Source organism: Streptomyces colwelliae, assembly GCF_048158785.1.
In the GTDB taxonomy this organism is placed as follows: domain Bacteria; phylum Actinomycetota; class Actinomycetes; order Streptomycetales; family Streptomycetaceae; genus Streptomyces.
In genome coordinates, this window is sequence record NZ_JBLTJC010000030.1 from 1 (window position 1) to 51,018 (window position 51,018).

The following is a 51,018-nucleotide window of genomic DNA, read 5'->3' on the forward strand; positions in this document are numbered from 1 at the left end:
GGTCTGCATAACGTGGATGCGCGCGTACGACACCACCGCCGAGGCCGGCACGTTCAACTCTCCTGGAAGGGCGCGATGTTCGACACCGAAGACGTGGGCGTGCTCAGTGCTGTTCCTCCTGAATCACAGCCGCGAACCAGTCACCGTCGAACTGGGACGGTCTCGGCGGTTTCATCGGTCGACTCACTCATGCCACCCACCTCGTATCCAGACGTGCTGAGCAGCGGGTGTCGTCAACACGGCGCACCGTCACGGGGGTGGGCCGTCGTTCGATTCCGGAGGGCTGATGCACGAGGGTGGGGGCGGGATTCATGATGTCCTCCATCTGGGCGGGGAAGTGGCACTGGTGCTCTAAGAACGCGTCGGATCGGGCTCCGTCACGGCTCATTTCGTGAACACACGTTCTGATCGGGCTGTTGGGGCGGGCAGGGTGCGGCGGCGGGCCTTGAAATCTGTTCGACGCAGTCGGGTCACTCCTTCGGGGGATTGCCGTGCTGGCTGGGGATCCGGTGTGGGGCATGGCTGACCGGGCCGTGGCGAGGACGAGGCACGGCCCTGGTGGAGAGCGCTCAGATCAGGTAGAAGGCCGGTCGCGGATCATGCCGCGACGACCGTGAACGGCGCGGCGGGAAAGCGGCGGCCGTTGACCTGGATCGCGACGGTGTACGGGCCGGGAGTGATCTTCGTTGTGGCCGTCGAACGCAGCTTGTGCGGCTTGGCCAGAAGGAGCGGCCGACCGGGCTGGACGGTGTTGCGGTTGAGGAAGTAGACCTTCTCGCGCGGCTTGCCGGTGGGGGTGGTGGAGGAAATCACGAACATGACATCCACCGGGACGGCCACGGTGGCGGTGAGGGCGGCGGAGAAGGTCAGCACGTCGCCGTCGGCCAACTCGGTACGTTCCAGGACGAGGGGTGTCAGCTCGAGAGGTGCGTCGTGCGGGTAGCCGAGGAAGGCGTAGGCGTCCGGCGAGCCCTTCTTGAGCCTGCTCCGCAGGGCCGTCCTGGCGATGAAGGCGAAGTGCTGGTCGGTGGCGCTGGCGGTGTCCTTCCACCGCCCGAGGGTGGCCAGGACGAGTTCGGGCTGCGTGCCGGCGAGGTCGTGGAGGTGGTTGGCGACGGAGGTACGGACGTAGGTGCTGGAATCGGCGTAGAGCCGGTCGAGCACAGGGAGCGCCGCATCGTCGGGCAGGGAGATGCGGGGCGCGCAGGGCAGGAGGGGGCGGGTGGCTTCACTCGCGAGCCGGCGGGTCCGGTGGTCCTCGTCGCGGGACCACGCGTCAACGGCCTTCATCGTCTCGTCGGGGAAGTCGTTGAGGAAGTCCCGCACGGCGACCTCTGCCGAGAAGTACCGGGTGAAGCGCGCGAGGGCGTCGAGGGCTTGGTCCAGGTACTCGCCGGTGCGCAGGTAGCGCGCGACGAAGTCGGAGTGCGGGGAGTAGGTGTGCCACCCGAAGTCGTTTGTGATGCCGGCGGCTTCGGGAGTCGGCGGCAGCGAGCGCAGCAGGACGTCGAGGGCTTCGGTGCCGGTGACCGGAAGGTGGGTGTGCAGTGCCTGGCTGGTCCGAGAAATCCGGTCTTTCAGCTCCAGTGCGGGTAGGTCGGACATCACGTCCTGTACGAAGGCGCCGGCGTCGAAGTCTGGGCACACGCCGTGCACTTGGTGTCCGATCTGGGTGATGCGCTCGAGGTTGAGGGCGGTTTCCTTCAGGGGCACCTTCACGGCCTTCGCGGTCATGGGCAAACACTAGGGCTGGCGACGAGCGCAGACAGCGTGTTCTCGCCGCCGGTCATCCCTCGGAGCCACGGGAAGCGGCATGCTGTCGAACGGCAGCGCGATACAGCAGGCGGGGGTGGCGGGAGCTGTCGCACGGGGATGCGGTGTGGAGGGTGGCGAGGTTGTCCCACACGACGAGGTCGCCCTGACTCCAGCGATGGCTGTAGAGGTACGGCGCTCTGGTCGTGTGCTCCAGCAGGTCGTCGATCAGGGCGCGGCTGTCCTGATCGGAGAGTCCGGTGACGCAGCGGATCACCATGGAGCCGAGCAGCAGTGAGCGGGCTCCGGTGACCGGATGGGTCAGGACGAGCGGGTGCTCGACCTCTGGCTGGCCGGCGAGGCTCCCGGCCGCGGCCGACGACTGCCCGCCGCTGGCCTGGCTCTGCAACGCGCCGAGCTGCTGGATGGAGTGCACCGCGCGCATCTTCTCGATCCGCTGCCGTGCCGCCGGGGGGAGGCCGGTGTAGGCGCGGGTCGCGTCGGCGAAGCGGGTCTCGCCGCCTTCCTCGGGGGTGATGACCGAGTACAGCAGCGTCACGGCGGTCAGCTGTGGCTTGAAGCTGTTGTCGGCGTGCCATTCCTCCTCGTCGTCCCCGTCGTAGATGCCGACGTACTCGCCGTCCTCGACGATGTTGCTGATGACGGTCAGCCCGGGAAAGCCGCCGACGGCATAGCGGCGGTCGATGCTCGTGTCCACCGTTCCGAAGCAGGAGGCGACGGTCAGGAGATCGGCGTGGGTCAGGTGCTGGCGGGGCACGACCAGCAGCCTGTGCTGGTGCAGGGCTCGCGCCAGCTGGGGCGCGAGCCCTTCGGCTTCGGTCGCGAGGTTGCAGTCGACGACGGCGCCGAAGCCGCTGTCGTCGAGCGGGCGCAGCGACAAGGACATCGCGGCTCCTTTCGGAAGGGTGGCGGTCAGAACTGGGCCGACTGCTGGAAGACGCTGATGTCCTTGATGCCGGAGGCGGCCATACACAGCCGCTCGATGCCGATGCCGAGCCCGACGCTGTGGGCCGGCGCTTGCCCGGCGTCGATCGCCTTCCACGCCAGGGCCTGCTCGTCGTCGTACAGGTCCACCGCACGGGCCCGCTCGACGAACGCGGCCCGGTCGGGCTCGTCCTCGTAGCCGTGCACGACTTCGAGGCCGTCGATCAGGACCTCGAAACGGTTGAGGACGGCGGTCGTGCCCGGTGTGAGACGGGCGCACGGCTCGTCCCCGCCGATCGGGTACTCGGTCAGGAACAGTGCGGCACCCGTGCTCTGGGTCTCCAGTTCGCGCTCCACGAACCGGCCGAGCACCGTCTTGAACGGCACCTCGGTACCCATGTCCAGGTGGGCGGCCATCTGTGCGGGCAGATCGCCGAGGGGCTCGCGGCGCAGGTCGATGCCGAAGACGTCATGGATGTGGCCGGCGACAGAGACCCGCTCGGGGGTGTAACGGATGTGCGGGACGACCAGGCGCTCGGCCAGCGCGAACAGGAACTCGAAATTCTCGTCGGCGGCGTAGAGGTCGAGCATCTGGAACTCGGGCGCGTGCAGCTCGTCCGGCTTCTCGGGCCGGAAGCACTGACCGATTTCGAAGACCCGCCGGTGGTGCTCCATGTTCACGCGCAGCGCCGGGCCGATCATCGCCCGCAGGAAGCGGCCCCCGTCGAGATCGACCGGCACGCGACGTCCCGGGCCGAGGTCGGCTCTGCGCACCGTAGGGGTGACCACCTCGACGAACGTCTCTGAGCGCAGCGTGTCACGCAGGCTGAACAGCAGGTCGGACTTCATCACAACGGGGTTGAGCACGTGTGCTCCTCAAGGCCTCTGTTTTCAACGGCAAATGGAGGGAATCCGGTCGCCACGGCGTCCTCGTGCACGGCTCCTCGGCGGTCCCACAAGCTAGCCGCGGCGACGCGCGCAGCAGAAGCCCTTCTGCTGGCATCGCAGCGCCCGACGGCCCCGATCCGCCACTGTTCCAGGACGAGACTTCGGCGTTTCCGCAGCTCAGGTGGCATGGACGCGCAACGGTCACGCAACGGTCCCGTGCAACCGCCGCAACGCCCATAGCCGTTGCGGCTGCCTCCGGCGCAGCCCTAGCGTGACTGGCCAAGCGCCCAGCGCGACCACGTACCGCAACGCTCATCCAACGCTCATCCACGGATGGAGCGGACGTGCTCCGGCGCGACTTTCCACCGGCGGGCGCTCGCGCCCATGACGTCCGAGCCGACGGTTCAGCACCTCACCCGACCGCGGCCCGGCAGCTCCATCAGCCGATCACACGGACTCGCGGGGTCACCCGCGACCGAAGAGGGAGAACCTCCATGACCGCTACCGCCGCAATGACCCCGGACACCGGCCTGAAGGCCGGCATGCGCCCGGACGCCCCGGACCTGAAGGCCGGCATGCGTCCCGACGCCACCGACCTGAAGCTCGGCATGCGTCCCGACGCGGGCGCCCTCAAGCTCGGGATGCGTCCCGACGCCACCGACCTCAAGACCGGCATGCGCCCCGACGCCCCGGAGCTGAAGCTCGGGATGCGTCCCGACGCCACCGACCTCAAGGCCGGCATGCGCCCGGACAGCGCCCTCACCGCCGCCTGATCCGCGGCTGAACCACCCTTCCGTCGTCCTCCGGCGCGCCCGCCAACAGTGCGCCCGCCAGTGCGCTGCCCAGCCGCGGGCGCGCCGGAGCACGGCACATTCCCACCCCGCACCACATCGACTGGAGGACCTGATGGGCAGCCCCGCCAGCAGGACCCGCAACGGCACCGGAGCCTCCGGCCCCGTGCGTAAGGCCCTCGGCCAGCAGCTCATCACCGACCTGGAGAAGCTCTGCGGACGCCCGACGATCGGTCTGTGGGATGTCGCCTGGGACCTTGTCGCGATCGCCGCCGCAGCGATCGCCGGGCATCTCGTCGGCCACGTCGTCGGCCCGCTGATCGCCGTCTGCTACATCGGCGTGCGCCAGCGCCACCTGTCCAACCTCGGGCACGAGTGCGTGCACTCCAAGCTCATGGCCACCCGCCGCGGCAACCGGGTCATCGGATACCTGCTGACCGGGCTACTCGGTGAGGGCTTCGCGCCGTACCGCAGCAGCCACTATGTGCACCACGCCAAGCTCGGCTCCGACGACGATCCGATGTTCCAGTCCTACCTCGCGGGCAACATCCGTGCCGCCGGCCGGGCGCCCAGCCGGCGCGCGTTCGTCCTGCGGGTCATCGTGCGCAACGCCATGTGGCGCCTGCCGAAGACCGCCGTGCTGACCCTGGTCACCCGCGCGCCGGGGGAGGCGTGGCGAGCGCTGGCCGCCCGTGCCCTGATCTGGGCGGCCGTCGTCGCCGCACTGTGGCCCGTGGGCGGCGTGCCGTACCTCCTGCTCTACTGGCTGCTCCCGCTCGTCTTGGTGCGGCCGGTCGTCACGTGGATCACTGATCTGGGCAACCACGCCGGGCTGATCGAGAACGACGACATCCTCCTGCAGACCCGCGGCTGGAGCTCGCACTGGCTCACCCGGCACCTGCTCGGCGGCCATCTCGACGACATGTACCACCCCGTCCACCACTGGTGTCCGCAGATCCCCTGGCGGCGCCTGCCCGAGGCCCGCGCCCTCACCTCGGAGCGTCTACAGCGGTGGGAGGAAGTGCCCTGGTGCTCCGGCTACTTCTTCCGCCGGCGCTCCACTCCCGACCAGCCGTGCGTGATCGAGGACATCATCGCCCGGCTCGCCACCGCCAGCGCCGCCTGCACCCCGCACCGGCACCCCTCGGCCGCCTGACCGCACCCTGAACCCGCCCGCCGAACCCCCGTACGGCACCGCCCCTCCCAGCGCGCACCCGCGCGCCGGAGGCAGGGGCGCGCCGTCGCCCGCCGCCGAGGAGGCGGCCCGCCATGCCCCAGACCGCCCCTGCCCCGCCGGCCCTGAACAGCTTCGACGAGTTCACCCGACTTGAAGAAGTGGTCCTCGGCCGCGCTGATCACTACAACGCCCACCACACCGACACCTCGTGGCGGCTGTTCTTCTACGACAACGTCGCCCCCGCCCTCGACGGGCATGCCAGCCCGTCGGGGGAGGAACTCCTGCCGATCCCCCCGCAACTCCTTGACGAGCTCAACGAGGACATCGCCGGCCTGGCCGATGCCCTGACCGGATGCGGGGTGAACGTTCTGCGGCCCGCGGCCCCGGGCAAGGACGTCGACATCCGCTCCCCGCACTGGGACGCGAGGGCCACCCCGCCGCTCAACGTCCGCGACCAGAGCATCGTCCTGGGCAACACCATCGTGGAGACTGCGCCCCACGTCCGCGCCCGCATCTTCGAGAACGACCTGCTCAAGCCGGCCTTCTACCGCTACTACCAGGCCGGGGGTGCGAACTGGCTGAGCATGCCCCGGCCCGCCCTGACCCGTGACTCCCTCGACACCGGCTACTTCACCCGCCAGGGCTTGGACGTCGCCCGCGCCACCGAAGGCGAGATGGCCGGCACGATCGAGGGCCTGGGCCTGGAGATGGTCTTCGACGGCGCGCAGTGCATGCGCCTGGGCCGCGACGTCCTGGTCAACGTCGCCAACCTCAACCACGAACTCGCCCTGCGCTGGCTCCGGGACAACCTGCGCGACCTGCGATTCCACCGCCTGGACGCCATGGCGGACAACCACATCGACAGCGTTCTGGTCCCGCTGCGCCCCGGCCTGATGCTGCTGCGCTCACCGGAGTACCTGAAATTTCTCCCCGAGGCCATGCAGTCCTGGGACGTGATCTACGCCCCCGAGACCGACGACCGCAACTTCCCGGACTACAGCGACCTCGGCTTCGTCATCCCCATCGGCAGCCGGTACATGGACATCAACCTGCTGTCCGTCGACGAGAACACCGTCGTCGTCAACTCCCTCTACCCGGAGCTGATCGCCGTCCTGGAGCGCCGCGGCTTCACCGTGATCCCGGTCCGCCACCGCCACCGGCGCCTGTTCGGCGGCGGCTTCCACTGCTTCACGCTCGACACCGTCCGCCGCGGCGGCCCCGAGGACTACCTCACCTGATCCCGCCGCCCGGCCACCCGGGCCCCTTGCCCCGCGCCGCCCGAACATCAGGAGACCCTTGATGAACAGCACCTACCCCTGGCCCCCCGACCAGGCATTCTGGACCGGCACCTTCCCCGAGCACACCACCGGACGGACCACGCCCTACCTGTTCAAGGGCATCATCCCCGCGGCCGCAGCCGGACCGGACGACGTCCTGGCGGGATTCGAGGCCATCCGCCGGGCCCACGCCGCCAGCGCCGACATCAAGGCGCACGCGCGCGTCTACGTCGGCGAGGACCGCCGCGACGACCTCCTGGCCCAAGCACTGACCGCCCCCTCCTGGGACGAGGGCGTGGACGTCTTCGTGCCGTGGATGCAAGATGTCGCCGCCGCCGAGCGGTTCTCCCTGGTCATCAACAACCTGGAGACCATCAGCCCCGCCCTCGCCGCCGGCCTCGGCACCTTCCTCAAGAGCGTCATCGACGGGTGGGGCCTGCCCCTGGGCGGCGCCGAACAGGTCGCCTTCGCCGGCAACTACAGCGGGACCGCGTTCGGCATCCACGAGGGCTACGAGGACGCCTTCCTCGTCCACCTCGGCCCCAACGCCAAGAACTTCTACTGCTGGCCCGCCGAGCAGTACGAGAAGCTCACTGGCGGCAAAAAGGCCACCCTCGGCGACTACCAGGCGCTGCTGGAAGAGGCCGAGCACTTCCTCCTGGAGCCGGGCGACGCCCTGTTCCTGCCCCGCCGGGTCTTCCACGTCGGCACCCAGGACACCTTCTCCGTCTCGGTGGCCATGCCGCTCTACACCTACCCGTACGCGCAGATCCTGCAGAGCCGCATCATCCCGGACGTGCTCGCCGCGCTGGCCGGCGAGGGACCCGACGACCCGCTCAACGAGCCCTCCGCGATGGCGGACACGGCGGTTGGGCTCGACGCCGTCGCCGACCGGCTGTCCGGCGTCGGCCGCGAACTGCTGCTCCTCGCCGTCGACCGCGTCGGCGGCGAGGCCCGCCAGCACGCCGAGCAGCGGTGGGCCACGCTGCTCAGCAACGGCGGCTGGGAACTCGTCGAAGGTGACCTCGCCCGCCAGGAAGCCGCGGACGCCTTCGACCCCGAGCAGGTGACGCCCGGCGCCGAGATCACCCTGATCGCCCCCTACCAGGTGACCACCCTCGACAGCGGCGACGACACCCGGCAGGTCCTGCTGCGCGGCCATCAGACGGGCATCGCCCTCGATGACGCGGCCCTGGACCGGGACACCGTCGCCGCGCTCAACGACGGCGACACGATCGCTCTGCCTGACAACCCCGAACTCCTCGCGGCCGTCCGGGCCCTGGGAGCCACCGGCGGCCTGCAGCTGTCGCCCCGCCCCGCCGACACGGAGGACACCAAGAAATGACCCCCGACAACAGCCTCATCCAGGCGTACATCAAGGCCAACCCCGAGACGCAGAGCGCCGTCAACGGCACCCTGCTGGGCAAGTTCACCTCCGGCAACGCCCTGGTCACCGCGCACCTGACGCCGATGGTCGACTGGACGTACGGGAAGATCGCCGAGAAGGTCGGCGCGGCCGACCTCAACGAGCGCCAGGCCCGGATGTACATCGAAGAGCTGAGCGTCTTCGCCCGCTACAACGCGCAGTACCTCAAGGCGGCCGCCACCAGCGTGGAGGGGTTCTGCCCCGAACTCGCGCACGAGCTGCGCCGCAACCACCTGGAAGAGGGCGGCGAGCGCGGCAAGGTCCCCGCGCACTACGTCCTCTACACCAACGCGCTCCTGTCCGATCTCGGACTCCTCGTCAACGGCCACGTGCCCGCCCGCGAGACCGAGACGCTGGTCAACCTCCACCAGTGGATGGTCGGCTCGCACATGCCCAGCCACATCGCGGGCGCCTACTACGCGACCGAGGCCGTGGCGATCGCCGAGACCGAGATCCTGCGCGACATCACCAACCGCTACGGCGTGCTGACCGGTCAGGGCAGCGGCAGCGAGCTCAAGGCCCTGCACTACTACTACGAGCTCCACCTCGACGACGAACACGAGGCCGCCCAGGTCGGCGGGCTGAGCGTCGAGGCTGCCCACATCGAAGGTCTGGCGCGATTCATCAGAGAGAGTGAACTCTTCCACATCGACCTGCCCCAGGCCCTCGACGGCTTCCTCACGATCGCAGAGGGAATGACACACTGGTGGGCTCAACTCGCCCACCGTGCCTCGGAGATGAACTGATGAACGCCACCCCCGACATCGTCGCCGCAGCCCAGGAGCGCTCCGGCGGATGCCTGTGCGGACGGATCCGCTTCACCGTCAAGGGGCCGGCCGTCTACCCGCACACGTGCAGCTGCCCGCACTGCCAGAAGCTCGGAGGCGGGCCGATGATGTGGTGGGCCGGCTTCGCTCCGGACGGTGTCACCTGGACCAACGGGGTCGAGCCGACCTGGTTCGAGACGTTCCCGGGCGAGGCCAAGCGCGGATTCTGCCCGGACTGCGGCAGCCGCCTCGCGGCGATCGACAGCGACGTCCCCGAGCTCGGCATCGTCGTCACGGCCCTGGACAACACCAGCGGAGCCGACCTCGTCCCCGTCAACCAGTCCTTCCGCGACAACAACGTGCGCTGGCTGCCCCAGGTCCCAGACACCCAGAAGAAGAGCCCCGTCGGCTGACACCCGCGAGACCTCCGGGGGCCGGCAGCCTGACCTGCCGGCCCCCGGACCCCGCCCCTCCTGGGCTCGTCTGCGCCGCGTCCGTCTCGCCGTTCGACCCGCCCAGCACCAGACCCAGGAGGGCTCATCGTGCTCATCCCGCACGCCACCAGCGAGTACGGCGCCCTGCGCCACGTCGCTCTGCGTTACGCCGGCGATGTCACCCCCGACCTCGACGGTCCCGACGTCCATCCCGTCCTGGCCCGCCAGAAGACCACCAGTTCCTGGAGGCCGTACGACCCGGCCACCGTCCGCGCCCAGCAGGACACCCTGATCGACCTGCTGCGCAGCCGCGGCACGGAGGTGACCCTCCTCGACGCGGCGCCGGGCTGCCCGGTCCAGCACTACCCCCGCGACATCGCCTTCGTCATCGACCACGTCCTGGTCATGGCACGCCTGAACTCGGTTCACCGCCTCCCGGAGGCTGACGCGCTCACCGCGCTCATGACCGAGGCCCCGCACGTCGTTCATCTCGACGAGGGCACCATCGAGGGCGGTGACGTCATCCTCCACACCGACACCGTCCTGGTCGGCCTCGGTGAAGAGACATCCCCCAAGGGCGTCACGGCGCTGCAACAGGCTCTGTCCCACCACGGCGTCGCCCGCGAAGTGCGCCCGGTCCGCTTCGCCGTCGACGGCATCGTCCACCTGGACGACCACTTCACCATCGTCGCCCCCGACACCGCCCTCATCCACCGCGCCGTCTTCCCGCCCGCCGAACTGCGCTGGTTCGAGCAGCACTTCGACCTCATCGACGTCCACGACGACGAAGCCCGTGCTGTGCAGGCCAACGTCCTGGCGCTCGCGCCGGGAACCGTGATCATCGCCGTCGGCAGCGACCGCATCGCCGCGCAGCTCGCTGGCCGCGGACTCGAGGTCCTGGCCGTCGACTACTCCGAGGTCACCCGCATCCCCGGCTCGCTTCGCTGCACCACTTTGCCGCTGACCCGCGCCTGATCCACTCCATCCCCCGCCCGGCGCCCGCCTGCCGTCCCGCCGCGCGGCCATCCGCCCCGACTCCCGGAGCTGCCGTGTCCGATTCGCTGCTGCCCGTGCTCCTCGCCGTCCCGGTCGTGGTCCTCGCCTGCCAGGTAGGCGGGAGCGCCGTACGGCTATTCGGCCAGCCGCCGGTCATCGGCGAAGTCCTGGCCGGGATCCTGCTCGGACCCTCGCTGCTCGGCTGGCTCGCCCCCAGCGTCCAGCACCATCTCTTGCCGCCCTCGGTCCTGCCCATCACCTCCGCCCTGGGCAACCTGGGCCTTTTAACGTTCCTCTTCCTGATCGGACTGGAACTCGACCTCCGTACCCTGGGCACCAGCCGAGGCGCGGTCGCCGCCGTCAGCCTCAGCGGCGTCCTGCTCCCCATGGCCCTCGGCGCCGGCCTGGCCGCGGCGCTCTACCCGCACTTCGCCCCCGACGGGGTCGGCCGGCTGCCGTTCACCCTGTTCGTCGCCGTCGCCGTGAGCATCACGGCCTTCCCGGTCCTCGCACGGATCCTCGCTGACAGAGGCATGGAGACCACGCCCCTGGGTGCCTTCGCCCTGGCCTGCGCCGCCACCGACGACGCTCTCGCCTGGTGCCTGCTCACCGCGGTCGTCGCCCTGTCCACCTCCGGCACCGCCCTGTCGGCCCTGACCACCCTCGCCCTGACCGCTGCCTTCGCCGCCGGCCTCACCGCCCTGCGCCCGGCACTGCGCGCCCTGCTCGAACGCGCCGGCCGCACTTCCGACGACCTCGTCCTGGTCCTGCTTTTCGCCGGACTGTGCCTCAGCGCCTACACCACCGACCAGATCGGCGTGCACCCCGCCTTCGGCGCCTTCCTGTTCGGCGCATGCGCGCCCCGGGGCCTCCGGGCCGTCGAGCGCAGCGCCGCCCGCATCCGCGCTGTCGTCCTTCCCCTCTTGCTGCCGCTGTTCTTCGTCGACACCGGCCTGCACACCGACCTCTCCACACTGCCGGCCGGACAGTGGGGCTGGGGAGCGGCGATCCTGGGCATCGCCGTCATCGGCAAATGGGGCGGCGCTGCCGGCGCAGCGCGGCTCACCGGCTTCGACTGGCGCTGGTCGGCCGCCGTCGGCACGCTCATGAACTGCCGCGGCCTGACCGAACTCGTCGTGCTCGGCATCGGCATCCAGATCGGCGTCATCAGCGAGCCCCTGTTCACCCTCCTGGTGGTCATGACCGTCATCACCACCGCAGCCACCGCCCCGATACTCAGGCGCGTTGCCGGCGACGACCCGAGGATGACCCCGTCGGCCCCGCACGCCGAATCCGAGCGTGACCCCGCCCGAGAGGCCACGGGATGACCCCGCCTCCGAACCCGGTTCTGGAAGCCGTCCTCAGTCGGCGCAGTACCCCCCGCTTGACCGAGCCCGCGCCCGGCCGCCACGACCTGGAGCGCCTCGTCCAGGCCGCGGCCACCGCACCCGACCACGGGCGACTCCACCCATGGCGGCTGATCGCGGTGACCGGCGACGAGCGGGCCCGACTCGGTGAGGTGCTCGGCGAAGCCGCCGCGCCGGAGCAGGCCCGGCGCGCCGCCGCGAAGCCTCTACGCGCCCCGCTGCTCCTGTCGATCGTGCACTGCCCTGTACCCGACCATCCGAAGGTTCCCGACTGGGAGCAGCTGGCCGCCACCACCGGCATGGTCACCATGCTGTCGCTGCTCCTGCACAGCCACGGCTGGGCATCGATCTGGCGCACCGGGTCTGCAATCCAGGCCCCCCAGGTCCGCAAGTACCTCGGCGTCGCCGATGGGGAGCAGCTGCTGGGCTGGCTGTACGTCGGCACCCGCTGTACGCCCGGCACTTCCGCTGAACGGCCTCCGCTCGACACCACGGTCAAGATCACCTGGCCCGACGATGCGAGCGGCTGAGCCTCCCGCCAGCACTCGGACACGCAGACCAGGCCCGACAGCTCCTGCGGGCGCCAGACCGAACCCTGCTGAGCACCACCGTGAAAGGCCGACCATGCACAACATCCACCAAATCGAGACACACGGGCGCCCCGTACGCGTGAGCGTGGACCCCGAACCCGAGCAGGAAGGACGTCCCGCCCTGTGGCCGAGCGTGGGGGAGTACCCCATCTACGACCCGTTCCTCTACACGACCATGACCACCGACGACGAACGCAACAAGCGCTTCCGCACGGCACTGTCCCACCTCGCCCCCAACAGGCGCATATTGGACATCGGGACTGGACAAGACCTTCTCTGGGCGCGCGAAGGAGTCCAGGCGGGCGCCCGGCACGCTGTGGCCATCGAGGTCATTGAGGACGCGTTCCACAAGGCGGCGGCAAACCTGTCGGCCTTCGACCCACAGGACCGGATCACGCTCCTGCACGGCCAGTCGACCAACCTCCAGTTCGCGCCCAGAGCCGATGTCTGCGTCGCGGAGATCATCGGCTCCCTGGCGGGCGCCGAAGGCGCGGCGGCCGTCCTGACCGATGCCCGGAGCCGCCTCTTGGCGCCCGGGGGACTCGTGGTGCCCCACCGCGCGGAGACCCTGGCCGCAGCAGCCTGCCTGTCCGATCTGCTTCCCGAGCAGCCGGTGGCGTTCGCCGAGGCATCCCTTCCGTACCTACGGAGCATCTTCGACTGGCACGGCACGCCCTTCGACGTGCGGCTCAGGGTCGAAAACCCCTCTATCGGGGCGCTGCTCTCCGAAGGCGTGCCCGTCGAGGTGCTCGACTTCAACGGCGATCTGCGGACGGAGCAGCGCAGGACAACGCGCTTGGTCATCACGCGGCCCGGCCGCGTGGACGGCGTGCTCACATGGCTCAATCTCTGGTGCCTGCCGGACGAAGAGCCACTGGATGCCCTGCACATGAAGACGAACTGGGCCACCATCTACCTGCCGCTCTTCGACAGCCCCAGGCCCGTCGCTCCTGGAGACGTCCTGGAACTCACTTTCGCGGCCGCTCTCAGCGACGACGGGGTTCATCCGGACTATCAACTCAGTGCCGCACTGCACACCCCGAATGGAGAAGGCCACCACGGCTCCCTGGAATCCCCGCACCACGGCGGTCCCTTCAGGGCCCACTGGATTTACCGGAGCCTGTTCCCGACAAGCTGACAGACGCCCAGGGCAGGCGGGTTTCGCAGCCGGGTCAGAGCACGACGTGGCGGCCTCTGGCCTCGGATGCGTACAGCACAGGTCAGAAGCCGCGTAGCGGCTCGCCTGCCTTCAAGTGGTCGAGACGTTCGGAGAGCCGCCGGCTCATCAGGTGCTGGGACGCCTGGGAGGCGCGCTTCGAGGCAGTCGCGTGCTCAGCCGAGTCGCCGCGCAGCCGGGCCAGCTCGGCCTCGGTGATCAGGAGTTCAACCGTGTCCCGTGTCCGGTCCGACGGAAGGGCCGACGCCTCCTTCAGGGCCTGTACCCCCTGTTCGGCCAGCCCTGCCACAGCGAATGCCCATGCCGCCTGCCCCTCCAACTCGCGCAGGTCGAACCACTCCAGCCAGGTCGGGCCGGTGCTGCTCTGAGCGCGGGCGAAGAACTCGCGGGCACGCTTCACCGCAGCCACGACATGGTCTGTCTGCTCGTTCAGCGCCCATGCTCGCGCTTCGGTCACGCACGCGTAGGCCCTGACGAGGGGAGGCGTCCCCTCGGCCGCCAGGACAGCACTGCGGGCGTGCGCGAGGACGTCGGCCCGCCCGCCCTGGGTTGCAGCCAGTCGGGCTTGGTGGATGTGGACCCGGGTGATGCGGGCGCGGTCGCCGATCGCCTGGGCGAGCCGCATCGCCTGAAGGTCGTATCGCTGGGCCAGGCCGGGGAGCTGGTCGTCGTAGGCCATCGACGCCATCGCGAGTACCGCGTCCACCACGCTGCCGTACAGCCGGCGCCCGGTCCGCGCGGAGAAGCTCCCGTTCAACATCGGCGTGGCGTGCGTGTCCATCATCGACGCGAACACCCCGCGGAACTTGCCCCCGCCGTGCTGCGAGTCCAGCCTTCCGTACAACCTGGTCTGCTCGTCAAGCAGGTCGATGTCCGCCGCCGTGACCTTGTGCCGTCCCTGGCCACCGATAACGGCGTCCGCCGGCATCACGAGTGCCTCCCGCGACGCAGGACCGAACACGCTCGGAGAGAACGCGCTCTTGACCACGTTGCGCCTGCGCATGGCATCCAAGGCCCACAGCTTGGAGAGCATGCGCACGGCGTGGGGGACGTCCAAGTACTCCAACGACTGTGCCGCGACCAGGCCGGTGTCAGACGGCCAGCCCAAGCTCTCCGGCGTCACGACCCGGTTCAGCGCTGCCGACAGCACGTAACATGCGGCGGCTGCCAGGTCGTCGCCGGGCGTCGCGCCCTTGCACCACCGCGAGACGGTGCTCGTGACCACCGAATAGGGCAGACGGATCGCTTCGCACCGTGCGCCGATCCGGCGGGCGAAGCCGCTCATCGACCAGTCCAGCATCTCAAGGTGCTTGAGTAAGACCTCGTTGCGCTCCGATCTCGGACTCATCGTCGCGCCGCCCATCCCGGTGGGGACAGGAAGAGAACCGGAGCGTCGACGGCTGGGCCCCGTGCGCCCGGGTGCCTCGGCTTGCTGCGGCTTCGGCGGGCCTGTGGGCCGACGCTCTCCAGGACCAGCGTTGTCCGGCTGACGGTCATCGCTGGTCCTTCGAGATACGGCGGATGACGAGAGGTGAAGGAGTGCCGATCGCCGGCCAGGTGCCCCGGGTCGCCGACAGCAGCGGATCCTGCTGCCCGGTCCGCCCACCGATCGGGTCCGTCTCGCCCGTTGCGGGCTCGGGATGCTGGTCGTATATCGAGACGTGACGGAGAAAGGCGTGGATGGCGGACGGCGCGTACCCGAAGTACTTGCCGCGCTCTGCGTCGTCCCAGGGCTGTCGAGGGCCCCAGTCGACGGTGTGACAGGTGTCGAAGTAGACCGACAGGCCGAGCCGGATACGCGGAAAGCCAGGTCGACCCCGAAGGGCCGCCCAGACACGCACGGCGTCGGTCACGGTGCCCACGGACAGGTAGCCACCCCTGCGGGTGCCGCCGACGGGCACCGCGAGGAGCACGTCGCCGTCCACCTTCACACCGACCGCGCAGTCGAGGAGGTCCGGTTCGGCAAGGCGCTGCCGGAACCAGGTGTAGTCCTCGGCACACCCCTGGGGCGAGGGACGGCAGAGCGGCGCGGCAATGCGCGCGACCAGGGAGCGGGGCATGCGGAGCGTGTGCCTTCCGCCGTGGCCTTCGGTCATGCCGTGCGGCTGATCGGGTTGTTGAGGATGTTGGTGAGGGTGTCCCGGTCCAGGCGCACCACGACCGTGTGGTGGTCGGATAAGCCCTTCATATTGATGACCTCGACCTCGCGCACGGCAGGCAGGAGCTGCTTGCTGGCGTAGATCCGGTCGATGCGCGAGTCCGGCCCGTGCGTTTCGTAGGCGTCGACCGTCGGCGCGACTGCGGCGGTGTTGCCCGCGGTGGTGGCGAGGTGGCGGGCGACGTCCTGGAGGCCGGCGGTGCGCAGGGTGTCGTCCGGTCGGTCGTCCATCCGGCGCACGTTGTCCAGTCCGATGTAGGAGCGGTGCGCCCGGTGGGGCTTGTCGGGGATCTCCTCCAGGACGGGCAGGGCCGGATCCCCCGGGGTGCCGGGCACGGGGTAGCTGTTGTTGTCGCCGCCGAGCAGCGCCGGGTAGTGGACGCGCCGGCCATCGACCTTGACCCATCTGTCGTTCCACTGGGTCAGCCGCTCGGCCTCCGACAGGCGCGTGGTGGTGGAGCCGTAGTTGAGGTGGTACGAGCCCACGATCAACGGGACCGCGCCAGGGGCTGTGCCAGCGAGCTGCAGGCTGCGCACGGTCGGCGGGAGCACCCACATGGGGCCGGTCTTCGGGAACTCGCCGACGGGGGTGAAGAGGTTGGTGTCGTGGTAGAGGGCGGTGCAGCACTCGGGGCCGATCAGTCCGGCCATGCCGAGCACGGCTTCGGCCGCGTCTGCGAGCGCGTTGCCGTCGTCCTGCGCGTTCCACACCTCCTGCCGCAGGAGCAGATGCAGGTCGAGCGACGCCAACTTGTCGTGCATCCGCTGCCACAGTGCGCGGTCGCCGCCGCCGTTGTTCTCGAAGTTGCAGATCGCCGCGTTGATGAGCATGGAGATTTCCCCCAGAGATAGAAGTGTCAGCGGGCAGGCGTGAGGACCTGGCGGAGGACGTTGAGGTCGAACCGCGCGACGAGCAGGGCGTGGTCGGACACCTCCCGCACCTCGTCGGTCGCCAGGACGTCGAAGCCGATGAGGGCCGGGGCGAGATCGGGGGTGCAGTACATGCGGTCGATGCGCTGAGCCGCCCCCTGGTCGGTGCGCTTCAGACTCGCCGTCGCCGCGAGCGCGCCGGGCCGGCCGAGGGTGGTGGCGGCGTGCAGGCCGAGATCGGTGAAGACCGGATCGCCGCCGGAGAGGATCTCATCCGGCCGGGTGTCCGAGACGCGGCAGCCGTCGCGCTCGATGGTGCGGTGCTGGTAGTGGACGCGGTCCGCGACTTTGTCCCAGTCCGGGAGCGCCACGGACTCCAGCGCCGTCTGGTGCGGGTAGCTGTTGGCGTCCATCCCGACGAGGGCGCTCCGGCCGTGGTCGGCGAGTGTGGTGAGCCGCCTCGCCTCGGTCGCGCGCATGTCCGGGTCGAAGTGGCACAGGTGGGCCGACGCCAGATCCAGTGACTTCGGACACCCCTTGAGGCGGACACGGGGATTGCAGATCGGCTTCCACGCCAGGTCGTGCTCGAACTCGCCGTCGACGAGGAACAGGGCGGGATCGACCATCACGCCGACGGGGTTGCGGCTGCGCCCCTCGCGTGGCGCGGCCATAAACGGCGTGAGGCCGCCGAGCCGGTTGGCCTCGGCGTACAGGTCGGCCTTCCCCCGGTCCCACGCGCCTGTCAGCTCCTGGCGCAGCACGATGTGCGGTTCGATGGCGGCGAGGATGTCGCGGGCCAGGTCGCGGTGGTCGTCGCCTCCGCTCGGGCCGCGGCCGTTGTGCTCGATGTTCCAACAGACGACGCGCAGTTCATCGGTCACGTGTTGGTTCTCCTTGCTGACGGTCTCGACGGTGGACGGGCGCGGCGGCGCGGTTCACCGGTCGGGGGTGAGAGCTGCATCCGCCTGGGGCAGTTCGAGCGTGACGATGAACGGCAGGTGGTCGCTCAGGCCCCGGGCTTCCTCGGTATCGGGGACCTCGCACCCGGTGAGGGCAGGAGCGAGGTCCGGCGCGAGGAGGATGTGATCCGAGCGGTGGTCCCACCGCTCGGCGTCGCTCCAGTAGCCGGCCGTGCGTGGCACCGGGATGCCGAGCGCCGCGACAGGATCGATGAAGCCTGCGTGCACGAGCTTGGCCATCGCCAGGCGGTCACTGCCGCCGTAGCTGCCGTCGGCCAGTTGCGACCGGTGGCGGGAGTGCAGTTCGGCCGGAATGACTCCCCAGTCCTCCAGCTCCTCGTCGACGACACCTTGGACGTTCAGGTCTCCGGCCAGGACGACGCGCCGGCCGGCGGCGCCGTACTCGGTCAGCCAGTCGGCTTCGCGGGAGCGGCTGCTGCCGCTGAAGGGCGCCAGGTGAGTGTTGAGTACGGTGAGTTCGCGGCCATCCACGGTGAGGTGGGCCCGCGAGACGACGTGGTGGAAGGTGCCTTCTGCGACATCGGGGTGGAACGCCGTGCACCGCACGCGGGGCCACCGGTAGAGCGTGACCAGGTGGCAGTTGTGGCTATTCGACGGGGCGAACTGCGCCTGCATTCCAAGAAGTTCGGCGAAGCCGAGCATGCGGGCGTAGCCGCCCTCGTCCCACCTCTTCGCCTCCTGCAGGCACAGGACGTCCAGGTTCTGCGCCCGCAGGAACTCCGCCTGGGCGCGCCAGCGTTCACCGCCGCCATTGAGCAGGTTGTACGTACCCAGCCGCACGGTGATGGTCATGCCGCACCGCCGGCAGCCGCCGGGTGGCGGCCGCGGACCGACGCGGCGTGCCGGTTGTCGTGCGGCTGATACATCGCTGCAGACCGGTGCAGGATGGTGCGCATCTGCGCGAAGTCGAACTCGGCACGCAGAGGCAGGTGGTCGGACAGCCGGCGCAATTCAGGGCTGTCGCAGACGGTGAAGCTGGTCAGGGCTGGGGCGAGTTCCGCGCTGAGGTATCCGCGGTCGATGCAGTACCTGGGGCCTTTCGGTCGGCCGGGGTGGTCGCGGTAGCCGGAGCTGGGGGCCAGAGCTTCGGGCTGATCGAGGTGCTCGGCGGCGTGGCGTGCCATCTCGACGTAGCCGGCCGCCAGCAGTTCACGGTCGGGGCGCACGTCTGTGTGCCGCCGGCCGGCGCAGTCGTAGGTGCGGTTGGCGACGAAGGCGTGGTCGGTGTAGTCGTCCCAGCGGATGTCCGTGCCGACGCGATAGCTGTTCCAGTCGCCGAAGATCATGGCCAGCCAGCCGGGTTTGGCGAGAGTGGTGCACCAGCGGGACTCGGTCAGGCGGTGCTCGGGCGACCAGTAGCAGGTGTGCATGCTGACGGCGCTGATCTGCCGGGGGCTGAGGGTGCCGTCAGCGTCGCGGAGGCGGACGGCGAGGTTCGCCGGCGCGTGCCAGGGTGCCCATGCCTGCGGGTATTCCTCCGTGCACACCAGCGGTCCATCGCGGCGGACGAAGATCGCGTTGTCGTTGGAGCTGCCGGGTCGCGGGACAGCGATATGGCCGTCCATGTCCAGGAGTTCCGACACCCGGGCGAGCTGGTCCGGTTGGACTTCCTGTTGGAAGAAGATGTCAGGGCGCTGCTCCTGGACCCAGCGGGCGCCCGCCTCCAGGTTGATGCCCTTCTCCAGATTCCAGTTCAGAACGGTGATCGATTCGTTCATGCCGCGCACCTCTCGGGCAAGGAGAAGGGGATCGGGTCCGCTGTAGCGGAGGTCGATAAGGAGCCGAGCGGCCCGTGGCGCTCGCGGAGGTGCCGGGCCTGCTCGGCGTAGGGAGGCAGGTCAGCGCCGGCCCTTCGGGTGTCGAGCTGCGCGAGGTCGGCGATCGGGTGCGGCTGGAGCTGCCCATCAGAGCGGTACCAGTGCTGGGTGCCGTACAGCTGGGGCTGCCTGGCGTTGACGAGGCAGCGGTCGTGCAGGTGAGCCAGCTGGGCACGAGTGGCTTCACCCGCTGTTACGGCCACTTGGAGCAGTCGCAGAAGCCTCTGCTGAAAAGCCGGATCGTGGTCGCAGTGGACCGCGATACTCACGGCCGCCTGGCACGCGTTCTGGCCCACCGTCCGGCGCCCCGGCCACTGCCTGAGACTCTCCACGATGCGGTGCAGCGCCACGGCGTTGTCCTGCTGCGCCTTCTGGGTGGCCGCGAGGGCATCTGCTGCCATGCGGACGCGTTCCGGCCCGGGCGTGCGCCACTGCTCTCTGGTGATTTCCACGCGGCTCAGCAGTTCGGCAGCGAACGCGGCGTGACTCGGGCTCGACTCGTACGGCTCGCTCACGGTGTCACCGGCCTGGAGGGTCCTGCCGACCAACGGCCGCGCTTTGTGTTGCCAGTCTGCCCGTGGCGGCACTGAGCCCGCGCAGGCGGAGCCATGGTGGGGGATGAGGGGGTGTTGAAGCTGGCGAAGGGCCCTATGTCGCGGAAGCCCGGGGGCGGCACGCGGACCGTGAGCAGAAGACGTGTCAGCTGCAGCGACACCCGTAGCCAGAGGTCACCGCTCAGGGAGAACCGGGTCTTCACGGCACCGCCCCCTCTGGAGTGGACGGCCGCGCCGTGCCGCCGCAGTGCCCGACCGTCTTTCGGCCTGTCCGGCAGGGTCACCTTGCTCATGAAGCGGGCTCCTTCTCCGCGGACACTGCGGGCAGTACGGGGATCTCCGTGGTGATGAAGGCGTCGAGACTGTCCGCGCGGCACGCATCTGCGGTCAGCAGGACGACCAGTCCGTCGGGCGGGCCCGCCGACCGGTGACGGTTCCACCCGCACTCGTCCACCAGATGACCGATGAGGCGCTCGCCGGCGGAGTCACGGTGGTGGCGAAGGGGGACGGTGCACGCCACCCGGGTGTAGTCACACAGGGCGGCGTAATGGCGGGCCCAGATCGTCAGGAGCCAGCCGATCCTGTAGCCGACGCCTGGGGCGGCAGCGGCGCAGGACAACGCCAGTGTCGGCTGAGCGGTGTCGGAGTCCGTCCACGGCGGCGCGGCCAGAGCGGTCCGATCGAGTTGGAGGCAGGCGACGAAGGCGTTGTCGTCGGTGTCTACAAGGACGGCCATCTCGCGCTCGTCGCGCAAGGAATCGAGTATCGGCCGGGCGCTCTCCGCGGGCAGCTCGCGCTCTCGGCGCCAAGTCATGACCTGGGCGCTGAGCACTTCGTATTCGGTACGTCCGTCCAGGTGACGGATCAGGTACGGAGGTGTGGTGGGGTGCACGGAGCTTCCGGCGGAATGAGGGCTTGGCGCAGGCCCGAGGAGGGTGCCGGGTGCGCCTATGGAGGCGTTGTTGGTCACCGGCTGGCCCTGGGGCGCGGGGCGGCGCGGCGCGGGGTGCTGGTGAGGCCGGACGGAGCGGTGAGCGCGCCGTTGAGCAGCTCGGCGTGGGTGTAGCCAGCGCCGGGCGGGGTGTGCCAGTGCAGGTCGGTGCCGGCGGTGACTTGTGCGGCGGGGATCGTGAGGCGGGTGCCGGGCCGCAGAAGGCGTATCCCGTGACGGGCCCACGGCCCGGGGCGGACGGTGTCGGGGTCGAGGAGGATGTGCCAGCTGCCGCTGTAGGGGTCGGCGAGCACCGGCCCGTGCCCACCGGCGGCCTGTAGTAAGGCGATCAGCGGAGGTGCGAGGGTTGCCGGGAGCCGTACGGCGTCGAAGTGCTCGCCGCACCCCCAGGTACGTAGGCCGCCAGGCGGCGGTACCCACGGCGGCAAGGTGAGGGACGGGGATTCGTACGGGGAGGACGTCAAGCGCATCAATGTGTCCTTGTGGGATCGGGGCTGCAGGAGCGCAGCAGCGACAGCGCGTGGAGGTTCTCGGAGCGGGTTTGGGCGGACGAGGTGAAGCGCCGTCATAGCGCCTTCACCGCCGGGGGCCCGACTGCGTGCGGATCGGAGATCGCCTCTGTCAGCGCGGGTCTGGCGTGGGCGCGCAGCCGCAGACGGACGACGCGTTCACCGGTCGGACTCCGACTGGTCGGCGATCGGGTCTCCCACCCGAGGTCGCACAGGTACTTCAGTAACCACTGGGCTGCCTCATCGGCGGCTCCGGGCTGGCACGGAACATCGCACCAGATCCACATCAGCCGGCTGTTGGCCGCGTAATCGGCAAGCCACAGGGTCATCATCCGTCCGACCTGGCTCGACCCGGCCGTCACCGGGTCAAGGGAGACCAGAAGTCCCGGATCGCGGCCGTCGGCGCCCCAGTGCCGCATATCCGGATCTCTGTGCAGGACAAGAGCGCCGACGAGGATGCCGCCCTCGTAGAACCCAAGGGCGCCGGCTTCCCGGAGAAGGGCATTGGCGCGATCGGCGGAGACGGTTATGCCCTGTCCAGCGAGCAGGTGGGCGCGGTCTGTGGCCAGGGCCGCGGCTTCAGCGCGAGCGGCGTCGGTGTTGATCGGCAGCACCTCGTATACGGGCGCCGTGGGCCTACGGCCCGTCGGAGATTGTCGCCGGTCGCCGTCATGGAAGCTGCCCTGGGCGCTCATCGGGCGGGCTCCGCCGTAGCCGTTGCTTCGGTCTCGGGCTGAGTGTCCGAGGTGCCGAGAATGCCCCACGTGTGTGCCAGCCCGACCAGGTGGATTGCGTTGCGGGCGTTCCCTTTGTCCACGGTGGCGTCGATTTCGGCGCGCACGTCGTCGGCCGGCACACCGATGGCATTCCCGATGTCGGCGTTGAGGGTGTGCTTGGCGATGGCCCGTATGACCGTCACTTCGTGCTTGGTGAACGCCGGAACCGTCCCGCTGCCGGCCGGTGGGGGAACCTCCCGGGCGGCGAGAAGGGTGTGGACGAGGACGGCGCGCGAAGATCCCGGGCAGCCCATCTTCTTGCGGGCCGCACCGAGGTGGCTGGCCACGCCATCCACGGACAGGCAGACCTGGCTGGCGATCGCCTTGTTGGACACGCCGTAGACGAGTCGCGCGGCGACGCGCCGCTGGTCAGCAGTGAGGGTCGTGGCGGGCAGGGCGGTGGTCATGTGGAGTCCTGGGTCGGCGATGTTGTGTGACGAACGCGGGGTGGTGGAGGTGCGCCGGCGGGGACGGCAAGCACTGTCTCCGCCGACGCGGTAGCGGCGCCGCTTCTACGCCGAGGCGTGCAGCACGACGGGCAGCGCGGTGACGTCGGTGCCGATGAAGGAGCGCTGCGGCTCGAGGTCCTCGACCTTGCAGGCCAGGGCGATCTGGGGGAACCGCTCGAACAGGGCCGGGAGCGCTACCTCGGCTTCGAGCTTGGCCAGCGGGGCACCCAGGCAGTAGTGGATGCCGTGGCCGAAGGCCATGTGGTCCTTGTCGTCCCGGTCGATGCGGAAGGCCTCGGGATCGTCGTGGACGCCCGGGTCGCGGCCGTGGGCGCCGAAGCCGATCAGGATGGCGTCGCCTTCCTTGATGATGACGCCCTCGCCGAGGTCGATGTCCTTGGTGGCGTAGCGCAGGGGCAGGTGCATGATCGGCGGGTGGAGGCGGAGGGCTTCCTCGATGACGTCGCGCCAGCGCCGGGGGTCGGCCAGAACGGTCGCCAGCTGGTCCGGGTGGTTGAGGAGCTCGCGTACGGCGGCGTTGATGAGGGCGACGGCGGTCTCGCTGCCCGCCCCGATCATCAGGATCAGGGTCGAGATCAGCTCGATGTGGCTGAGCCGGTCACCGTCTTCCTCATGGGCGGCCAGCAGCAGGCTGGTCATGTCCTCGCCGGGGGTGGCCCGTTTGACGTCGATGAGTGTCTGCATGGCCTGGTAGAGGTCGTGCTTGGTCGCTTCGGCCTGCTCCGCAGTGACGTCGGTGGCGAGGACGGAGTCGATGACGCGGAGCATCTCGGGGCGCTGATCGGCGGGAACTCCGAAGAGGTCGCAGATCAGGCGTGTGGGCACCCGGTAGGAGAAGTGGGTGCGCAGATCGACGGGCGCGGTCTGGTCCTGGTGGGCCAGGGTGTCGAGGAGGTCGGTGACGATGGCCTGGAGGACCGGGCGCATCGCTTCGACCCGCCCGGGGGTGAAGGCGCGGCTGACCAGTTGGCGCAGGCGTTTGTGGTCGTCGCCGTCGGAGGTGAACATCGAGACGACGTCGACCCAGGCGTAGAGCCACGGTATGGAACCCGGGGTGTGGGAGGGCCAGGACTTGCGGGCGTCCTTGGAGACATGGGGATGGGTGAGGAGCCGCTTGGCGACGTCTCCGCGGGTGACCGACCAGGCGGGGACATCTTCCGGCATGCGGACCCGGACGGCCGGGCCGGCCGCCCGAAGCTCGTCGGCCTGGGCGAACAGGCGGCGGCCGCCGCTGCTGTCGAGTGTCACGGTCGCGGTCCGGGCGGGGGTGCTGGTCACGAGGAACCTCCTGCGAGAGCGGCGGTGGGAAGACGGTCTTGCGACTTGGGCCGGAACCTGACGGGCATCGTCTGCGGGCACTGGTGGAAAGGGCCGTGCCGCAGGAGGGGTTCCGGGTCGGTGGAGATCAGCTCCATGTCCCAGAGCTGGTCCAGAACGGTCTCGACACCGGTCTGGACGATCGTGGTCGCCTGGGAGATCGCGGGGCAGCGGTGCGGGCCCGCCGACCAGGCGAGGTGGCTGCGGTTGTCGTACCCGAGGTCGTCGGGGAGCGCCGGGTCGGTGTTCGCTGCCGCGTGGGAGATGAGAACAGGGGTCCCTGCCTGCACGTACGCCCCGTGGAGGTAGGTGTCGTGACGGGCGAAGTGGACGGAGAAGTTCGCCATCGGCGGGCGCTGCCACAGTGCCTTCTCCAGGGCGCGGCGCACGGTGAGAGTTCCGGCGGCGAGGTTGCCGGCGTAGTCGTCGTCGCGCAGGAGCAGGTGAAGGGTCCAGGCGGTGCACGCGGCGGCGGGGATGATGCCGGCGCCGACGGCGCAGAACAGCTGGTTGAGTGCTTCCTCGTCCGTCAGGGCGGCGGCATGGTTGATCATCCAGGAGGTGAGGTCCTGGCCGGGCTGGGCGCGGCGAATCTGGATGAGCTCGTACAGGAGTCCTGCGAAGTCGGCTGCGCCCTGGGCCGCTTCGGGGCCGGCGCTGATGAGGTCCTGGCACGCGCGCACCATGCGGGTGGACTTCTCGGGCGGGCATCCGAGGAGTTCGGCGAACACCAGCATGGGGAGGATGTCGGCGAAGTCGCTCATGATGTCGGCCTGGCCGTCCCCGATGATCCGGGCGATCAGAGTCAGGGCGCTGCGTTGAGTGATCTCCCTGAGCCAGTGGGGGCTGATGCGGGCGATGCAGTCGTCCATCGCCCAGCGCAGGCGGGCGTGCTCCTGGTCGTCGGTGTAGAGGACCGAGGGACGCCAGGCCATCATGCCCAGCACGGGGCTGTCGCCCGGAACTTCGCCGTTGGCCAGGGCTGCCCAGCGGCGGGAGTCCTTGGAGTACGTGCGCGTGTCGTTCAGGAGGGTGACGGCGGCGCGGTGCTGCGTGACGACCAGGGCGTGGACGGTGGGGGCGATTTCGGCCCAGCCGACGGGTCCCTGGCTGCGCAGTTGGTCGTAGGTGGCTTGGGGCTGGGCGGCGAAAGCGGCCCCGTGCAGCATGGGGCAGCCGCTCGCGGAGAGCGGGGGCGGCGATGTCATGAGGCGGGCTCCAGGCTGGGACGGGACAGCAGGTGGGAGACGAGTGCTATCAGCGGAGACTTCGCCGAGCTCTTTTCCCGTACGTCGCACTCGACGAGGGGCGTGGACGGGTGGAGGTCCAGGGCCTTGCGCAGTTCGGCTTCGCTGTAGCGGGGGGAGGCCGCGAAGGTATTGACCGCGACCACGTAGGGCAGATCGGCTTCTTCCATGCGCCCCATGGCGTCCCAGGACTCGGTGATACGCGCCGTGTCGACCAGGACGACGCCGCCGAGGGCGCCCTGCATCAGCTCGTCGATCATGTAGTCGAACCGCGGCTGACCGGGGCCGCCGAACATGTAGAGCACGATGTCGTCGGTCAGGGTCAGGCGGCCGAAGTCGAGCGCGACCGTGGTGGTGTTCTTGTCCGACAACCCCCGCAGTGTGTCTACGATCTCGCCGGCTTTCGTCATCCGTTCCTCGGTTGACGTGGGCCTGATCTCGGAGACCGCACCGACGAACGTGGTCTTGCCGACGGCGAAGGGGCCGAGCACGACGATCTTCACCGAGTGGCTGACACCGGGCGCCAGGTAGTTGCCCTCAGAGGTTGATGAGCGCATCGCGGATCCTCTCCAGCAGCTGTCTGTCGTGCTGCTGAGCGGCGGGTACGGGGTCACGGCTGACGAGGTGGCTGCTGTCGACGAGGGAGGAGACCAGCACCTTCGTCACAGCGGCCGGGAGTTGCAGGTCGGCGCTGACCTCGGCCAGCGACAGCACTCCGGGCAGGCAGTGCTGCATCAGCCGGCGGGAGTGGGCGTCCAGGCCGTGCAGTGGCTTGTCCGGGTCGGCGATCAGGAGAGTGGCCAGGTCCAGGGTGCGGCGGGTGGGCGCGGCCCTTCCCCCGGTCGGGGTGTAGGGCCGCACCATCCCGGCGCGCCGCCGGCCGCGGGGGGTCACGACGTTCCGTACGCTGTCCGCTCCCGGGCGGACAGCGCGGGAGCCAGGCCCTTGATGGCCTTGATCGTCGCCCCGGAGGCGACGGCCACTTCGGGCGCGGTCATCTCCGCGGTGACGGATACAGCCAGCGCGGTGTTGTGCCCGGCTCCGAAGACGAGGATGCAGCGGTTCGGCAGGTCGATGATGACCTTGCGGGGGGTGTTCTCGTCCTCGTTCGCTTCGGCGAGCTCTGCGATGGACCGGCCGAGGGAGAAGATGCTCGAGGAGCTGGCCCCAGCGCGGTCGGCCACATCGCGGTGGACGCCGTCCGAGTGGGCCAGCACCATGCCGTCGGAGCTGAAGAGGACGGCGTGCAGAACGCCCTTCTCCTCCGCGAGTCGGTTGAGGACCCAGGACATGTCGTGGGTGTCGGCGGTGGGCTGCTGGTCAGGCACGGAACTGCTCTCCTTCGGTCGGGCTGGACTCGTGGTCGCGGATGGTTTCCGCCAGGTGGGCAAAGCCCTGCGTGAACGCCTCGGGGTCCTCGGCAGGCGCTGGCGCGCCGGTGGCTACGGGGGCCGTGGGACGGGGCGAGCGCCTGCGCCGCTGCGGCAGGACACTTCCGTCCGACGGCTCGCCCCGTCGGTCGGCCTGGTCCCCTTCCGGGGGAGCCTCGGTCGGTGAGGCCGAGGCGTGCCCTGTGGTCCGAGAGGCCGCTGCTCGGCGCTCCGCCTGGGTCTCCTCTGCGGTCGGACCGTGTCCGAAGAGTTCCCGCGGGATGCGAAGGACGGCCCGCACGCCGCCGTACGGGGACGTACTGGTGACATCGGCGGCGAAGCCGTACTCGCCGGCGAGGCGGCCGATGACGGCGAATCCGAGCTGGCGTGTGTCCTGCAGAGTCGTCACGTCCAGCACGGTGTGCCGCGACAACTTCCGGGCGGCCTCCTCACGCTGATAGGCGTTCATGTTCAGGCCGCCGTCGTCGACGACGATGCAGAATCCCGTCTGGAACGCCTGCACTTCGACGAAGACCTTGCCGTCGGAGTACGCGGTGGCGTTGGACAGCAGCTCGGTGAGCGCCACCGTGACCGGCTCGACGACACGGCCTTCGAGCCAGGTCTCGCCGCTGCCGGGCTCGTAGGTGTAACTCACCCGCAGATAGGCGTTGATCCGTCCCCGCGCGGATTCGACGACCTCGCCGAAGGTGCAGTCCGCACGCTGCAGACCGGGCCACGAGCCGGCCAGGATGCGCGTGCGCTGGAGGGTGTGCAGGGCCTGGGTGACCAGGTGGTCGAAGCCCATCAGGCTCTGGTGGTACGTCGTGCCTTGGGGGTAGCGGTCCATCTCTTCGACGACGTTCAGCTGGCAGCGGTGCAGGTGCGTCTGCGCCTCGTCGATGATGTCCCGCACTGAGGACCGCGCGGAGAGCCCGATCTGATCGCGGGTGACCGTGAGGGCCTCCTGGAGCAGCCCCATCACGGTCTGATGGCCGTGGTCGATGGGACTGCCGGCGAGACGCTCCTGGCTGAGTCCGGGCACCGGCACGCCACGGTGTCCGCGGGCGAGGGCGTCCACCAACGCGGGCATCCGCACCTCAGCGAAATGCTTCGACTCCGCCTCCAACGCGCCGGCGTATGCGAGCGCGGAATCCCGCTGGGCTTCCAGGGGTGTGACCCGGGCGGCCAGGGCCCGCTTTCTGCGGGCCTGCACTATGAGGCCCACCGATGTGGTGGCGAATCCGCCACCAAGCAGTGCGGTCGCGGTCACCAGCGAATCGAGCATGAGAGGTCCTCGCGCGAAGTGGGGGTCGACTGTGAACGGGCGGGGGCAAGGCCGAAGCGGCCCGCTTCAGGCTGCGGGCGAAGAGCCGTGAGCAGCGGCAGGGACGCATACAGCGGCAGGGGGGCGGAGTAGACGCGGCCCTCGTTGTTGCCGAGTCGGGCCCAGTGGAGATCCTCGGCCGGGCCGGAGCTCAGCGGGGGCACGGCCAGAACTCCGCTGTCGCGGTGGTCCACCGGCCAGGGCCAGCACATACCGCGGCCGGAATGGGGCGGCAGGATCAGTACCCACTCGTTCCCGCGGGCCATCGCGGCGCCCACCGGGTGCGGGTTGATGTGACCCAGCAGGGAGAGAATCCGGCGTGCCGCCAGCTCGGGCATCGCCGCGGTGTCACAGTCGCGGCCGATCTCGACAGCGACCGGGGCGTCGGCGGTGATCGTGTCCGGGAAGAGGTCCGCGATCGCGGGCACCGTGTTCATGCGGCGATCACCGGCCTAGCCGTCCGCTCCAGCTCGCTCATCAGGACGGCACTCTCGATCAGGCCGATCATCGAGAAGGCCTGGGGGAAATTCCCCAGCTGGCGGCCGGACGCCACGTCGTACTCCTCGGCGAGCAGGCCGACGTCATTGCACAGCGCGAGCAGCTGCTCGAACAGGGCCCGCGCTTCCTCCAACTGGCCGGTGAGCGCGAGGGCGTCGACCATCCAGAAGGAGCAGAGCAGGAAGCTCCCCTCGTCACCGGCAAGGCCGTCGACTCCCACCTGGTTGCCGTCGGTCGGATAGCGGTGGACCAGGCCATCGTCCGTCGAGAGCTCGCCGCGTACCGCGGCGACTGTGCCGATAACCCGCGGGTCGTCCGGCGGGAGGAACCCGGTGCGCGGGAGCAGCAGCAGGGCCGCGTCCAATTCGGTGGATCCATAGGACTGGGTGAACGTGTTCCGCTCGGAGTCGTAGCCCTTCTGGCACACCTCGGCGTGGATGGCGTCGCGGAGCTCGGCCAGTTCGGCCAGGTCAGCGTCGAGGACGCCAGCCTCCACCAGGCGCACCGTGCGGTCGACCGCGACCCAGGCCATGATCTTGGAGTGCACGAAGTGGCGTCGTCCGCCGCGCACTTCCCAGATGCCGTCGTCCGGCTCCTGCCAGCGCCGCTTGAGGTAGTCGACGAGCCCGAGGTGCAGGGTCGCGGTGCGCTCGCACCGGGCGATGCCGTGCATATGGGCCAGATACAGCGTGTCGATGACCTCGCCGGGAACATCGAGCTGGAGTTGGTCGGCAGCGTCGTTGCCTACTCGAACCGGCGTGGAGCCCTCGTACCCGGGCAGCCAGGGCAACTCCCGCTCGGGCAAATTCCGCTCGCCCAGGATCGAGTACATGATCTGAATGTCGTCAGGGTTGCCGGCCACGGCCCGCCGAAGCCACTGCCGCCACGCCTCGGCCTCCTCGCGGTAGCCGGTACGCAGCAAGGCGGACAGGGTGACCGAAGCGTCGCGGAGCCAGGTGTAGCGGTAGTCCCAGTTGCGTACGCCGCCGATCGTCTCGGGGAGAGAGGTGGTCACGGCGGCGACGATCGCGCCGGTCGGCGCGTACGTCATGGCCTTCAGCGTGATCAAAGAGCGGACGACCGCATCACGGTACGGGCCGTCGTAGGTGCACCGCGCCACCCACTCCCGCCAGAACTCTTCGGTGGCCTCCAACGCAGCCGAGGTGTCCGGGATTTCCGGTGTCGTGAGGTGGTGGGAGGAGTGCCAGCTGAGGGCGAAATTCACCGTATCGCCGGCGCTGACGGTGAAGTGGCTGACCAGGGCGTCTTCCTTTTGGACAGTGTCCACCGTGGCGTCCAGCCAGAGGGCGTCCGGCCCGTCGATGGCAACGGTGCGGCCCTGATGTTCGTAGATCCAGGGCCGGTGCTTTCCGTATCCGAAGCGCGGGCACCAGGCGGATGCGACTTCAACCGTGCCGCTGATTCCTTCGACGATCCGGATGAGCTGCGGGCTGTGGCCGTCACGGGGAGGCATGAGGTCAGTGACACGGATGGCGCCGGTAGGGGTGTCCCACTCGGATTCGAGGATGAGTGAGTCGCCGCGGTAGCCGCGTCGGTCCGCATTCGGGGCCGGGGCGCCGTCGGGGCGGGCGGGGCCGATCTGCCAGTAGCCGTGATCCCCGGTTCCCAGGAGGCGGGTGAAAACAGAGGAGGAGTCGAAGCGCGGCAAGCAGAGCCAGTCGATGCTTCCGTCCCGGCAGATCAGGGCGGCCGTCTGCATGTCTCCGATGAGTGCGTAGTCCTCGATACGCCCAGCCATGGAATATCCGTCTCGATAGGTGCGGGTGCTCCCGAGGCCTTGCGAGGCAAGGTGGGGAACAGGGGCGGGTACGGGAGCGGCTCGCTCAGTGCCACGAACCGCGCGAACGACAAACCTGAAGGCGCGGAGGGCGGGGCCGGCTTCGAGCGGCCGCGGCCGGCAGCACTGAGTTCATCGAGCCACAGCCTTCGCTCGAAGGTCGTTCAGATCGACGGCGGTGCAGCCCTGGAGCGACAGCACTTGACGGCTCGCCAGCAGCCAGGGGAGTGCGGGGTCTTCGTAGGAGACCTTGACGAGGTCCTTGCCAGGGACCATGAGCAGTGTCCGCGGGTCGTAGAGGATGCCGGCGACACCCCAGGCCAGCGGCCGTTCGACCCAGGCGGCCACGTGTTCGCGCAGGTGCGGGCAGTGCTTGACCGCGATGAGCGCACACGGTGGGCAGACTGGGGCAGCGGTGGTCAGCTCCCCCTCAGCCACCGGCTGACCGACTTGCTTGAGAACGAAGAGTTGCCGCTCCGGATCCTGCTCCAGGGTGTCGGCGCCGCAGACTTGGCACAGCATCCGGCTCACCGCACGCCGTTGGCGAAGCACGTGGACCTTCGGGAACAGCGCTCGGCCCGATCCGGGGGCGATGGACTGCCTGACCCACAGCACCCCGTCCGCGTCGCGGTCGTAAGGCATCTCGCCCGCGAAGCCGATACCTCGCCCGCTCGGGTGACGTACCACGGCGGGAGTCCGGTGATTTTCCCCGCTCCACGCGGCGATGTACGGCACCGGAAGACCCCCTTGTTCGTGCTGGGTCCTGTTCATGCTGCGGCGCTCGTCAACCGGTGCGGAGCGACGATCTTGCCGTTGGGAAGGATCTCGCCGGTGTCTTCGAAGAGGAGGACACCGTTGCACAACCGGCTCCAGCCCTGTTCCGGGTGGGCCGCGACCACGACGGCGGCCTCGCGGTCCGCGGCCTCGGCGGAGGGACAGGTGGGCTTGTGCTGGCACATGGTGAGTCCTCGGAAGAATCGGCATTGGGGGAGGAGCGATTGGCTATCCGGCAGAGGGACCGGCTGCCGTGGGGGAGCACTCACCACGGCAGCCGGGAGGCAGCAGCACTACGGCCCTGCGCCTCGCTCCGGTCTTCCGGAGGCTGCGGTGACGGGGTGGCACCGGGTGCCTTCGGGATAGGACTCGGAGCCCGAGGGCGGGCGCTGGCGTACGGCGTTCACGGGGGTGTACTGCCGTGCGGCGGCGCGCGCCCCGCTCGTGGGGTGGTCGACTGCGGACTGCGCTATGAGGTGTTGTGCGGTTTCGGCCAGCAGGATCAGGTGCACCCGCGAGCCCATGTAGTCGGTCGGGGCGGCGCTGGCGAGGAGCGCGAGCCGACGCGGTCCGCCCGCTGCCAGCGCCAGCGCTGGCAGATGCTCACGGAATACGGCCACTATCTGGTCGACCTCGCCCTGGCAACGGGGAAGAGGTTGGGAGGGATCTCCCAGCACCTGGTCGATCAGGGGTACAACGATGTCGCCGCCGCTACGTAGGGGCCGCCCGAGGCGAAACAGCCGAGACGCAGGCCGTCGGCCGTTCGAGCTGGCTGCGCGAACGTCGCCACCGAACAGGGCGCCGAGAATCGGCGGGACGAGAGTGATCACGACAACCTCCCCGTGGGCCAAGCACCAAGGCGACCGTTGCGGGAGGGGACCGCCAGGTAGTCGGCGTGCTTCCCCGTCACGCCGAAGTGGCGCAGCAGCGTCCTCAATGCGCCGAGTGGGATGGGGTACTCGGCGCGCTCCCACCGGCTGACAGCCGAGACCGAGGCCCCCGCTACGCGGGCCGCGTCCTGCAGCGTGGTGCCCTTCGCCTCACGCAGACCGCGCAGGTACACGCCCAACACGATCCCGGCAGGTGCCTGGGGCACTTCGGTGGGCGGCGAGAGGAGGTCAAACATGATCGTCCTTGCGTGGTGTGGCCGAGCGGTTCAGGACTGGTCGCGTGGCACAGATGACCGGGTGTCGGTAGGCCCCGGCCGGGGCTGCCGGCTCGTTCTCTGTCCTCGGACGACGAGGACGGCCATGGCTCCGACGATCAGACTGATGATGATCAGTCCGGTGCTGGTCACCGCAGCCTCGGCGTGGATCCGGCGTAGGCGATCGTGACCAGCACGAGGGCGAAGGTGAGCGCGCGCAGGCATTGGCAGTTGGGGCACCAGGCCCGTCGGCGTGGCCGCCAAGGACTAGGCACGGCAGACTTCCCGGCGCTGCGGGACGGGCGTTCCGCGCGGCGCCCGCATGCGGTCCCTGGTACGGCTGAGCGCCTCGTGCAGCGCAGCCGCCGGGGTGGTGGACACAGCTACCGGCTCCGGCCGGGTCACCCACAGGCCCGTACAGCCGCGGCCGCCGTACCCGTCGCAGACCCACCGCCCGGTCCTGGTACCGGGCACGCAGTCGGAGTGGGCGGCCCCCCACCGGTGGAATGTGCCGGCCTCCACCGGCACCAGAAGGCTTTGGTGGCCGAGGCAGTACTTCAGCGGGCCAACCCCCGTGCCGTCGGCCACGAGGGCGTCGATTGCGGGCAGCCCCAGAGCCATTCCCACACGCACAGTGTCGTGAGCTCGCGGGAGCGCACCCGGCGGCGGTTCACCGATCGCGACATGCCACAGGTGGTGACTCCGTAAGTTCATGTGAACTGCTCTCCAGACGAGAAGACCGCTCGGGTGAATCGTGAGAGGGGGTTCTGGTGCCGTGCCGTAGCGGGGGAGGCCGGCGCGGCACCAGAACAGGGACAGGTCCCACGACTGTCAGGCGTGCGCGGAACCGATCTGGACGGCCCGGGAAGGAGCTGACCGCCCAGACAGCGGCCCGTGATCCGGTGGCTCCGGGACCGCGGTCGCTGGCGTCACTCCACGGTGACGGAACCGGCGGGACAGCGGTACGCCAAACCGCGGCCACTTGTGGGCCACTTCACCCGCGGCACGAGCACAAACCGAGGGTGTTTTGGTCTGCTTTATCCATCGTCATGGGTGCGGCGCAGCGACGGGCGGCGGGCGAAGTGACACAGAAGTGGCCGCGGTTTGGCGTACCGATGCCTGCCGTGTTCCGTCACGGTGGAGGTGGGTCGATTCCGGCCGCGCCGCAGGGCGTCTCGATCACGAGGAGACGAGGTTGCCTCCGACTACCGCCGAGCTGGTCCATGACCAGAGCCTCGGAAATCTGCTAGACCACTGCGATGTCGAGCTTGCAGGACTTTCGGCCCCGCAACGCACCGCACGCGTTGCGCTCACCAGCTTCCTGGACGATGTCGACGAGGGACAGCTCGATGACGCCAAGCTGGTCGCAAGTGAACTCATTGCCAACGCCGTCAAGCACGGCCGCGGCGCGGTCCTCATAAGGATCGAGGTCTACGAACTTGGCACGGCGCTGGGCGTCGTCGACCTGGGTCATGACACCGGCGTCCTCCCCTCACACCCGCGCAACTCGTCCGTGGAGCCGGACACCGCGGCCACATGCGGACGCGGATTGTTCATCGTCCAGAACCTCGCCAACACCTGGTCGGTCGAGGAAACCGCGAACGGAAAGATCGTCATCGCTGTGCTGACGCGGGAAGGATCTCGCTGATGACCGACTTGGACACCATGAGTCGTCATCTGGGACAGGGCCTCTTAGCTCATCCCCTGGGCGTCAACCTCGGCGCCGTCGGACTGGCGGGGAGCCCCACCCGCGGCGAGGACGATGGTCCCTTCCTCGACGGCCTGCGCCGCGCCGTGGAGCTCGGCGCCAACCTCTTCGACGCGGCGGACTCCTACGGAGCCGGGCGGGCCGAACGAATGCTGGGGCGCCTGCTGAGGGAGTATCCGGATCAGACTTTCCTGATCAGCAGCAAGGTCGGGAAGATCCGAGGCTCCGCGCCGCACGCCTACGCCGACCGGCACATCCACCACCAGCTGCAGCAGACACTGGAGAACCTCTACGCCGAGGAGCTGGACCTCTACACCCTGGACTCGTGGGACTTCGGCCCTCAAGACCGCTACCTGGGCACCGCAATCGATCAGATGCACACCCTGCGGGAAGTCGGCGCCATCAAGGCCATCGGAATGCGGGGGCCATACACGCCCGCCGAAGCGACTCCCGCCGAACGCGCCGCCTGCGCCGAGCGATTCCTCCACCTCTTCCGGCTCATCAGACCGAACGTCATCTGGACTCGATGCAACGCCCTGACGCCGACCATCACGCTGGAAGGCGAAGACCTCTTCGCCTTCACGGCACGCCACGGGGTCGGCGTGATCCTCGCGGCGCCGAAGGCCCTGGGTCTCCGGAACGCTCTCGCTCCGGCCGGCGCCGAGAAGGCACCCTGTGGGCTTGAGTCGCTGTACGCCAGATTCGGTGACACTCCGGGAACGCTGACCCGGCTCGCGTTGCTGTCTGGCGTTCAGCGCGCCGGCCACTGTGCCACGGTCGTCGGCTTCACCAGTGAGGCTCAGCTCGAAGAGAGCTTCGGGTCTCTTTCCGGACCCGTCCTCACGGCCGTCGAGCTGCGGCTGCTCGACGACGCGTACGCCCGAGTCCGCGCGCAGATGCACCCGAAGCCGAAGGAGAGGCTGGCGGCCGGCACCGGCCTGTGATGGGACAGCGCTGCCGGGCCGTTGCCGTCCATTGTGCGATCACCTTCTAGGCGAGCGTAGTCCGCGAGGTTGCGGAGGAGGGCAGGGGAACCGAGCGGATGGTCTTCCAGCGGTAGGTTCTGTCCTGGCGCCGCAGTTCCACGAGATCCACGGTCGTGAAGTGCAGCGGCACCGGCGGGAGAGACCGCAGAGGTTCGACGGCGTCGATGACCGCGGGCGCGGATCGTTCCTGGTTGCTGTAGGCGATACCCAGATGCGGGCGGAACGCCGTCGTCGGAGCGCCGCCGGGGACGCCGGCCTGCTTTCCCACAGCGTGAAGGGCGGCGTGGAGGCGGACCAGCGGTTTCCAGGGCGTGAGGCTGAAACGGACGGCGCCCCGTGAGCCGGCCAGAGGGTGAGCGAGGCCGTGGAAAGCGCTGACGGGCAGCTCCTGCGTCAAGTCGAGCAGGTGCTCCACCTGCGCGGTCGATACCTGGTCGACTGCGCCCACGCGCAGCAGGGTCACGTGCAGACCGTCGGCGGGGACAGGATCCATGCCCAGGTGCTGCAGAGCCCGTTGGCAGTGTTCCGTCCGCTGCAGCAACTGGCCGGGGTCCGGGAACGTGTGCATCCAGTAGTACTTGCGCTGCCGATCCGACCACCCGGGCCGGTCCCAGTGATCGGCCATGCGCTCGACCCGCTGGAACGCCCGCCAGTCGTGCTCGACGATCACTTCGGGATCGTCGAGGCTGGCAGGCGGCGCGCTGGGAAAGGCGCTGGGATCGGTGTCCAGCTCGGGCGACACGTAGCTCCTCGGAGGGTCAGGGTGCGATCTGCGACGCCCAGCCGACGGCGATCAGACCGACCTGCGGTTGTGACTGCCAAGTCCGCAGTTCCTCGGCATAGTCCCCTACCTCAGCTTCGTCGTGCCACCGCTCGGCGTTCTGGTAGAGCTCGACCGCCCTCTCCCAGACGGATTTGATTGGCCGACCGGTGCCTGATCTCAGGGCGCGGCGGCCCCGCGCCATGGCGTGCTCGATCTCGGGCGAGCCCTGCTTCAGCAGCGCGGATGCCACATCCAGTCCGACCAGGGCACGGCTCCACTCTGACTGTGAATGCTCGATCAGCTCTTCGATCTGGTCGGCGTGGGCCAGGACCTCCGCGGTGTCCCCGAGGGACAGCCGTGTGGTGATGGCGTTGGCGAGGGAGCGCGCCATGGAGTAGGGCTCGAAGCTGATGCACGAGGTGAGGCCGTCGGGGAGTGACGTCTGGCGGTCTGAGAGTTCGAGGGCGTGCCCGATGGCTGCTTCAGCTCCTGCGCGATCGCCGATGCGCGCGAGCGCCCGGGCACGGCCGTTGACCAGCAGTCTGATGGCCTGGGGGTGGCCCGGGGCGAGGGCGATACCCGCGGAAGCGGCGTCGTCAGCGTCCGCATAACGCTTCTGGTAGTAGAGGCCGAGCGAGCGGGTGCCGTTCGCCCACATCTCCATGGCCACCTCGCCGACCTCCCGGGCCAAGGTCTCCGCTTCCGAGCAGTAGGCGTCGACCACCTCGTAGCGGGCGCCGGCGTTGACGGCCATGTATCCGAGAAGTCCCGAGGCCTGTGATGCAAGCCGGAAGAGTTCCGTCCTCGTACGGGGCGGTTGGTGGCCGGCGAGGATGCCGTGCAGCGTCTCGCGGATGATCCTGGCTTCCCCTGCCAGATGCTGGGGCCCGAGCGTTTCGTACCGGGCCACGATGCTGGCGATCGTTCCCCTCACCATGCCGAGGACGGGGTCGTCGGCGTTGGAGCTGGTCAGCCTGTGAGTCTGGCTCACGATGGTCAGAGGGTCGTCGAATCCGGGGGGATCCGCGGGCGCGACAGGGGCGGTGCTGCGGTGCCCTGAGCTCCAGGAGCTGGCGTCGATGGGTTCGAAGAGCCGCTCGGGCGACATGTTGAACATGTGCTGAAGGACGAGGGCGGCATCACGGCGGGGGGTGCTTGAGATCGCACCCTTGCGCCCCATCCAGCGGGCGTAGGTACTGCGGGCAATGTCGGTGCGTGCGAGCCGCGGGTTGTTCTCCTTCTCGGCCGCTCGCGCCGCCGCTTTGGCGAAGCGGATGCAGAAGACCTCGTACGAGTCCCAGTGCCGTTCTTGCACCAGGAGGGCGAATCGTGTGGTGGTGTGCACCTGCCGTCCCCTTCAGGTGGGCTCCGGATGAATGCATGTGCTCCGCTGGCCAGGTCCTGTCGTACTGGCCGCGTCGGCCAGGGCGTCAGTCCGTCCGGCCGAACGTGAGCATGGGCACGTCGTACAGGCCGGGGTCACGTGGGCGGGTTACCTCCGGGGCAGTCCACTCTTCGATGACGACCTCGGCAAGGAACTGCACTGTCCCGCCTTGCAGATGGCTGGTGCGTCCGTCGGCGGAGTCCGCCTTGAGCCCTGCCGAGATGTGGATGTGTGGGGCGACTCGCTCCTGGTCGGGGTCCCAGGCGAGTGTCCCGCTCCCGAGGACCTCCAGGGTCTCGACTTCGACCTCTTTCCACAGCGGGCGCTCTGGGTGCTCCAAGGGCTCGCAGGTCCCCACCAGCCGGGCATGACTGAAGCCGCCGATGAAGGTGAGGTGGCCCGCCCGGACGCCGGCCTCGCGACAGAAGCGGTCCAGGGACTCGTAGAAGTCCTCACCGTGCTCGAAGACGACGGCGAACGTCCGGCCGACGGTGATCTCGGTGGCGCGCATGATGATCCGATCGTGGGTCTCGGTGGGTCAGCGGTGCGCCGCGAAAGCGGCCTGGATCGTGGTCTGATCGGCGCCGGAGCGCAGCAGCGCCAGCAGAAGCAGCCGGGCCTTACGCGGCTCCAGACGGCCGCCGTTGATCAGGCCACGGCCCAGGAGGTCGGTCTCGGAGCCCGGGCCGAAGTCGTAAGTGCCGGTAAGGACGCTCCCCGCCCCCGTCCTTGAGGTGAGGACGACCGGGAAACGGGAGGCCAAGTTGCCCAGCCGCGGAGCCCACGTCCGGGGTACGTGGCCAGCGCCGAAGGCCGCGACGACCAGGCCGTCCAGGGAGCTCGCTGCGTCGAGGAAGGCGCCCTCACTTCCGAGCGTGGCTTCGATCACCTCGACGGAGGCGGGGCGGATCAGGGGCAGCTCGACGCGCGGCTGTCGCGGCAGGGCGAACTGGAACCGCGGCCGGCCTTCGATCAGGAATCCGACCGGGCCAGCCCCGGGCGAGGAGAAGGCCGACGGGCTGGTGCTGTGAATCTTCTGGACGTGGCGGGCGGCGTGCAGTTCGTCGGCGAAGGCGACGAGGACACCCATCTCGCGCGCTTGGGGGCTGACGGCGGTGCGCACCGCGGCGAGGACGTTGGCCGGACCGTCGGCCCCGGCCATCTGCGCGTGGCGCATGGCGCCGGTAACCACGACGGGCGCCGCCCCCTCGTACAGCAGGTCGAGAAGGTAGGCAACCTCCTCCAGGGTGTCGGTCCCTTGGGTGATCACAAATCCGGTCGTCCCTTCCGCGGCCTGCTTGTTGAGCAGCTCGGCGACAGCGGCGATGTCGTCGATCTCCAGCCACGCTCCGGGGATCTTTCGGAAGTCCCGCAGCTCCAGCTCGGCCTCCTCGGCGAGCTCCGGAACCGCGGCGACGAGGTCCTCGGCGGTCAACCGGGGCGCTACGCCGCCGTGTCCTGCTCCCGGGGCCGCCATCGCGATAGTGCCGCCAAGGGAGAGAACCAGAGCGGAGGGGAGCTGGGCCCGAGGGCTGGGGTCCATGAGGGCTACCTTTCGAAGAAGCGGATCAAGGAGTGCGGAAGCAGCGTCGGACTTCTCAGCGGTCCGGGGCAAGAGAGGCGAGGAAGGCGAACACCTCGTCGAGGGATTCCGCGGTCAGGTGCCGGCTGCGCGGGCGGACGATGCTCGCCGTGCCGCATTCGCGCATCTCACGGGACCGCTTGACCAGCCACACCCAGTCGATGTCCAGGTATCCGGCCATGGAGCGGAGCCGGACTTCCGGGTCGGGGCCCTGCATCACGCTGTGCTCCCGCGCTTCGCCGAGGGCCTCGCTGTACTCCCGCAGGGCTGGCCGCCGTGTGACGGTGTCGACAGCCCAGATCTCCTCGTCTGTCCGCGCCCAGTTGGCCACCACGGCTCGCTGCCCCGGGACCAAGGCGAAGCCGTCGACGTGGGAGTACTCAGGCTTGGACAGCACATCCACACGAACCCCGTGCAGTTCCATTAGCGCGATGGCCAGCAGCAGAAGGATCCGCTCGTACCTGCCGCTGCGGCTCACCTCGGTCTCGGGAATGCAGAAGGCGCGGGAGAGCGGGGCGGAGCCGGCATAGCGCGCCGAGATGGTCTGGAGGTAGTCAGTCTTGTGCCTGAGCCACAGCCACGCGGCGGCTTGCTCGCCCGTCTGCTCACGGGTCCAGAACGCCGGGGGTTCCGTCAGGCCCTCCAGCCGCCGCATGATGTGGCGGGCACAGTAGGTGGATCCGAGCCATTGGGCACCTGCCTTCGTGAGGTCAGGAACGGTCCTGCGACTGGGAGCCGATCGCGGGAGATCGAGGTACGTCTCCAGTACCTTCTGCTCCTGCTCAAGAGCGAAGTCGTCGGCCAGGAGTCCGTCGTCCAACTGCACGAGGGACCACACCAAGCCGTACGTGAGGTCATCCAGTAAGTGACCTTTCGGCAGGGCTAACGCGCCTTGCCCGGCCGATGCCGCTCTGTCACGGCGGGCGATCGCGGCGTCGACGACGAAGAGCTGCGGCGACTCCCGGTCGTCAACGCCGATGAGGAAGCCGCGACGGGCTGGTCGGAGGAATTCGTACAACGCTCCCGCGTCGCCAGCGTCGAGGTGGGCGAGGCAACCTTCACCAGTGGCGGCGCGGAAGGCGACAGCCGCTGTCGTGCCGTCCAGTGTCTGCCGACCGGCCAGTTCCCACCCGCCGACCGTTTCACCGGGCGCCATGAAGAACCGGCTCGTGGGCCACTGCTCTGCGACGAACACGGAGGCGCGCAGAGCCTCGCCCTCGGGCGCGGAAGCGCTTGATGGGATGAGAGCCGGTGCTGGGCTGAACAGATCGGCTGCCGGGACCTTGAAGAGATGTTCGAGGATCAGAGCGGTGTCGGGCCAGGGCCGTCCATACCAGTCGCCCTTCGCCCACCGGTGGAAACTCTTCCGCGACACCGTGACACTGGCCAGCCTCGGTTTGCCCAGCTCCCCCGCCAGATCACGGGCTGCGCGCTCGAACTGAAGACAGAACGCGCTCCACTGGTCCCACCGGCGCTCCACGAGCATGACGTGGAACAAGCTGGGGTGGGGCATCAACACGGCCCTCCTCGAACAGCTACGGAGCGCGGCTCTCACGGTGGAGCGGACACATCCCACACGGCGCGACACCAACAACACAGATCGTGACCTCGGTCAGGATGCTCCTCCATCTGTGTCCTGCGCAACACAACCTAGAAATTTTCTTCATAGAATTGGTTGTCGCAAGCCGGACCGACCGCCACACTGGCCACCATGGCGGATGCGAACGAGGCCCCCTGGTCACTCACGCACAGCGAAGTGGGCAGTCGGCTGGAGGAGTTGAGAGAGCGCCGCGACCTGACGCAGGGCGCGACCGTCGAACTCCTCATGCGAGAACGCAGCATCAGGACCAACGTCTCCACGTTGAGCAAGATCGAGAACGGCAGGCAGAAGACACTGCCGAGCGACCTCGTAGAGGGCCTGCTCGACCTGTACGGGGCCGAACCCGAGACGCGACGGTATGTGCTCGGCTTGCTGAGCGTGGACACGACTCCAGCCGGTCGCCGACGTCGGCCGGCGCTTTGGCGACGCCACGCAGCGCTACTCGGACCGATGAAGTTCGAGGGGTACCTCCAACTGGAGCGGCGCGCGTCGCGGATCCGGAACTATCAACCGCACCTGACGCCGGGTCTTGTCCAAACTGATCTCTACGCACGACATGCCATCGCGAGCATGCGCCCCGAACTCAGTGCAGCGGATGTCCGCGGTCTCGTCGACGTCCGTATGGATCGGCAACAGCAGGTCTTCGGCGGGAGTCCGCTTCGCGAGTTCCAGGCATTGCTCGAACAGGGGGCGTTGCGTCGCAAGGTGGGCGACGAAGAGGTCCGGCACGGGCAGCTCGAGCGCCTCCTGCGTGTGTCGCAGGAGGAGAAGATTGAAATCCGCGTGCTGCCGGACAGTATCGGGAGCCACCCAGGCCTTGCTGGGCCGTTCGTTCTAATGGGGTTCGACGAGGCGTCCAGGGACGTTGTCTGGTGCGAGCTCGCGAAGAGGTCGGTCTACTTCGACCAACCCGATGACGTGGCCTACTACGACGAGGTATTCACCGATCTATGGAAGCGGGCTCTGAGCCCTGCTGACACGCGCGTCCTCATCGAGGAAATGATCAAGGAGAAGTAGTGAGCAAGAGCAAGCCCGCCCCCTCCGAGTTCGACCTGTCGGCCGTGGAGTGGGTGGTGTCCTCGCACAGCGGTGGCGGGGGCGACTGCGTCAGGGTCGGCACGCAGGACGGGTTCGTCCTGGTGGGCGATTCGAAGAACCCGGATCGCCTCCCGCACGTCTACACCCCCGGCGAGGCCAAGGCCTGGCTGCTGGGGGCGAAGGACGGTGAGTTCGACTTCCTGCTCGGCTTGTAGACCCCAACTTCCAGGCGATCACGCTACAAATCGGACGCTGAGAAGGTCGACGCAGAACTGTGGCGACAGCGGCGGGCTCGTTCCGGTCGGGCGACCCGCCGCTTTGGTGTGTTCGATAGCGATAGGGGTCGTCTTGTTGGTCGGGCCGCCCCCCAGGCCCCGGCGCCGACGGTCCTGAGGGAGAAAGGCCGTTCATGCTGCACGGCAGGACTGACTAACGGGAGCCCATGCGCGGCGAAATTTCAGGACTCGCGCAGTCTAGATAATGGCTGGCGCCTCGGCTGGCCGGCGAAGCGAATTCGTGAAGAGCCGCCGGGCCTCGGCAGCATTTGATCGCGCAGCCCCTGATAGGGCATTTCGCAGACTCCTGGAAATCACGGCTGAAGATTCGCTGGTGATGAGCCATCCGGCGAGAGAGGGTACTCGCTCGGCCTTCCGCTCTAGAGCGTACGTAGTGTGGCCGCCGAGGGTCGCCACACTACGGATGAGTCGAAAGTTCTGCTGCTGGTAGTACGCGGCGAGGGCTGCAGAGCTGCAGTCGCGGCGGACGTGGCTGATGTCTGCACGGGCTGCGTGGTCGACGGCCCAATCGGCAATGAGTGTGCCGAGTTTGCGGTGCCGTACAGCGGGGTCGGTGACGGTGCCGTTCAGATAGTAGGCAGTCTCGGCCGCTTCGTCGGCGGTCCAGGTCCAGGGTGCCGCGGTTCGGAGGACCGTAGTGCAGCCCAGGATCCGGTCGTCTTCGGTGAGGACCCACATCTCGCTCGGGTGCCTGGTGCAGTTGCCGGCCAGCTCGTGGACGTGTTTTCCCCAGCTGCGCCAGCTCGGGAGCTGCTTGTCCTTCATCCAGTCGGAGCGGGCCTGGATCATCAGGGCGAGGCGGGGTTGGTCTTCCGGCGTAGCCGGGCGCATTGCGAGCATGCGGTCCGCTCCTGTGTGTGCTCGTCCACGAGCGGGTCAACAAGTTGATGTGCTGGGCGGAACCTTAAAGGCCTACTTCCTGGTAGCTACAACTTTCCCGCCAGAGCACTTCGAAACGCTTGATGAACCATGCCGGTACGTGGAGGGATGCCCGGAAAGCGCTCTTAACAGGCAGGTCCCAACCCGGCTGAAGTCCGCTCAGGCCGCGGTAGGCACGGCTCGGCGCAGCCTGTCGGCGAGGCGCTGGGCGAGGACGGCGGCCTGGTGGGCGCCAGCCGGCCCAGGGGTGGCCTCGATGGCGCGGATGAATGCGGATCCGACAATGACCGCGTCGGCGTAGGAGCCGACGCAGGCCGCCTGCTCCGGGGTGGAGACGCCGATGCCGACGCCGACGGGGAGGTTGGTGAGGGTGCGCAGGCGGCCGACGAAGGTGCGCAGGCCGGGGTGAAGTGGGCCTTGGCCTCCGGTGACGCCGGCCGTCGCAGGGGCGTAGACCATGCCGCTGGCGGCGGCGCACACGCGGGCCAGGCGTTGATCGGTGGCGTTCGGGGCGACGACGAACACGGCGTCCAAGTGGTGTTCGTGGGCGGCGCTCAACCAGTCGGTGGCCTCTTCGACGGGCAGGTCGGGGATGATCACGCCGGTCCCGCCAGCGGCAGCGAGTCGCTGGGCGAAACGGGAGGGCCCGAAGTGGTGGATGGGCTGCCAGTAGCTCATAACGACCAGCGCGGTGTTGGAGGCAGCAGCGAGCTCGCGCACGGTGGTGAACAGGTGCTCGGTGCGGAAGCCAGCCCGGAGGGCCTGTGCGGCGGCGTGCTGGATGACCGGGCCGTCCATGAGGGGGTCGGTGTACGGCAGGCCGATCTCGATCACGTCGACGGTCGTCGACAAGAGATGCAGGGCGTCGAGGCTCTGCCCGAGCGTGGGGTAGCCGGCGGGGAGGTAGGCGGCGAGTGCGGCCCGGCCTTGTCCGCGAGCGTTGGCCAGGGCCTGACCCAGGCGGGATGGCGGTGCGTCGAGTGACGAAGGGGTGGGGTTCATAGTGCCCGTCCTGGGGCTCGATCGGCCGGCCGACGGTGGTCAGCCCGGCCCGGGGCTGCGAAGCAGGCGATGGAGGCCCTGCGAGGTGGGAGCTGGGCTCCGCGTGCGGGTACGCCAACGGCGGCCCGGGATCACAGGGGTCCGGGCCGCCGTTGCGTCGTCCTGAGCCTGCACGAGGTGTCGGCTCAGGCGTTGGTGGGCCGGGAGAGCTCGATTCGCCTCCGTCGGCCGGTGAGGATCAGTCCAGCTGCATGGGCACGTTGATGTACTGGGCGGCGACCCAGCCCTTCTGGCCCTTGTGAGCCCCGGACTTGACGGTGACGTAGCCCCAGGCGCCCGGCTTGTCGTTGCGGCCCTTGTTGCACTGCCAGTACACGTCGGTGCCATTGGAGAGCTGGCCAGTGGCGGTGTATCCGGTGCCCGGGCCGGTGCGGAACTTCACCGTTGTGTACACGTCGGTGTTGATCTTGATCTGGTGGGTGCAGGCGCCGCTGCCGACCGTCGCGGCGCTGGCGGTCGAGGCGGTGGCGACGGCGCCGCCGAGGAGCAGCGCGCCGGTGGATGCCACGGTCGCGGCTCGGCGGGTGAGGGTGTTCATGTGCGGCTCTTCCTGGTGTCGTCGGCCAGAATTCGCTCGGCCGCCTGTGCAAGGCTTCTTCACCGCGGTGCTCAGGCGGCGCGATGAAGGCGAGCGAGAAGGGAATCCGGAACCCGACAGGTTCGTCTTCGTTCCGGATTCGATCTTCTTGCTGAGCAGGGGAGTTGACCAGGCTCGGTTTATTCCGTGAAACCGCATTCCGGAACGGTGGTGTCAGGTAGAGGCCGTTCCGGGAATCGATATGCAGGAAGAGCTATTACAGGAAGCGGTATTTCCGAGAGCCCCGCGGCGGCGACGGTCAGGCTGTGGTGACGGAGACGGCGAGGGCCCCGATGACCATGTAGGGGCCGAAGGAGACGTGCGTGCGGCGGGCGCGGCGGGCCGTCAGCCGTGCCACCTCCGACACCGCGCCGACGACGAATCCCGCGGCTGCTCCCCAGAACAGGGCCGTCCAGCTGCTCCAGCCCAGGAGAGCCCCGATGGCCGGTGCGAGCTTGACGTCGCCGAGTCCCATGGCGCCGGAGAACGCCATGAGGAGGAAGACGGCGGTGAGCACGCCGGCGGCGGCCGCCGCGCGGCCCAGGCTGCCGGTCTCGCCGGCCAGCGCGGCCGCGGTGAGCAGGATGAGAGTCCCGCCGCAGGCGGGGAGGGTGAGCACGTCGGGAAGCCGTTGCACGGCGAGGTCGATCAGCGCGAGGGCGACACCGCACGCGGCGACCCAGTACTGGGCGGCGGCGAACCAGCCGCTCGCTGCGCCCGCTGCGACCACGGCGAACGCGGCGGCGGCCACCGTCTCCGGCACGAGGGCGCGCGGTCCGATCGCCTGTGCGCACGCCGGACAGCGTCCGGAGACGGGCAGTACGGGCAGCCGGCGTCCCAGGACGGCGCTGCCGCAGTGCGGGCAGGCACTGCGGGCGGATGCGGGCGCCGGGACCGAGCGAGCGAAGACCGCAGGGCGGGCCGCAGCACCGGCCAGGGCTCCAACGACGGCGGTCAGGGCAACGCTGAGGGCGGACAAAAGAGACTCCTACGTACACAGCCCGGCCTCCCCGTGACGGGCCGGTCTGCTTCGACCCTACGGCTCGGGCACATCGGCCTCGTACGGCGCCGGCTCATGCTCCCCGTGCGCCGGCGTCGAGCGTCTCCGCCAGGCTGAGCGCGGCCAGGACCTGCGCCTGGCCCTCGGCCGGTTGCAAGATGCCGGCCGCGGTCGCCTCGGCGATCCGGGCCGCGTGTTCCAGTGCCGTGGCCACGCCGGTCGGCTCCCGGTAGGTGGTCAGCCACTCGAATCCCGCGCGGAGCGCGGCCGCGAGGTCGCCGCCGTGGTCCTCCGGGGCGTTCGTGGTTAACGCTCGGAGCCACAGGTCGGAATGGGACTGCATGATCGCGGCGAAGGGCCGGTAGTCCGTGACGGTGCCGCACCGGCCGCCGGCGCCTTCGGGGCCGCGTCGCCCAGTCCATCTGTCCGCCAGCCACCGGTGGCGGCGGCAGACCTCCAGTCGGTAGTCCACCGGCCGGTCCCGTGCCCGGGTGCGGCGTTCGACGACGACGGTCGACGGTGTGGTGCAGGTGGTGATCTGGCGCAGGACCGGCACAGCGATGCCCCCTTGGTCGTGGGTGAGGATCTGATCATGGCCACGAAGGGGCGCGCCGGCGTCCACGATTGGACGGTACGGCTGTGACCCGGATCTCACTTTGTGGGTGGTGTTCCGCAGCCGTGCCGGTCTCGGTGCGGGGTGCGGGGTGCGGGGTGCGGCGGTCATTTTCGGAGATTGGTCAGCGCGCGCCGGCGGATCCCGGTACGACGCGAAGGCGGCCGGGCTCGGAGCCCGGACCTGTGGGTGGCGTGGGAAGCAGCTGGTAGGGCTGCCACAGTGCGGGGGTTTGCTGGCTGCGCTCCCAGTGCGGGGCGCCGGTCAGGGCGACGATCCGGTGCACGGGGACGTGTAGCGGCAGGTGCCGGCCGCCGGGGTTGAGTGCGATGCCAGCGCTGTCGACGGCTTCGAGCGTCCCGAACAGGGTGGCCCACGAGTGCTGTTCAGCGTCACGGCCGCACAGCACGTCCAGGCGCAGCGCGCTCCAGCGCAGCCAGGGCGCCATCTCCTCCAGCTCGGCCGGGGCCTGGGGGCTGTCGGGAATCCAGCAGCCGTACCCGTCGCGCAGGGCGCTCGCGATGCGGTAGGCGCGTTCCTCGCCCGCTCCGTCGCGCCACGGCCGGTCGGCCGCACGCCGGGCGCGGCGCTGCTCGAGGACCTCGTCCGTCGGGGTGGACGGCTCGCGGTCGCCGTCGCCGGGCAGGAAGGGGAACGCCTGCCGCAGCAGTGCCTCGGCTGCCGCCTGGTCTGCCGCGCCGCCGGTGACCGGGCCGCCGGCGGTGAACCGCGGCTCGTAGTGGGAGGGCTGGGCTGCCTGTTCTCGTTCCAGCTTCGCCACCAGGTGCGCCGGGGCAGCAACGACCGCCGCGTAGGACGGTCCGGCGGTGTCGCCGCCGCTCCAGGACACGTAGTCGTCGACCTCGCGGTGCCCGTGGGGGACGACCGGGCCCAGTACGGGGGAGGCGGCCAGGTAGGCGACCGGGGTGTCGCGGGTGCCGGTGAGCGGCCAGTCGCGTACCAGCAGCAGTCGCGCGGACATGGCGGCGGATTCCGCCTCGAACTCTTCCTCAAGGCGGGTGCACGCGGCTGTCACGGCCTGCGGCCACCACAGGGCCAGCTCGGCGTCCGCCCACGCTGCCGGGTCTGCGTGCCGGTCACTGGGGGTGCGCGGCGGCACGGGTAGCTGGGTGACGTCCCGCACTCGGGTGCCCTTCAGCTCGTCCGCGACGGCGGCGCGGGTCAGGTCGGCGGACTGCTCGGCGCCACGGCCTCGCGAGCGGGCCGCAAGCCACACCCCGCATACCAGGGTCCACATGTCCAGGCGCGGTTCTGGCTCGTACATCCGGGCCCGCCGGCGCGAGAGGTTGCCGACCGCCGCGCCGATCTGGTCCAGCTCCCGGCGCTGGTCGGTGTCGGCGCAGCGTCGCACCGCGTCCCGGGCGCCGTTGTATGCCTCGACCTCAGGGCACTGGGCGGCGTACTCCTCCAGGAAGCCGCGGAACTGGGCTGCCAGCTGCTGCCAGGCGTCGGCGAGCACGGCGGCATCGGCGGCCAAAGTGGAGTCGGTGCGGGCGGTGTCCAGCCAGCGCCGGAACTGCTCGTCGTCACCCGGTGCCCACCGGGCGGCGTGCCGCGCGTACCCGAGCCAGGTCTGCGGCTCCCGGTCGGTCCGGCAGCGGTCCAGCTGGTCTTGGCGCTGGGCGGCGAAAGCGGCCGCCCGCCACAGGGCATCGGGCGCCTTCGGCAGGACGATGTCGCACTTCTTGCAGATCTGCGCGAAGACCTCGACGAGCGGATGAGTGGAGGCCTCGGCGGCCGGCTTGGCGAACCGGCAAGCGTCGGAACTGAAGCGGCGCAGGTCGGGGTGGGGGACGTGGAACTTCCCGCTGCGGCCGCCGGTCAGGGCCACCCGGATCGCGGCCAGGGCCGGCAGCTCGGTCCCGAGGGCGGCGAGCCCGCGGCCGGAGATCTCAGGGAAGGCCCGCCGCACCGCTCAGGCCCCCGTCGCCGGGGCCATGACCGGGCGCGTGCCCAGAGCTCCGCAGGCGCACGGCGGTGACCCGCCGTCCAGGTGGGCGGGGAAGATCTGCGCCCACGCCAGCAGCGAGGCGGTCCACAGACCACTCAGCAGCTCGTGCACCTCCTCCTCCGACGGGGTCCTGCCGGTGTCGCAGCGCAACATGGCTCGGGCCAGGGCGTGGACGGCGATGTTCACCATCGACTCGCGTTCCGTGCAGCTCTGGCGGAGCGGGTTCTCGCCCGCCAGCGAGAGGCACCGGTACGCCTCCGCGAGCTCCTCGCGAGCCGTTTCGGTTTCGGCGGCGTCCATGGCAGGCAGGATGTCCGCGGCCAGGTCGCCGAGGAACACAGCGGTATGGGCGCCGGCCTCACCGCCGGTGTGCAGGGCGCGGGCGTCGAAGGCGAGCAGGGCCCGCCGCAGAAGGTCTTGGACAGCTTGCGGGGCGGGGGCGGTCGTCACGGGGAAAGCGTACGGGCTGCGCTGCGCCGGCCCGGGGCGTTCTCGGTTGCTCACCCTCCCGAGTGCCGTGACCTGTACGGGCTTTGCAGCCCGTCACGCCCTGATCCGCGGCGGCAACAGCACGTTCTCGGCCAATGCGGGTGGGAAACAGGGCAGGAAGAGCGGCTCTGGCGTGCTGCTTGCCCGGTCCGCTCCATGATCTGGCCTGGGCCAACTCGGCTCTGGGGACGGTGAGGAGTAGCGGTATGGGCGTGAGTGACAGCTATCTGTCCAGGGCGGAGGTCCAGCAGATTCTGGGCATCAACTCCTTCGGGCTGTGGCGCCTGGCACGCAAGTACGACGACTTCCCACAGCCGACCGAGCCGCCGTACAACCCGTTCGCGGGGTTCGGCGAGAAGAAGGAGCCCGAGGAGGTCTGGGACGGCACCCAGGTCTACCGATGGGCGGCGGACACCCCCGAGTTCACCCACCGCGGCGCCGTCCTGCTGCGCCCGCGGGAGCAGGACCTGCCGGCCGGCCGGTGGGCCGGATTCCAGGACACGGTGCGCGGGCCAGCGCTCGACTGGCACACCGCCGTGGGCACGATCCGCGTCGTGCACTGCGACGATCGAAGGGTCGCCACCGATGTCGCCTCCGCCCTTGCCGCCTCCGGCAACCCGGACAGTGTGGTGACCGTCTGCGCCCTGTACGGGGACATGAGTTTCCGCGGGCCGTCCCTGGTCGCCTCCGACACCGCGCACCCGGGCATCGAGTACGAAGCCGACTGGGGCGACGTCGCCGCACTCGCCGGGCAGGATCTGCCCTGGTGGCCTCACCTGCTGCGCCTGCCCCAGCTGATCCGTGAGTGGCAGCCCGGCGCTCCGGCGGCCGTCGTGGAGGTGCCGCCCAACGCCAACGAGAAGATCTTGCGCCGCGCAGCGCGCAATGACGCCTTCGACGTCACCTCACACCTGGCCGCGACGGACATGGCCAACGACATCCGTAACGAGCGCATCGACCACACCACGCACGACAACGAGATCTTCGGCAAGGAGGGATACGGCGAAACCCGCAATCCCGTTGCCATCGCCGCCGTACCCGACCGCAGCCACCACCCCCTGCCCGTCGGGGGCGAGCGCCAGATCCTCAAGGCCGGCTGGAGCAAGCTCGCCCTGAGCAATCACCCGGAAGCCGTCGCGGCCCTCGAAGTCGCCGTCGGCCGCGAGCCGGCCCTGCTGCCGTTCGGCGCGCTCGCCGAGGTGCCGGTGAGCACCGGCACCATCAGCGACCGGTGGACCCGTCGGCTCACCATGTGCGACCCGACCGCCGCCCACGTCGTCCTCGCCCAGGGCAAGAAGGCGGACGCGTTCTTCATCGACCCGCTCACCGACATGCCCGTCCTGCGTACCCCCGACGACGGAGGGAGGCCGGTGTGGCGCTTCTACGCCCCGCTGTCCCTTCCGGCCGGCGGCGCGGAACTCACCTCGGTCGTGCTGCACCACACGGTGTGGGTCCTGACGAGCGACGACCACGTCCACCCCGCCCCATGCACACCATCCGAGCACCTGTGGTGGGGCAACGGAGGGGGCGACCGTCCCAGCGAAGCCGCGATGGTCATCGACGCGCTCCTGGACGACCTCGGCGCCACCCTCAACCTCCGCGAGCACTGGAAGGCGCCCAAGGGCCTGACCGCACTCCTCAACGAGGACCACAGGCAGGGCAGCGAACTCACCCGCAGCACCCTGCTGCACGCCCGGATGACCCCGCCACGTACCAACTGAAACACCCACACCGATGGGTGCGGCCGCGTGCAAGACCGCACCCATCCACCACCTCGACACGGCCACACAGGCACTCTTCGCCCGCGTCACGTGACGAACAGCCCGCCATGCAGTTGAACCGGCGAGAGATCCACCTCTTCGACACAGGCAGGCATGATGGGGAAAAGGGCGCAGCAGAAGCGGGCGGCCAAGCACGCGAAGCAGGCGAAGCAGCGCACAGCCGCAGCATCGCGGAACACCGCCGTCTTCAACGCGCTGGCGGCGCAGATGCCATGTCTGACCTCCATGGACGACTATGAGCCGATGAGCACGCCGTGGGGTGACTTCACCGACTCCTTCGCGACGGTCGCCGAAGCGCTCGCAGCGGCGGAGGAAGCCGGCGGTCTCCTGTCGTGCTTCGCGTTCGACGACTCCGGTGAGTACGAGCGGGGCTTGCGCCGGGGCGAGGACGGCTGGCGGTACGAGGTGACGCTGTACCCGCGGGGCTACCTACGGGAGCTGGTGAAGACGTCCTGGCTTAGCGCCGAGGACCGGGACCAGGCCGTTGAGCAGCTGCGCCTGGCCCTGTCCGAGTACGTGCCCCCAGGGCTGCGCCGCCCCGACCTTGAGGTCGTACAGCGGCCGTCGACCACCAGCGTGCCCCGCGTCGGCTGGACACAGAGTGTGCCCGTGGCCGGGCTGGAGACCTGGGAGGACGTACGGCTTGCGGAGAAGGACCTGCCGCTGTTCGCCCTCCCACCGCTCGCTGATGGACCCGGCGGCGTCTGCGACCCTCTGCCGGCAGAGATCTTCACCCTGTTCCAGGCACAAGGTCTGGACGCGCACAGCTGCGCCGGCTGCGGTATGCCGGTCACCAACCGGCACCCGCACTGGCCGGACGTGTGGGTCAGCGTGGAGAACGAGTTCGGGCCGTCCTGCGAACGCTCGCTCCTTACCGGAATGGACTCGCCGCAGAGGGTGCCGCACGTCGTCGACGCGACCCGGGCACGGTCCGCCAGGCGGCTGACCGGCAAGGAACAGAAGGTCCAGTGCCGGCACTGCGCCGCGCATGTGACCGAGCAGCATCCCGACTGGCCCGGCGTGTGGACCGAGGCTGGCGGAGACAGTTCGCCGGTCTGCGCGGTGGTCGGCTCCGGATGCGGCGACGCGCAGTCGTACGACCTTGTCGACTGCGTCTATCCGCACATCCCGGCCGGCGGAGAC

55 protein-coding genes are annotated in these 51,018 nt (G+C 69.5%); 16 read left to right on the top strand and 39 right to left on the bottom strand.

Annotation, left to right across the window (positions count from 1 at the left end; genetic code table 11):
* Positions 1 to 597: 597 nt before the first annotated feature.
* From ACNFOC_RS09225 to ACNFOC_RS09235, 3 genes are read right to left on the bottom strand one after another with little or no spacing between them, the layout of a single operon-like run.
* Complete coding sequence (locus ACNFOC_RS09225) at positions 598 to 1,734, bottom strand: YhaZ family DNA alkylation repair protein (RefSeq protein WP_212728826.1); 1,137 nt, start codon at positions 1,732 to 1,734, stop codon at positions 598 to 600.
* A gap of 52 nt (positions 1,735 to 1,786) precedes the next feature.
* A complete protein-coding gene (locus ACNFOC_RS09230; protein WP_006378998.1) occupies positions 1,787 to 2,659 on the bottom strand; it encodes a TauD/TfdA dioxygenase family protein in 873 nt (290 codons plus the stop codon).
* Positions 2,660 to 2,685: 26 nt separating this feature from the next.
* Positions 2,686 to 3,564, bottom strand: coding sequence for an amino acid--tRNA ligase-related protein (locus ACNFOC_RS09235; protein WP_006379091.1), 879 nt, complete (start codon positions 3,562 to 3,564; stop codon positions 2,686 to 2,688).
* Positions 3,565 to 4,079: 515 nt separating this feature from the next.
* Between ACNFOC_RS09235 and ACNFOC_RS09240 the strand changes: the two genes are divergently transcribed.
* From ACNFOC_RS09240 to ACNFOC_RS09285, 10 genes are all read left to right on the top strand, one after another.
* Positions 4,080 to 4,358 carry a hypothetical protein gene (locus tag ACNFOC_RS09240; RefSeq protein WP_024127153.1) on the top strand — a complete coding sequence of 93 codons (279 nt, stop codon included), beginning with the start codon at positions 4,080 to 4,082 and terminating at the stop codon, positions 4,356 to 4,358.
* Positions 4,359 to 4,491: 133 nt separating this feature from the next.
* A complete protein-coding gene (locus ACNFOC_RS09245; protein WP_006378956.1) occupies positions 4,492 to 5,532 on the top strand; it encodes a fatty acid desaturase family protein in 1,041 nt (346 codons plus the stop codon).
* A gap of 113 nt (positions 5,533 to 5,645) precedes the next feature.
* Complete coding sequence (locus ACNFOC_RS09250; RefSeq protein ID WP_266697489.1) at positions 5,646 to 6,791, top strand: inosamine-phosphate amidinotransferase 1; 1,146 nt, start codon at positions 5,646 to 5,648, stop codon at positions 6,789 to 6,791.
* Positions 6,792 to 6,852: 61 nt separating this feature from the next.
* A complete protein-coding gene (locus tag ACNFOC_RS09255; protein WP_266697488.1) occupies positions 6,853 to 8,175 on the top strand; it encodes a JmjC domain-containing protein in 1,323 nt (440 codons plus the stop codon).
* The gene (locus ACNFOC_RS09260) at positions 8,172 to 9,002 is read left to right on the top strand and encodes a DUF3865 domain-containing protein (protein WP_006378897.1); all 831 of its coding nucleotides are present in this window, start codon (positions 8,172 to 8,174) and stop codon (positions 9,000 to 9,002) included. Before ACNFOC_RS09255 ends, ACNFOC_RS09260 begins: the two co-directional genes overlap by 4 nt.
* A complete protein-coding gene (locus tag ACNFOC_RS09265; protein WP_006378701.1) occupies positions 9,002 to 9,436 on the top strand; it encodes a GFA family protein in 435 nt (144 codons plus the stop codon). The genes ACNFOC_RS09260 and ACNFOC_RS09265 overlap by 1 nt, the downstream gene beginning before the upstream one ends.
* A 129-nt stretch (positions 9,437 to 9,565) precedes the next feature.
* Positions 9,566 to 10,432: a dimethylarginine dimethylaminohydrolase family protein gene (locus ACNFOC_RS09270; protein ID WP_006378929.1), complete on the top strand. Its 867-nt coding sequence runs from the start codon at positions 9,566 to 9,568 to the stop codon at positions 10,430 to 10,432.
* A gap of 74 nt (positions 10,433 to 10,506) precedes the next feature.
* Positions 10,507 to 11,781, top strand: coding sequence for a cation:proton antiporter (locus ACNFOC_RS09275; protein ID WP_024127150.1), 1,275 nt, complete (start codon positions 10,507 to 10,509; stop codon positions 11,779 to 11,781).
* Positions 11,778 to 12,350, top strand: a complete 573-nt coding sequence (locus tag ACNFOC_RS09280; protein WP_006378663.1) for a nitroreductase family protein — start codon at positions 11,778 to 11,780, stop codon at positions 12,348 to 12,350. The genes ACNFOC_RS09275 and ACNFOC_RS09280 overlap by 4 nt, the downstream gene beginning before the upstream one ends.
* Positions 12,351 to 12,585: 235 nt before the next feature.
* On the top strand, positions 12,586 to 13,548 hold the full coding sequence (locus ACNFOC_RS09285; protein WP_258040108.1) for an SAM-dependent methyltransferase: 963 nt from the start codon (positions 12,586 to 12,588) through the stop codon (positions 13,546 to 13,548).
* A gap of 82 nt (positions 13,549 to 13,630) precedes the next feature.
* Here the strand turns inward: ACNFOC_RS09285 and ACNFOC_RS09290 are convergent, their stop codons facing one another.
* The 24 genes from ACNFOC_RS09290 to ACNFOC_RS09405 form a co-directional block, all read right to left on the bottom strand.
* The gene (locus ACNFOC_RS09290) at positions 13,631 to 14,950 is read right to left on the bottom strand and encodes an NsdA family TPR-like regulatory protein (RefSeq protein ID WP_006379171.1); all 1,320 of its coding nucleotides are present in this window, start codon (positions 14,948 to 14,950) and stop codon (positions 13,631 to 13,633) included.
* A gap of 130 nt (positions 14,951 to 15,080) precedes the next feature.
* Positions 15,081 to 15,647, bottom strand: coding sequence for a DUF6302 family protein (locus ACNFOC_RS09295; protein ID WP_024127147.1), 567 nt, complete (start codon positions 15,645 to 15,647; stop codon positions 15,081 to 15,083).
* A 32-nt stretch (positions 15,648 to 15,679) separates the two neighbouring features.
* A complete protein-coding gene (locus tag ACNFOC_RS09300; RefSeq protein WP_212728765.1) occupies positions 15,680 to 16,576 on the bottom strand; it encodes an exonuclease/endonuclease/phosphatase family protein in 897 nt (298 codons plus the stop codon).
* A 26-nt stretch (positions 16,577 to 16,602) separates the two neighbouring features.
* Positions 16,603 to 17,496, bottom strand: coding sequence for an endonuclease/exonuclease/phosphatase family protein (locus ACNFOC_RS09305; protein WP_212728764.1), 894 nt, complete (start codon positions 17,494 to 17,496; stop codon positions 16,603 to 16,605).
* A 54-nt stretch (positions 17,497 to 17,550) separates the two neighbouring features.
* Positions 17,551 to 18,387: an endonuclease/exonuclease/phosphatase family protein gene (locus ACNFOC_RS09310; RefSeq protein ID WP_200723513.1), complete on the bottom strand. Its 837-nt coding sequence runs from the start codon at positions 18,385 to 18,387 to the stop codon at positions 17,551 to 17,553.
* Positions 18,384 to 19,313, bottom strand: a complete 930-nt coding sequence (locus ACNFOC_RS09315; RefSeq protein ID WP_103546306.1) for an endonuclease/exonuclease/phosphatase family protein — start codon at positions 19,311 to 19,313, stop codon at positions 18,384 to 18,386. The genes ACNFOC_RS09310 and ACNFOC_RS09315 overlap by 4 nt, the downstream gene beginning before the upstream one ends.
* The gene (locus tag ACNFOC_RS09320; protein WP_210539583.1) at positions 19,310 to 19,960 is read right to left on the bottom strand and encodes a DUF6624 domain-containing protein; all 651 of its coding nucleotides are present in this window, start codon (positions 19,958 to 19,960) and stop codon (positions 19,310 to 19,312) included. Before ACNFOC_RS09320 ends, ACNFOC_RS09315 begins: the two co-directional genes overlap by 4 nt.
* A gap of 295 nt (positions 19,961 to 20,255) precedes the next feature.
* On the bottom strand, positions 20,256 to 20,780 hold the full coding sequence (locus tag ACNFOC_RS09325) for a hypothetical protein (protein ID WP_229878000.1): 525 nt from the start codon (positions 20,778 to 20,780) through the stop codon (positions 20,256 to 20,258).
* Between the two features lie 152 nt (positions 20,781 to 20,932).
* Positions 20,933 to 21,388 (bottom strand): hypothetical protein, encoded by a 456-nt coding sequence (locus tag ACNFOC_RS09330; RefSeq protein ID WP_024127140.1) that lies wholly within the window; start codon positions 21,386 to 21,388, stop codon positions 20,933 to 20,935.
* Between the two features lie 95 nt (positions 21,389 to 21,483).
* Positions 21,484 to 22,041, bottom strand: coding sequence for a hypothetical protein (locus tag ACNFOC_RS09335; RefSeq protein WP_266697484.1), 558 nt, complete (start codon positions 22,039 to 22,041; stop codon positions 21,484 to 21,486).
* A 77-nt stretch (positions 22,042 to 22,118) separates the two neighbouring features.
* Positions 22,119 to 22,610, bottom strand: a complete 492-nt coding sequence (locus tag ACNFOC_RS09340; RefSeq protein ID WP_416958585.1) for a LuxR C-terminal-related transcriptional regulator — start codon at positions 22,608 to 22,610, stop codon at positions 22,119 to 22,121.
* A gap of 105 nt (positions 22,611 to 22,715) precedes the next feature.
* Positions 22,716 to 23,951 carry a cytochrome P450 family protein gene (locus ACNFOC_RS09345; RefSeq protein ID WP_329449027.1) on the bottom strand — a complete coding sequence of 412 codons (1,236 nt, stop codon included), beginning with the start codon at positions 23,949 to 23,951 and terminating at the stop codon, positions 22,716 to 22,718.
* Positions 23,948 to 25,198 (bottom strand): cytochrome P450 family protein, encoded by a 1,251-nt coding sequence (locus tag ACNFOC_RS09350; protein ID WP_212728758.1) that lies wholly within the window; start codon positions 25,196 to 25,198, stop codon positions 23,948 to 23,950. Before ACNFOC_RS09350 ends, ACNFOC_RS09345 begins: the two co-directional genes overlap by 4 nt.
* Positions 25,195 to 25,794: a GTP-binding protein gene (locus tag ACNFOC_RS09355; protein ID WP_181411830.1), complete on the bottom strand. Its 600-nt coding sequence runs from the start codon at positions 25,792 to 25,794 to the stop codon at positions 25,195 to 25,197. The genes ACNFOC_RS09350 and ACNFOC_RS09355 overlap by 4 nt, the downstream gene beginning before the upstream one ends.
* Positions 25,775 to 26,101, bottom strand: coding sequence for a DUF742 domain-containing protein (locus ACNFOC_RS09360; RefSeq protein WP_006378932.1), 327 nt, complete (start codon positions 26,099 to 26,101; stop codon positions 25,775 to 25,777). The genes ACNFOC_RS09355 and ACNFOC_RS09360 overlap by 20 nt, the downstream gene beginning before the upstream one ends.
* A gap of 26 nt (positions 26,102 to 26,127) precedes the next feature.
* A complete protein-coding gene (locus tag ACNFOC_RS09365; protein WP_024127134.1) occupies positions 26,128 to 26,565 on the bottom strand; it encodes a roadblock/LC7 domain-containing protein in 438 nt (145 codons plus the stop codon).
* Entirely contained in the window at positions 26,558 to 27,892 is a 1,335-nt protein-coding gene (locus tag ACNFOC_RS09370) for a histidine kinase (RefSeq protein ID WP_266697480.1), read from the bottom strand. The genes ACNFOC_RS09365 and ACNFOC_RS09370 overlap by 8 nt, the downstream gene beginning before the upstream one ends.
* Complete coding sequence (locus tag ACNFOC_RS09375; protein ID WP_103546311.1) at positions 27,874 to 28,368, bottom strand: hypothetical protein; 495 nt, start codon at positions 28,366 to 28,368, stop codon at positions 27,874 to 27,876. Before ACNFOC_RS09375 ends, ACNFOC_RS09370 begins: the two co-directional genes overlap by 19 nt.
* On the bottom strand, positions 28,365 to 30,188 hold the full coding sequence (locus ACNFOC_RS09380) for a glycoside hydrolase family 15 protein (protein WP_416958589.1): 1,824 nt from the start codon (positions 30,186 to 30,188) through the stop codon (positions 28,365 to 28,367). The genes ACNFOC_RS09375 and ACNFOC_RS09380 overlap by 4 nt, the downstream gene beginning before the upstream one ends.
* Positions 30,189 to 30,359: 171 nt before the next feature.
* The gene (locus ACNFOC_RS09385; protein ID WP_416958591.1) at positions 30,360 to 30,998 is read right to left on the bottom strand and encodes a hypothetical protein; all 639 of its coding nucleotides are present in this window, start codon (positions 30,996 to 30,998) and stop codon (positions 30,360 to 30,362) included.
* Positions 30,995 to 31,186: a DUF5999 family protein gene (locus ACNFOC_RS09390; RefSeq protein WP_006378574.1), complete on the bottom strand. Its 192-nt coding sequence runs from the start codon at positions 31,184 to 31,186 to the stop codon at positions 30,995 to 30,997. Before ACNFOC_RS09390 ends, ACNFOC_RS09385 begins: the two co-directional genes overlap by 4 nt.
* A gap of 108 nt (positions 31,187 to 31,294) precedes the next feature.
* Complete coding sequence (locus ACNFOC_RS09395; RefSeq protein WP_329449030.1) at positions 31,295 to 31,621, bottom strand: hypothetical protein; 327 nt, start codon at positions 31,619 to 31,621, stop codon at positions 31,295 to 31,297.
* A 206-nt stretch (positions 31,622 to 31,827) separates the two neighbouring features.
* Complete coding sequence (locus tag ACNFOC_RS09400) at positions 31,828 to 32,127, bottom strand: helix-turn-helix domain-containing protein (RefSeq protein ID WP_006378966.1); 300 nt, start codon at positions 32,125 to 32,127, stop codon at positions 31,828 to 31,830.
* Positions 32,128 to 32,412: 285 nt separating this feature from the next.
* A complete protein-coding gene (locus ACNFOC_RS09405) occupies positions 32,413 to 32,766 on the bottom strand; it encodes a hypothetical protein (RefSeq protein WP_229878022.1) in 354 nt (117 codons plus the stop codon).
* A gap of 574 nt (positions 32,767 to 33,340) precedes the next feature.
* Here ACNFOC_RS09405 and ACNFOC_RS09410 point away from each other — a divergent pair.
* The gene (locus ACNFOC_RS09410; RefSeq protein WP_416958594.1) at positions 33,341 to 33,793 is read left to right on the top strand and encodes an ATP-binding protein; all 453 of its coding nucleotides are present in this window, start codon (positions 33,341 to 33,343) and stop codon (positions 33,791 to 33,793) included.
* Positions 33,793 to 34,797 carry an aldo/keto reductase gene (locus tag ACNFOC_RS09415; protein ID WP_006379101.1) on the top strand — a complete coding sequence of 335 codons (1,005 nt, stop codon included), beginning with the start codon at positions 33,793 to 33,795 and terminating at the stop codon, positions 34,795 to 34,797. Before ACNFOC_RS09410 ends, ACNFOC_RS09415 begins: the two co-directional genes overlap by 1 nt.
* Positions 34,798 to 34,843: 46 nt before the next feature.
* Here the strand turns inward: ACNFOC_RS09415 and ACNFOC_RS09420 are convergent, their stop codons facing one another.
* The 5 genes from ACNFOC_RS09420 to ACNFOC_RS09440 all read right to left on the bottom strand — a co-directional run bounded on the left by ACNFOC_RS09420 (position 34,844) and on the right by ACNFOC_RS09440 (position 40,081).
* The gene (locus ACNFOC_RS09420; RefSeq protein WP_416958596.1) at positions 34,844 to 35,581 is read right to left on the bottom strand and encodes a 2'-5' RNA ligase family protein; all 738 of its coding nucleotides are present in this window, start codon (positions 35,579 to 35,581) and stop codon (positions 34,844 to 34,846) included.
* 16 nt (positions 35,582 to 35,597) lie between these two features.
* Positions 35,598 to 36,947 carry an NsdA family TPR-like regulatory protein gene (locus ACNFOC_RS09425; protein WP_006378694.1) on the bottom strand — a complete coding sequence of 450 codons (1,350 nt, stop codon included), beginning with the start codon at positions 36,945 to 36,947 and terminating at the stop codon, positions 35,598 to 35,600.
* 85 nt (positions 36,948 to 37,032) lie between these two features.
* Positions 37,033 to 37,497 carry a PPC domain-containing DNA-binding protein gene (locus ACNFOC_RS09430; RefSeq protein ID WP_416958598.1) on the bottom strand — a complete coding sequence of 155 codons (465 nt, stop codon included), beginning with the start codon at positions 37,495 to 37,497 and terminating at the stop codon, positions 37,033 to 37,035.
* A gap of 27 nt (positions 37,498 to 37,524) precedes the next feature.
* Complete coding sequence (locus ACNFOC_RS09435; protein ID WP_044472856.1) at positions 37,525 to 38,529, bottom strand: asparaginase; 1,005 nt, start codon at positions 38,527 to 38,529, stop codon at positions 37,525 to 37,527.
* Between the two features lie 55 nt (positions 38,530 to 38,584).
* Positions 38,585 to 40,081, bottom strand: coding sequence for a transcriptional regulator, XRE family protein (locus ACNFOC_RS09440; protein ID WP_416958600.1), 1,497 nt, complete (start codon positions 40,079 to 40,081; stop codon positions 38,585 to 38,587).
* Positions 40,082 to 40,279: 198 nt separating this feature from the next.
* Here ACNFOC_RS09440 and ACNFOC_RS09445 point away from each other — a divergent pair, with 198 nt between their 5' ends.
* Together ACNFOC_RS09445 and ACNFOC_RS09450 are read left to right on the top strand one after the other, a co-directional pair.
* Positions 40,280 to 41,185, top strand: a complete 906-nt coding sequence (locus ACNFOC_RS09445) for a helix-turn-helix domain-containing protein (RefSeq protein WP_006379119.1) — start codon at positions 40,280 to 40,282, stop codon at positions 41,183 to 41,185.
* Positions 41,185 to 41,421, top strand: a complete 237-nt coding sequence (locus ACNFOC_RS09450) for a DUF397 domain-containing protein (RefSeq protein WP_006379209.1) — start codon at positions 41,185 to 41,187, stop codon at positions 41,419 to 41,421. Before ACNFOC_RS09445 ends, ACNFOC_RS09450 begins: the two co-directional genes overlap by 1 nt.
* 258 nt (positions 41,422 to 41,679) lie before the next feature.
* Here ACNFOC_RS09450 and ACNFOC_RS09455 read toward each other — a convergent pair whose 3' ends face one another.
* The 7 genes from ACNFOC_RS09455 to ACNFOC_RS09485 form a co-directional block, all read right to left on the bottom strand.
* A complete protein-coding gene (locus ACNFOC_RS09455; RefSeq protein ID WP_416958603.1) occupies positions 41,680 to 42,342 on the bottom strand; it encodes a GNAT family N-acetyltransferase in 663 nt (220 codons plus the stop codon).
* Positions 42,343 to 42,540: 198 nt separating this feature from the next.
* Positions 42,541 to 43,383 carry a tryptophan synthase subunit alpha gene (trpA, locus tag ACNFOC_RS09460; RefSeq protein WP_416958606.1) on the bottom strand — a complete coding sequence of 281 codons (843 nt, stop codon included), beginning with the start codon at positions 43,381 to 43,383 and terminating at the stop codon, positions 42,541 to 42,543.
* 238 nt (positions 43,384 to 43,621) lie between these two features.
* Complete coding sequence (locus ACNFOC_RS09465; protein ID WP_416958608.1) at positions 43,622 to 43,981, bottom strand: SH3 domain-containing protein; 360 nt, start codon at positions 43,979 to 43,981, stop codon at positions 43,622 to 43,624.
* Positions 43,982 to 44,279: 298 nt separating this feature from the next.
* Positions 44,280 to 44,999: a prepilin peptidase gene (locus ACNFOC_RS09470; protein ID WP_200725445.1), complete on the bottom strand. Its 720-nt coding sequence runs from the start codon at positions 44,997 to 44,999 to the stop codon at positions 44,280 to 44,282.
* 94 nt (positions 45,000 to 45,093) lie between these two features.
* A complete protein-coding gene (locus tag ACNFOC_RS09475; RefSeq protein WP_416958610.1) occupies positions 45,094 to 45,642 on the bottom strand; it encodes a hypothetical protein in 549 nt (182 codons plus the stop codon).
* A 115-nt stretch (positions 45,643 to 45,757) separates the two neighbouring features.
* Positions 45,758 to 47,566 carry a hypothetical protein gene (locus tag ACNFOC_RS09480; protein WP_416958612.1) on the bottom strand — a complete coding sequence of 603 codons (1,809 nt, stop codon included), beginning with the start codon at positions 47,564 to 47,566 and terminating at the stop codon, positions 45,758 to 45,760.
* A gap of 3 nt (positions 47,567 to 47,569) precedes the next feature.
* Positions 47,570 to 48,055 (bottom strand): hypothetical protein, encoded by a 486-nt coding sequence (locus tag ACNFOC_RS09485; protein ID WP_329449034.1) that lies wholly within the window; start codon positions 48,053 to 48,055, stop codon positions 47,570 to 47,572.
* A 245-nt stretch (positions 48,056 to 48,300) separates the two neighbouring features.
* On the opposite strand from ACNFOC_RS09485, the gene ACNFOC_RS09490 reads away from it, so the two are divergent.
* Together ACNFOC_RS09490 and ACNFOC_RS09495 are read left to right on the top strand one after the other, a co-directional pair.
* Positions 48,301 to 49,815 carry a hypothetical protein gene (locus tag ACNFOC_RS09490; RefSeq protein WP_212728708.1) on the top strand — a complete coding sequence of 505 codons (1,515 nt, stop codon included), beginning with the start codon at positions 48,301 to 48,303 and terminating at the stop codon, positions 49,813 to 49,815.
* A 153-nt stretch (positions 49,816 to 49,968) separates the two neighbouring features.
* Positions 49,969 to 51,018 (top strand): hypothetical protein (locus ACNFOC_RS09495; protein WP_416958614.1); only part of this gene is annotated, 1,050 nt, incomplete at its 3' end.

Bases quoted from the DNA above. Each gene is read 5' to 3' on its own strand.
- ACNFOC_RS09285 (WP_258040108.1), top strand. From the start codon at position 12,586: ATGACCACCGACGACGAACGCAACAAGCGCTTCCGCACGGCACTGTCC.
- ACNFOC_RS09390 (WP_006378574.1), bottom strand. From the start codon at position 31,186: ATGTGCCAGCACAAGCCCACCTGTCCCTCCGCCGAGGCCGCGGACCGC.
- ACNFOC_RS09255 (WP_266697488.1), top strand. From the start codon at position 6,853: ATGAACAGCACCTACCCCTGGCCCCCCGACCAGGCATTCTGGACCGGC.
- ACNFOC_RS09415 (WP_006379101.1), top strand. From the start codon at position 33,793: ATGACCGACTTGGACACCATGAGTCGTCATCTGGGACAGGGCCTCTTA.
- ACNFOC_RS09290 (WP_006379171.1), bottom strand. From the start codon at position 14,950: ATGGGCGGCGCGACGATGAGTCCGAGATCGGAGCGCAACGAGGTCTTA.
- ACNFOC_RS09350 (WP_212728758.1), bottom strand. From the start codon at position 25,198: ATGACATCGCCGCCCCCGCTCTCCGCGAGCGGCTGCCCCATGCTGCAC.
- ACNFOC_RS09330 (WP_024127140.1), bottom strand. From the start codon at position 21,388: ATGCGCTTGACGTCCTCCCCGTACGAATCCCCGTCCCTCACCTTGCCG.
- ACNFOC_RS09455 (WP_416958603.1), bottom strand. From the start codon at position 42,342: ATGCTCGCAATGCGCCCGGCTACGCCGGAAGACCAACCCCGCCTCGCC.
- ACNFOC_RS09370 (WP_266697480.1), bottom strand. From the start codon at position 27,892: ATGCTCGATTCGCTGGTGACCGCGACCGCACTGCTTGGTGGCGGATTC.
- ACNFOC_RS09445 (WP_006379119.1), top strand. From the start codon at position 40,280: ATGGCGGATGCGAACGAGGCCCCCTGGTCACTCACGCACAGCGAAGTG.
- ACNFOC_RS09300 (WP_212728765.1), bottom strand. From the start codon at position 16,576: ATGCTCATCAACGCGGCGATCTGCAACTTCGAGAACAACGGCGGCGGC.
- ACNFOC_RS09435 (WP_044472856.1), bottom strand. From the start codon at position 38,529: ATGGACCCCAGCCCTCGGGCCCAGCTCCCCTCCGCTCTGGTTCTCTCC.
- ACNFOC_RS09230 (WP_006378998.1), bottom strand. From the start codon at position 2,659: ATGTCCTTGTCGCTGCGCCCGCTCGACGACAGCGGCTTCGGCGCCGTC.
- ACNFOC_RS09490 (WP_212728708.1), top strand. From the start codon at position 48,301: ATGGGCGTGAGTGACAGCTATCTGTCCAGGGCGGAGGTCCAGCAGATT.
- trpA (WP_416958606.1), bottom strand. From the start codon at position 43,383: ATGAACCCCACCCCTTCGTCACTCGACGCACCGCCATCCCGCCTGGGT.
- ACNFOC_RS09400 (WP_006378966.1), bottom strand. From the start codon at position 32,127: ATGTTTGACCTCCTCTCGCCGCCCACCGAAGTGCCCCAGGCACCTGCC.
- ACNFOC_RS09280 (WP_006378663.1), top strand. From the start codon at position 11,778: ATGACCCCGCCTCCGAACCCGGTTCTGGAAGCCGTCCTCAGTCGGCGC.
- ACNFOC_RS09405 (WP_229878022.1), bottom strand. From the start codon at position 32,766: ATGGCTCTGGGGCTGCCCGCAATCGACGCCCTCGTGGCCGACGGCACG.
- ACNFOC_RS09260 (WP_006378897.1), top strand. From the start codon at position 8,172: ATGACCCCCGACAACAGCCTCATCCAGGCGTACATCAAGGCCAACCCC.
- ACNFOC_RS09310 (WP_200723513.1), bottom strand. From the start codon at position 18,387: ATGACCATCACCGTGCGGCTGGGTACGTACAACCTGCTCAATGGCGGC.
- ACNFOC_RS09325 (WP_229878000.1), bottom strand. From the start codon at position 20,780: ATGACTTGGCGCCGAGAGCGCGAGCTGCCCGCGGAGAGCGCCCGGCCG.
- ACNFOC_RS09315 (WP_103546306.1), bottom strand. From the start codon at position 19,313: ATGAACGAATCGATCACCGTTCTGAACTGGAATCTGGAGAAGGGCATC.
- ACNFOC_RS09385 (WP_416958591.1), bottom strand. From the start codon at position 30,998: ATGAACAGGACCCAGCACGAACAAGGGGGTCTTCCGGTGCCGTACATC.
- ACNFOC_RS09250 (WP_266697489.1), top strand. From the start codon at position 5,646: ATGCCCCAGACCGCCCCTGCCCCGCCGGCCCTGAACAGCTTCGACGAG.
- ACNFOC_RS09375 (WP_103546311.1), bottom strand. From the start codon at position 28,368: ATGAACACGGTGCCCGCGATCGCGGACCTCTTCCCGGACACGATCACC.
- ACNFOC_RS09265 (WP_006378701.1), top strand. From the start codon at position 9,002: ATGAACGCCACCCCCGACATCGTCGCCGCAGCCCAGGAGCGCTCCGGC.
- ACNFOC_RS09440 (WP_416958600.1), bottom strand. From the start codon at position 40,081: ATGCCCCACCCCAGCTTGTTCCACGTCATGCTCGTGGAGCGCCGGTGG.
- ACNFOC_RS09355 (WP_181411830.1), bottom strand. From the start codon at position 25,794: ATGCGCTCATCAACCTCTGAGGGCAACTACCTGGCGCCCGGTGTCAGC.
- ACNFOC_RS09245 (WP_006378956.1), top strand. From the start codon at position 4,492: ATGGGCAGCCCCGCCAGCAGGACCCGCAACGGCACCGGAGCCTCCGGC.
- ACNFOC_RS09225 (WP_212728826.1), bottom strand. From the start codon at position 1,734: ATGACCGCGAAGGCCGTGAAGGTGCCCCTGAAGGAAACCGCCCTCAAC.
- ACNFOC_RS09380 (WP_416958589.1), bottom strand. From the start codon at position 30,188: ATGGCTGGGCGTATCGAGGACTACGCACTCATCGGAGACATGCAGACG.
- ACNFOC_RS09240 (WP_024127153.1), top strand. From the start codon at position 4,080: ATGACCGCTACCGCCGCAATGACCCCGGACACCGGCCTGAAGGCCGGC.
- ACNFOC_RS09340 (WP_416958585.1), bottom strand. From the start codon at position 22,610: ATGACCACCGCCCTGCCCGCCACGACCCTCACTGCTGACCAGCGGCGC.
- ACNFOC_RS09295 (WP_024127147.1), bottom strand. From the start codon at position 15,647: ATGCCCCGCTCCCTGGTCGCGCGCATTGCCGCGCCGCTCTGCCGTCCC.
- ACNFOC_RS09360 (WP_006378932.1), bottom strand. From the start codon at position 26,101: ATGGTGCGGCCCTACACCCCGACCGGGGGAAGGGCCGCGCCCACCCGC.
- ACNFOC_RS09465 (WP_416958608.1), bottom strand. From the start codon at position 43,981: ATGAACACCCTCACCCGCCGAGCCGCGACCGTGGCATCCACCGGCGCG.
- ACNFOC_RS09430 (WP_416958598.1), bottom strand. From the start codon at position 37,497: ATGCGCGCCACCGAGATCACCGTCGGCCGGACGTTCGCCGTCGTCTTC.